This is a genomic window from Cyclobacterium lianum, from assembly GCF_900143075.1.
Classification (GTDB): domain Bacteria; phylum Bacteroidota; class Bacteroidia; order Cytophagales; family Cyclobacteriaceae; genus Cyclobacterium; species Cyclobacterium lianum.
This window is the reverse complement of the sequence record NZ_FRCY01000020.1, coordinates 57672-104350: the sequence shown is the minus strand read 5'-3', so window position 1 is coordinate 104350 and position 46679 is coordinate 57672. Positions and strand designations below refer to the sequence as shown.

30 protein-coding genes (1 of these 30 only partly in view) are annotated in these 46679 nt (G+C 43.2%); 3 read left to right on the top strand and 27 right to left on the bottom strand.

Annotated features, from left to right (window positions below):
* The 24 genes from BUB19_RS22120 to BUB19_RS22000 form a co-directional block, all read right to left on the bottom strand.
* Positions 1 to 1194 (bottom strand): DUF1549 domain-containing protein (locus BUB19_RS22120; protein ID WP_143156131.1); only part of this gene is annotated, 1194 nt, incomplete at its 3' end.
* 628 nt (positions 1195 to 1822) lie between these two features.
* Positions 1823 to 1951 carry a hypothetical protein gene (locus BUB19_RS24675; protein ID WP_262485845.1) on the bottom strand — a complete coding sequence of 43 codons (129 nt, stop codon included), beginning with the start codon at positions 1949 to 1951 and terminating at the stop codon, positions 1823 to 1825.
* A 340-nt stretch (positions 1952 to 2291) separates the two neighbouring features.
* Positions 2292 to 4025 carry a RagB/SusD family nutrient uptake outer membrane protein gene (locus BUB19_RS22110; RefSeq protein ID WP_073097821.1) on the bottom strand — a complete coding sequence of 578 codons (1734 nt, stop codon included), beginning with the start codon at positions 4023 to 4025 and terminating at the stop codon, positions 2292 to 2294.
* Positions 4026 to 4041: 16 nt separating this feature from the next.
* Positions 4042 to 7629 carry a SusC/RagA family TonB-linked outer membrane protein gene (locus tag BUB19_RS22105; RefSeq protein ID WP_073097819.1) on the bottom strand — a complete coding sequence of 1196 codons (3588 nt, stop codon included), beginning with the start codon at positions 7627 to 7629 and terminating at the stop codon, positions 4042 to 4044.
* Between the two features lie 147 nt (positions 7630 to 7776).
* Positions 7777 to 8808: a FecR family protein gene (locus tag BUB19_RS22100; RefSeq protein WP_073097817.1), complete on the bottom strand. Its 1032-nt coding sequence runs from the start codon at positions 8806 to 8808 to the stop codon at positions 7777 to 7779.
* Positions 8809 to 8844: 36 nt separating this feature from the next.
* Positions 8845 to 9480, bottom strand: coding sequence for an RNA polymerase sigma factor (locus tag BUB19_RS22095; RefSeq protein ID WP_073097816.1), 636 nt, complete (start codon positions 9478 to 9480; stop codon positions 8845 to 8847).
* A 285-nt stretch (positions 9481 to 9765) separates the two neighbouring features.
* Positions 9766 to 10374: a Uma2 family endonuclease gene (locus BUB19_RS22090; protein ID WP_073097814.1), complete on the bottom strand. Its 609-nt coding sequence runs from the start codon at positions 10372 to 10374 to the stop codon at positions 9766 to 9768.
* Positions 10375 to 10545: 171 nt separating this feature from the next.
* Positions 10546 to 12084, bottom strand: a complete 1539-nt coding sequence (locus BUB19_RS22085; RefSeq protein WP_084097562.1) for a sulfatase — start codon at positions 12082 to 12084, stop codon at positions 10546 to 10548.
* An 11-nt stretch (positions 12085 to 12095) separates the two neighbouring features.
* Positions 12096 to 13736 carry a sulfatase family protein gene (locus tag BUB19_RS22080; protein ID WP_073097811.1) on the bottom strand — a complete coding sequence of 547 codons (1641 nt, stop codon included), beginning with the start codon at positions 13734 to 13736 and terminating at the stop codon, positions 12096 to 12098.
* Positions 13737 to 13869: 133 nt separating this feature from the next.
* Complete coding sequence (locus BUB19_RS22075) at positions 13870 to 15324, bottom strand: RagB/SusD family nutrient uptake outer membrane protein (protein ID WP_073097809.1); 1455 nt, start codon at positions 15322 to 15324, stop codon at positions 13870 to 13872.
* A 117-nt stretch (positions 15325 to 15441) separates the two neighbouring features.
* Positions 15442 to 18579: a SusC/RagA family TonB-linked outer membrane protein gene (locus BUB19_RS22070; RefSeq protein WP_084097560.1), complete on the bottom strand. Its 3138-nt coding sequence runs from the start codon at positions 18577 to 18579 to the stop codon at positions 15442 to 15444.
* Positions 18580 to 19238: 659 nt separating this feature from the next.
* The gene (locus BUB19_RS22065; RefSeq protein WP_084097558.1) at positions 19239 to 20651 is read right to left on the bottom strand and encodes a sulfatase; all 1413 of its coding nucleotides are present in this window, start codon (positions 20649 to 20651) and stop codon (positions 19239 to 19241) included.
* Between the two features lie 54 nt (positions 20652 to 20705).
* Positions 20706 to 23354 (bottom strand): DUF4962 domain-containing protein, encoded by a 2649-nt coding sequence (locus tag BUB19_RS22060; RefSeq protein WP_073097808.1) that lies wholly within the window; start codon positions 23352 to 23354, stop codon positions 20706 to 20708.
* The gene (locus BUB19_RS22055) at positions 23351 to 24073 is read right to left on the bottom strand and encodes a DUF1961 family protein (RefSeq protein ID WP_073097806.1); all 723 of its coding nucleotides are present in this window, start codon (positions 24071 to 24073) and stop codon (positions 23351 to 23353) included. Before BUB19_RS22055 ends, BUB19_RS22060 begins: the two co-directional genes overlap by 4 nt.
* Positions 24074 to 24331: 258 nt before the next feature.
* Complete coding sequence (locus BUB19_RS22050; protein WP_073097804.1) at positions 24332 to 26134, bottom strand: RagB/SusD family nutrient uptake outer membrane protein; 1803 nt, start codon at positions 26132 to 26134, stop codon at positions 24332 to 24334.
* 32 nt (positions 26135 to 26166) lie between these two features.
* Positions 26167 to 29457 carry a SusC/RagA family TonB-linked outer membrane protein gene (locus BUB19_RS22045; RefSeq protein WP_084097556.1) on the bottom strand — a complete coding sequence of 1097 codons (3291 nt, stop codon included), beginning with the start codon at positions 29455 to 29457 and terminating at the stop codon, positions 26167 to 26169.
* Between the two features lie 189 nt (positions 29458 to 29646).
* On the bottom strand, positions 29647 to 30741 hold the full coding sequence (locus BUB19_RS22040) for a FecR family protein (protein WP_178371555.1): 1095 nt from the start codon (positions 30739 to 30741) through the stop codon (positions 29647 to 29649).
* A 481-nt stretch (positions 30742 to 31222) separates the two neighbouring features.
* On the bottom strand, positions 31223 to 31822 hold the full coding sequence (locus BUB19_RS22035; RefSeq protein WP_084097554.1) for an RNA polymerase sigma factor: 600 nt from the start codon (positions 31820 to 31822) through the stop codon (positions 31223 to 31225).
* Positions 31823 to 32345: 523 nt separating this feature from the next.
* Entirely contained in the window at positions 32346 to 33698 is a 1353-nt protein-coding gene (locus BUB19_RS22030; RefSeq protein ID WP_073097800.1) for a Gfo/Idh/MocA family protein, read from the bottom strand.
* A gap of 1273 nt (positions 33699 to 34971) precedes the next feature.
* Positions 34972 to 36225 carry an alkaline phosphatase family protein gene (locus BUB19_RS22015; protein ID WP_073097795.1) on the bottom strand — a complete coding sequence of 418 codons (1254 nt, stop codon included), beginning with the start codon at positions 36223 to 36225 and terminating at the stop codon, positions 34972 to 34974.
* Between the two features lie 138 nt (positions 36226 to 36363).
* Positions 36364 to 36528 (bottom strand): hypothetical protein, encoded by a 165-nt coding sequence (locus BUB19_RS24295; protein ID WP_178371554.1) that lies wholly within the window; start codon positions 36526 to 36528, stop codon positions 36364 to 36366.
* A 67-nt stretch (positions 36529 to 36595) separates the two neighbouring features.
* Entirely contained in the window at positions 36596 to 37018 is a 423-nt protein-coding gene (locus BUB19_RS22010; protein WP_073097793.1) for a VOC family protein, read from the bottom strand.
* Positions 37019 to 37112: 94 nt separating this feature from the next.
* Entirely contained in the window at positions 37113 to 38645 is a 1533-nt protein-coding gene (locus BUB19_RS22005; RefSeq protein ID WP_073097791.1) for a RagB/SusD family nutrient uptake outer membrane protein, read from the bottom strand.
* Positions 38646 to 38665: 20 nt separating this feature from the next.
* Positions 38666 to 41773 (bottom strand): SusC/RagA family TonB-linked outer membrane protein, encoded by a 3108-nt coding sequence (locus tag BUB19_RS22000; protein WP_073097790.1) that lies wholly within the window; start codon positions 41771 to 41773, stop codon positions 38666 to 38668.
* Between the two features lie 929 nt (positions 41774 to 42702).
* On the opposite strand from BUB19_RS22000, the gene BUB19_RS21995 reads away from it, so the two are divergent.
* On the top strand, positions 42703 to 43980 hold the full coding sequence (locus BUB19_RS21995) for an amidohydrolase family protein (protein ID WP_084097552.1): 1278 nt from the start codon (positions 42703 to 42705) through the stop codon (positions 43978 to 43980).
* A gap of 285 nt (positions 43981 to 44265) precedes the next feature.
* On the opposite strand, the gene BUB19_RS21990 is transcribed toward BUB19_RS21995, so the two are convergent.
* Both BUB19_RS21990 and BUB19_RS21985 read right to left on the bottom strand, forming a co-directional pair.
* Positions 44266 to 44565, bottom strand: a complete 300-nt coding sequence (locus tag BUB19_RS21990; protein WP_073097787.1) for a type II toxin-antitoxin system RelE/ParE family toxin — start codon at positions 44563 to 44565, stop codon at positions 44266 to 44268.
* Positions 44556 to 44810 carry a hypothetical protein gene (locus BUB19_RS21985; protein WP_143156129.1) on the bottom strand — a complete coding sequence of 85 codons (255 nt, stop codon included), beginning with the start codon at positions 44808 to 44810 and terminating at the stop codon, positions 44556 to 44558. Before BUB19_RS21985 ends, BUB19_RS21990 begins: the two co-directional genes overlap by 10 nt.
* Positions 44811 to 44938: 128 nt before the next feature.
* Between BUB19_RS21985 and BUB19_RS21980 the strand changes: the two genes are divergently transcribed.
* Complete coding sequence (locus tag BUB19_RS21980) at positions 44939 to 45274, top strand: helix-turn-helix domain-containing protein (RefSeq protein ID WP_073097835.1); 336 nt, start codon at positions 44939 to 44941, stop codon at positions 45272 to 45274.
* Between the two features lie 37 nt (positions 45275 to 45311).
* On the top strand, positions 45312 to 45815 hold the full coding sequence (locus BUB19_RS21975; protein ID WP_143156128.1) for a hypothetical protein: 504 nt from the start codon (positions 45312 to 45314) through the stop codon (positions 45813 to 45815).
* A gap of 153 nt (positions 45816 to 45968) precedes the next feature.
* On the opposite strand, the gene BUB19_RS21970 is transcribed toward BUB19_RS21975, so the two are convergent.
* Positions 45969 to 46679: the 3' portion of an RHS repeat-associated core domain-containing protein gene (locus BUB19_RS21970; RefSeq protein ID WP_073097784.1), read on the bottom strand. Its footprint extends 132 nt past the window's final position; only the last 711 of its 843 coding nucleotides appear in the window; its start codon lies off the right edge, out of view — the gene reads right to left on this strand; its stop codon occupies positions 45969 to 45971.

Here is a 46679-nt window from a genome sequence, read left to right as displayed (position 1 = left end):
GCCATCCAGGTCATCGTGTTCGACCCACATGATGGGGTGTTTGGCGGGCTTGGAAATGCTCACGTCTCCCTCATAGCCTTTCTCAGGAGTATTGTTGAAGAAGGCATACATCTGGAAGTAGTTTTCCTGCGAGATGGGGTCATATTTGTGGTCATGACACTGCGCACATTCCACGGTCATGCCCAGAATGGCTTTGCTGAAGGTATTGGTCTTGTCTACGTTGTACTCTACGCGGTATTCTTCCGGGATGACGCCACCTTCCTCTGTATACTTGTGGTTTCTGTTAAAGGCGGTGGCCAGTATCTGCTCCTTGCTGGGATCGGGCAGGAGGTCTCCGGCGAGTTGCCAGGTGATAAACTGATCGTAAGGCATGTTCTCATTGAAAGCATGGATCACCCAGTCTCTGTAGGGCCACTGTGTGCGGATATTGTCATCCTGATAGCCATAGCTGTCCGAATACCTGGATATGTCCATCCAAAGTACGGCCATGCGTTCGCCGAATGCAGGGCTCTCCAGCAGCCGGTCGATGATTTTTTCAGTGGCCTCAGGGCTTTCATCTTCACGGTATGCCTGCATGAGCTCAAGGCCTGGAGGCAGACCGGTCAGGTCAATGCTCAGGCGCTTGAGCAGGTGCATTTTATCGGCAACGGGGTTTGGTTTCAGCCCGAGTTGATCGAGTCTGGCCAGGATGAAGTGGTCGATATCATGCTGCACCCAGTCGGCGTCGGAAACTTTTGGCAGATCGGATTTTACCGGCGGCACAAATGCCCAATGCGGTTGGTATTCGGCTCCCTGTTTGATCCATTTTTTGATGATGGCCACTTCTTCGGCCGTAAGTTTGAGGTTGGATTCGGGAGGGGGCATCATTTCCGGTTCGTCGGTAGTTTCGAGTCGCTTTACTACTTCTGAATCTGCCGGTTTTCCGGGTACTATGGCATGCGCACCGGGGTTTTCCTTAAGCGCTGCAAAAGCACTCTCGGCCATGTCCAGCCTCAGCCCTGCTTCCCGTTTGTTTTCATCCGGGCCATGGCAAGCAAAACAATTGTCGGATAAAATGGGGCGGACGTGGAAATTATAGCTGATCTGATCGGCCGATGCATTCACTAAATTTACATTTCCCTTATCAGAACTGCATCCATAAATTAAACTAATTCCCAACAACGTCGATATCCAAGTTCTAATAATTAAATTCATATCCATTACTGTTTATAAATAACAACCAATACCAATCTTTCTAAAGCATTGTCGAGTATGCCCCCGGACATATTAGCCCTAGATTCTCACAGAACCGTACGTGAATGTCTCGATTCATACGGCTCCTATATACTCTGCGTTTAATACCTGGTTTAGCTCCCTTCGTCCAATGCCCGAATAGGATTGGGTTGATCTGGCTTATATCATTTAGCCACCTTATCGCTTTCATCTCACTTAATCGGAGATTCGTGTATTTCCGTCTTGCCCAACTCGTGATTTTTACATTTAGATTGTGCATAAAGTCTTTTAGTTTTGCTCTGCAAAATTTCCAATAATAGTTTATCCAGCCTCATAAAACAGGGTTGATGGCTGCGTCAAGGTAGGTAAGTGTGCACCTGCTCGTTCGGAACTAGGCATTTCCTTCATTTTTCCGTTCATTGATTTCATAGCTTTCTGACTCACGGCAAGCAACCAGTTGGTGAACCACGCTTTCCTGATGCTGTTCTAGTCCCGGCATAAACGTACAGCCCAGAAAGTCGAATGATATATCTTCTGAATCCCCTCTACGGTTGCTGTCTTTGCAATAAACTATCGTCGTTTTGACTGGATGGAGCTCAAGTCCACATGTCTACATTCTTTCCTGCAGTTTCTTCTTTACTTCTCTGGCTTCAAATTCACTCCCGCAGTGGATGATGCCTTCCGCGGCATACCACTTGAACTTAAAGCAGGGGAAATGTCGGTCTAACCATTCATCCATGCAGTAATGCAGGTAAAGATTGAAAAGTAGGGGGCCGATGACCGACCCCTGAGGAAACTCCTTCCTCCGTGCTACTATAACCTTGCTACTTTTCCTAAATATGCTACTGGACTTTAGTTTTGAAATCATCTACCCCTTTCGACGCATCTGCGGCAGTTCATTTACATTCCTCCTTTTATTACTTACCTGACCCATTCAAATGGCCTTTTCCTCTAACGCTCACTACCAGCGCATTTAACCCAAGCAGCTTAAAGGCGGTTTGGGGCCTGCGCTTGTACACTGGCTCGGAGGAGCCTTCCCTTATCATTGGCAAAGCATTAGCCAAAACTATTCGCTACATTCAATAGCCAGGATTCTGTACGATTGTAGCATTCCCTTCCTTACTACTATACACAATTGCTTGTTCCGGTATGGGATAATATTGATTCTTTTCTTCAAAAGCAGCACCACTGAGATATGTCCTTAGCTGCCTCTCTTTAACTAAGTAATTGTTTAATACCTCTACGCTCACACCCCATCTCACAAGATCAAAAAACCTATGACCTTCCATGGCAAATTCCAATCTATTCTCAAATCTAACTGCATCTCTTGCAAATTCAGTATCTGTCCACGTCTCAGTGTACAAATCAATAATATAATTCGCTGCCGGGGAACCATCTTCTCTTAATACATATCCGGAGGGATTTTTGGCCCTGGTTCGAACTATATTTACATATTCGCGAGCCTTTTCTAAATTCCCTAATTCAACCTCACATTCAGCGGCCCAAAGCAGAACATGACTAAAACGAATCAATCTGTAATTATTCGCACTGGCCCTCATATTTCCGGATTTGCCTGACTCAGCTCTACTTACAATTTGTTTTTTTGAGGAATAAGGACCAGCGTATGACTGGTCTCTGATCCAAAACCTTCCAGGATGATCCCCCCAGTCCAAATAAGGAATTCCACGGCGACCGACAGTCCAATCCAACCTTGGATCCAAATTACCTTCATAGGGTTCAAAAGGCTCTGAAGACAAGAGACCTTCATCATTTTTCACATCCTCCTCATTAAATGTGTAAATAAAAGGCAGTCCATTTTCATCTGTTTTGTAAGCATTAACCAAATTTTGAGAGGGTTGGAAAAAACCACAACATCCACCGGGACCGTTAGGGTACATATAAGTTAAACCATCACCGAGATTACCTCCACTGGCATCAGCAGCTGTTAGAGAATATTGAATTTCAAAAACAGATTCCTCATTATTCCTAGATTCTGCGGCAAAATTATCATGAAAATTATCTACAAGTTTATATCTTCCGCTTTGAATAATTTGATCTAATAAGTTTTTGGCTGAGTTTATATGATCTAAATCTCTATTTCCGTTTGGAAATGACTGAAACATATGGCATTTAGCCAAATAAGCCATTGCTGCATACCTTGTTGGTCTTCCTAAATCAGACTGCTCGTTTGGTAGATGCTGAGCTGCAAACTCAAAATCAGCCTGAATTGATGGCCAGATATCATCAGTATTTGGAAGCAATACGCTTGAGGGATCGTCAGGATTCCATGTTTGTTCATCAATAAATGAAATATTATTCCACATTTGCTTTCCCTCAAAGTGGTAATGAGCACGTAAAAATCTGGCTTCTGCTTCAATTTGTAATCTCCTGTCCGAATTAATTTCATCAACCATCGGCAAATTTCGGAGCACATCATTTGACCTCGATATTCCATCATATATCGTCCGCCATTTTCCATATAGATGTACGTTAGTAGGTAACCAAACATATCGTTCCATAAAAGTCTGTTCAGGTTGATCACCTGCATCTGAACCCTTATAGGCATCATCGGAAACAACGCTTCCAAAAATCCAATTCGAGGCAGGTGCATGCCAACTGGTAACTCCAGCAGTTCCTATTCCATCTAATAAAGCGTACGCTCCTATTAATGCGCCTTCAATTCCCTGAGGGGTCTGTAAAACTTGCGGGCTGTATTGACCTTGTGGGAGCTTTTCAAGAAATTCTTCGTTGCATGCCAATAGAGTTATAAGCCCCAGCATCAGAGATGATTTTATTCTTAATGTAGTTTTCATTTCTAAGTCTTTTTAATTAAAATCCGGCTGACAATCCAAATATTATTCCCTTAGGTGTTGGATAAACACCTTGATCAACTCCAATTTCACGATCTGAACCGCTATTGAAGTTTCTCAAATTAACCTCGGGGTCTAGACCAGAATAATTGGTAATTGTAAATAAATTCTGCATTTGGCCGTACACCCGTAATTGATTCAGTCCGATGCGCGAAAGCATACCTGGACGGAATGTGTAACCCAATTGAAGATTTTTTAACCGCATGTAAGATCCATCTTCAACAAAATAGGTTGATGGAACACCACTTTGCGCATCATTTGCATCCAAAATAGGTAGAATTGCATCTGGGTTTTCTGGACTCCATGAGTCGTAAAGCATCCTCTTGCTTCTATTACCTTGAAAAATTTCAAAATCTGTCCAGTATCTAACATGATTGAATAAATCATTCCCTTGTACCCCCTGCGCAAAAATTGTCAAATCAATATTCTTATATGATAGATTTAAATTTAGGCCATAGCTGAAATCTGGGTGAGGATTGCCAATGAATGTTTGATCCTCAGCATTTATTATACCATCACCATTAACGTCTCTAAATTTAAATTTCCCTACACCCTGAGTTCGTTGTCCATTAATATAAATATCAGAATCATAATAACCTGGAAAAAGTGCATGGTTCTGAACTTCTTCTTCTGACTGCATTATGCCATCTATTATATAGCCATAAAAAGAAGACAACGGCCTGCCCACAATAGACCTGGTAACAGGTGGGGTTCTTAATCCAAATCCTGGCAGAAAATCATCAGGATTCTCTGGGTCAAGCGCTAAAATTTTGTTACTGTATGTTGAAAAGTTTGCATTGATGCTGTATCTAAATTCTCCATTATTTGAACTCCCTTGGTAATTCACGGCCAAATCGACCCCCTTATTTTGCATAGAAGCAATATTTTGAGCTGGGATTACGGCATCACCCAGTCGCGGATCGAATGCTCTTGCATATAGCAAATTCTCGGTTTTTCTGTCATAAACATCGAATGAAAACTCAAGTTGATTTTCAAAAAAAGATGCATCAATACCAATATTGACAGACGAACTAGTTTCCCATTTAGCATTGGGGTTTCCAAATCTGGCCATATCAAACCCTTGGTTATATCCAGAAGGACTACCCGTTACACTATAACCACTGGTAAATGGGTTACTATGGTAGGTAGCATAGGCATTAAAATCTCCTATCTCTTGGTTTCCTGTTTGACCCCACCCAGCCCTAATTTTCAAATCGGATAGAAATGAGATATTTTCCATAAAAGATTCTTCTGACAATCTCCATCCTCCACTGATTGCTGGGAAAGTAGCAAATCTTGTAGCAGCTAAAAATCGCGAAGATGCATCTCTCCTTAAGGTTCCCTGGAAAATAAGCTTGTCTTTGAAAGAATAATCAACCCTGCCGAAATAAGAAAATAATGACCACATTGTAGCAATATTTCCACTATTAGTAGCTGTCGTTGGACTTCCTGCATCGATGTATTGGATATTAAGAATTTCAGAAAAATATCCTTGCCTATTCGTGCTAAGATTGTTACCATATCCTTCAATTGATTCCAGACCTAGAAAAACATTTAATGAATGATTCTCTCTTATCATTTTCTCGTAGGATAGTGTATTTGTCCAGGTCCACGTATGATTATAATTTCTCTGTTCGGTCAAACTATTTACATTATTTGCATGAGCCAGCTCAATTTCAATAGGATTAAAGTATCGACCTGCGTGAATTACTCCATCAATACCAAAGTTTGTTCTAAAAGTTAAATCCTGCAATAAATCTGTTTCGGCAAATACATTTCCAAAAATTCGTAATTCTTTATACCCATTGTCTTTATTTCGATAAAGTTGACCTACTGGATTATTTGCATTCCCAAGATTACTACCTAAAGTGCCGGCAAAATTTCCCCCGATATCATATACCGGAATTATCGGTTGTGCGCGGAAGGTATTAGAAACCTGACTGGTTTCATGGTTATTACTGTAGTTACCTTGTCGTTGGCCATAAGCGATCTGTATATTTTCTCCAACTCGAATTTTATTTTTAATAGTAAATTCAGAATTTGCCCTAACCGAATACCTCTTATACCCATTATGTAATAAAATTCCTCTTTGGTCAAAATAGTTGGTCGAGAAAGAATATCTGCCCTTTTCTGTCCCACCTGACACTCCCAATTGATAATTTTGAATTGGAGCAGAATGGAAGACCTCATCCATCCAGTTTGTACCTTCCTTATTTGCTCTTGTAATCGAAAATTTCGTTTGTCCAAATTCAGGATCAGTGAACCTATCATAGCTATAATTACCAGGATCCACTCTCGGGTCTCCTTCAAATGCACCATCAGGAATTATATAATCGGGAACAATAGGCTCGGGTCCGTTTCCATACTGAGAATGCTCTGGATTTCCCGTAACTGAATTTACTACGTTGGCATTTCGTTTACTCTGCCACAGGTATTGGCCATATTCATTGGTGTTTAATAAATCAAGTTTATTTCCGGAACTCTGTATCCCGTAATAGGAATCAAAAGTTACTTTCGGATCTCCGGCATTACCTTTCTTGGTGGTAATAATAATTACACCATTAGCGGCACGTGAACCATATATTGATGCGGATGAGGCATCCTTCAAGACCTGAATCGATTCTATATCATTTTGGTTTATGGTATTTAAATTACCCTTTGTTGGAACCCCATCTATAATATAGAGCGGATCATTATTACCTAACGTACCATATCCTCTCACCCTAACTGCTACGCCTCCTCCAGGTGTATTGTCGGTACCGACTGATACACCAGCTGCCCTTCCTTGAAGTTGTTGCGCTAAGTTGGTTGCAGGTACTGCCAATAATTCTTCTGTGTCAACTACACTTACAGCACTGGTAATATTTCTCCTGGCCTGGGAAGAATAACCTGTTACAATTACTTCTTCGAGTGAGGAAGCATCCTGGGACAAACTGACGTTTACGGTGGTCTGGGTACCGACTTCAATTGTTTTCGATTCATACCCAATGTAAGAAAACACCAGAGTGGCATCATCCGGAACAGACATGGAATAATTGCCATCAATATCTGTCACGGTTCCCGTAGTGGTTCCAAGTACAGTAATGGTAGCTCCGGGTAAAGGTTCTCCGTTTTCGTCGGTTACGGTTCCGGAGATTTCAACGGGTAGATCCTCAGCTTCAATGATTACTGAACTATTCCCTCTCTCCGGGATCCCAACATGGATGTTTTCATTCACCTGAGTGAAACTCAACAAAACCTGCCCTCCTATTTTGCTAAGAAGTTCATAAAGGGTAACCCTGCGCTCATCAATACTGATAAGCTGATTTAAATCCAGCTTATCATGGTTATAGGTAAACCTAAAATCGGTTTTGGATTCAATATTGGCAAAGAAGCTGGATAAAGGGGCATTTTCCATCCTTACGGATACCCTCACCTCCTCAATGTTTTTCCGCTGTGCATTTCCTGTATTGGCCAGCAGGACCGTACAAAAAAGCAACTGGATCAAGAAACCATATAACATTCGCCTGGACAGCATAATAAGTTGTCTCCGTATATTTTTTTTCATAATATTGACTTGTTTAAGTGATTGTTTACTTGAACACTTGCCTTTATTTCCTGAAAACATATTAAGGCAAGTTCTGGCAGGGCCCATTCTCCCCAGATAGGGTCCTGTCTTTTGATTTATCCTGTATCCAAATTTTTCATAGAGCTATTATTTTGGGTTGAATATTGTTATGTTTCTGTTTGCGATCTTGTACCGCAAGCCTGAGGTGATGCATATCCCTCGCAATACATTTTCCAGGTTTTCATCCGTATACATGCCGGAATATTTCCAATTTTCAGACAGCTTACCGTCCAATTTCAGGTCGACCCCATACCAGTTTTCGATTTTCGTTCGAACTTCTTCAAAGGAAGCTGACCTGAAAACCAATACTTTATCCTTCCATCCGGCTACTTCCAGGGGATCAAAACCCGTTTTGGAAAATTTACCATCCCCTTCTATTTCCAACATTTCAGCTGGATTCAGCCGGACCTGATTGCCTTTTTGATCGTTTACCTGGACCTTTCCAGTCAATAAAGCAATGGATAAGTTGGCTTGTGCTTCTTTTACATTGAAAGAAGTACCAAGCACCTTGATTTCCGTGTTCCTGGCAAAAACACTAAAGGGATACCCATTCTTCCTGACCTCAAAAAATGCTTCTCCTTTCAATCTGACCCATCGGTCCCCCTGATTGAATGCCTTTGGATATTCTATTTCACTTCCGGAATTGAGGTAAACCCTGCTGCTGTCTGCCAAAGTGATAACAGATCTTTTTCCAGGGGGAACACTTCTAAAAACAGTAATTTCCTCTGCTACCACTGGTTTTACCGGTTCAACGCCTTCAATCATGTGGTAATGGACCATCCAGCCACAAAAACATAGGATGGCTATGGCTGCAATGTTTCTTAAAGGATAAAAGGATAACCAGGATTCAATTTCCGGTTTATTGCCGCTTTTTTGATTACCAGCTTTAATAATGGTCTCAAAGCTTTCCACATACATTTCATCTGAAAGCTCAATGGTATGGGCATACTTTACGGACCTGATTATAGAAGCGGCCTCCAACACCGTCTCCCTTTTTTCAGGATGCTGCTGCATCCACTTTTCCCAGAAATGCCGGTTATTCTTATCTGGCATTTTCACCCATTGAATAAAAAATTCATCCGAGAGAAAATCGATGGTATCGTAATCTTTGTACCTCATTTTGCTATTGCCAATCTAAATAATAGGTTTGATCCATTAGGTTTTTTTCAAAATGCCCTTTAATGTAGCCAGGCCCCGGTAAATGATTTTCCTGGCCGATTTCACTTCGCTGAATTCCATGATATCGGCAATTTCCTTGTAACTCATTCCCTCTTCGTAAAGCAATAAAATGGCTTGCCTTTGCCTGACTGTTAATGCCTTCAATGCGTTCCGTACCTCTTGTCTGATTTCTTCATCCTTTTCCCGTTGGATCAGGATTGACTCATGGGACAAGGTGATGGGAAAGTAGGTCTCTTTTTGATCCATCCCATCCCTGCCTAATTTTGTTTCCTTCCTGAGTTTGCGGATAATTTCCCGCTGCAATGATTTGAACAGGTAGCCTTTGATATGGCTGACGGAATTCAGGCTGCCTCTTTTGTCCCGCAATTGGATAAAAATGTTTTGCACACAGTCCTTTATCAAGCCGCTGTCACAAGTAATCTGAGACCCATACCTGAACATGGCCTTCACATGAACCCTGTAGATGTAATTAAACGCCAATTCATTTCCCCTGTCAAAGGCATTCCAGACCTCTTCATCTGTTTTGCTTTCAAACTTCAGTAAGGATTCACTTTCGTTCAAAGGCAAAACCAAATGGCTTGCTGAGAGCATTTCCTTTTTTTCAGGTTTCATTGGGTTTAATTATTGGGCTTACTAATAGGAAGAGGGAAACCAGGCTGGAAATGACCCCATAATATCGAAAAAATTTCAAGAAAAGCAAGAAACCAAAAATGTGATTGTTTATTACAATAGGATATTCTGTCGATTTTTTATTTTAAAGTAATAAAAATTTTGGTTAAAATTAAGGGTTTAATGGGTGAAAGAATAAACATTTTGACGCTCCGCAATCGGGAGAAAGTTGTTAATCCGCTGTATTCAGGACAGTAAAAACCACCAATGCCGGACATGGTTTTTTGCCTATTCGATATCTTCAAAAAACTCCTCCAAATCCAGTTTAAATCCATTGATGACCGCTAACTCCACCACATCGCCTGTTGTAAAAAGCCTTGAAGGGACATATTTTCCGCTTTTAAGGCTATAGATGAGCAAATCCTGCGTTTCGGCATGGATGATCCAATATTCCCGAACCCCGTTTACTTCGTACAGTTCAAACTTATGCTTTAATTCGGTTTTACTATTCGAGGGAGAAAGTATCTCTACGATTAAATCCGGGGCTCCTATGCAACCCCGGTCATCCAATTTCTCCGGATCGCAGATGACACAAATGTCGGGCTGCACCACATCGTGTATCTTATGGTCTGCTGTGGAATTTTCCGGAAACCTTACGTCAAAGGGTGCGGTATACACCTGGCATTTTTTTCCCTTCAGAAACCCGGTTAATCTAAAGGACAATTCGACAGACACCTTTTGATGGATACGCTTCGGTGCTGCCGCCGCTTTTTTAAAAATTTTGCCTTTGATGAGCTCTACCACCTCCTCCATTTGCCAGCTCAGATAGTCAGCATAGGAATGGTTGGTGTATTCCAAATCCGGTTCGTTGACTACATCGGGTTTTTTGGTTTTCATGTAGTAAATATACTGATTTTAAAAGTCTCAAAATACAATGAAAAGCATACTTATGCAAAAAGCGGCCCGTGCTAAACCTTTCAAAATCAAACGAAAAAGAAGTTTCTGGAACCTATTCTATAAATATCGGAAAAGCAGCTCCTCTCAGGAAAATATCAATTCCAAACCCATTTATTGGCCAGACAATATTCCATTTCTAGCTTTATTTCTGGCTGATTCAAATTGACTCCTCAATTTATCTAAGGTTCTCTTTTTTGAAGGCTCACCTAGCAAATTATAATGCTCTTCCGGGTCCGTCTGGTGATCATATAGCTCTTCATTGGCTCCTGAGGCATTTTCACCCCATCGGGTATATCGCCATCGGTCTGTCCTGATGGTAGCACCACCGCCTCCGGTAATGGAGTAGGCGTAATTTTTATCTTTTATTTTCTTTTTGCCATTAAGAATTCCCACCAGACTTTCTCCCTGAAGGATTGAAGGTTTTTCGTCCTCAAATCCACCCAGCTCGACTAAAGTAGGATAAAGATCTATCAATTCGGTAATGGTACTTCTGGTAGCTCCATATTGCTTTTTATAGGGCTGTCCGGGAACGGAAATGATCAATGGTGCAGCAACACTTCCCTCCCATAAGCTGGATTTAGACCAGCAGTCGTGTTCTCCCAGGTTGTAGCCATGGTCTGACATGAAGATAACAATGGTTTCCTCTCTAAGTTGTAGCCGGTCAAGTGCCTCAAGCAGCCGGCCAACCTGTTGATCCATAAAGCGGACGCTGGCCATGTAAGCGCGTATTGTTTTTCGTTGCTGATCTTCATCCATTCCCCAGATCTTTTCATTTTGCCTCCTCAAAGCTGGCTGGGGTACGTTATCTCCAATCTTAAATGCCGGCAGTTCCACCTCGTGGATCGGATAAGAAAGAAAACTACTTTCCGGGGCAATCAGCGGTACATGAGGGCGGACAAATCCAACCGCAAGAAAAAAGGGAGCATCTTGTTTCACCCTTTGTTTATTGGTGCCTTTTTCTGGTATTTTTCCGGCGCGGTTTTCCAAAACAGCGATGGCCTGACTGGCCGCCAGGTAATCGGTCTGTGTGCTTTCCAGGCTATCGGGAAGGATCATTTGGGCAAAATTTGAACCGTAATGATGGTTTTTGGGTGACAGTAGCTCCAGATCCCCCTGACTGAGCGTTTCCGGTCCGAGTACATTGTAGGCATAATCCCAGGAATCCGGATCATCCCCTCCGGGCTCACCCCTTTCTATACCTCCCGGCACGCCCATATGAAAAATCTTGGAAATCCTTGCCGTATAATACCCGCGCTCACGAAAAAACCCTGCCATGGAAGTGTGATCGGCAAGGGCTGGAGTTTCCTTCCGGTAGCTTCCCGGCTGATCATTGTTTCCCAACACCCCATTGGTTTGGGGATACAATCCACTCATAAAGGAAGCCCTGGAGGGCCCGCAGAGTGGAAACTGACTGTAAGTCCGGTCAAACCGCATCCCTTCAGCGGCAAGCCGGTCCAGATGCGGGGTATGGTTGGTTGTTCCCATAAAGGGACCGATGTTGGTATTCAGATCATCGGAAACGATCAACAGAATGTTGGGCTTTTGTGCCTGCAGGTTTGGGGCTGCCAAACTTATCGCTACCATCATGAATAAGGCAAACACACGATAATTTCTCCCCACACCACAACGTTCAACTACTTGAAATACCATAGTGGCTCTGCCTATTGCCTGTTGTTACGTTCCATATGTTCTAAATAAGCGTCCAGGTATTTTTGGTTCATTTCATCGGAATCTCCGTATTTGTCCCTGAGATCCTGAAGCTTTTGGTGCATTTCTTCCTTTACCTCCGCATAGGAAGGGTCCTCATAGATATTGTTCATTTCATTGGGGTCCGCTTCCAGGTCGTACATTTCCCATTCGTCAATGTCATAATAAAAATGCATCAGTTTATACCTTTCCGTGGCAACACCATAATGCCTTTTGACCATATGGACGGATGGGTACTCGTAATACGTATAATATACGGCATCGCGCCATTCATCCGTCTCCCCGCTCACCAGGGTTCTGAAGGATTCTCCCTGCATTTCGGGTGCAATTTCCACACCGGCGTAATCGAGAAGCGTTGGTGCAAAATCCAGGTTTTGGACCAGTTTATCGATCTTTGTACCCGGCTTTATTTCCTTAGGATACCGGACCAATAAGGGGGTCCGGAAGGACTGCTCGTACATAAAGCGCTTGTCAAACCACCCATGCTCACCCAGGTAAAAGCCCTGGTCCGAGGTATAAACTACAATCGTATTTTCCGCCAGCCCGTTTTCTTCCAGATAGTCCAGCACCTCTCCTACTCCGTCATCTACAGACTTGATCGTTCTCAAATAGTCTTTGATGTACCTGTTGAATTTCCAGATTGCGATCTCCTTTTCCTTTTCCTTATCCTCAAAAGCAATCTCTTCGGCCCGGGGATATGCATCCAGAAAGGCCTGGTTTTTGGGGTTGTAGGCTTCCCTCCACTGTGCCCTTTGTTCCTCTGACAAACGGTTCAGTTCTCTGGTAAATCCGGTGCTGTCTCCATTAGGATCCACTTCAAACTTAAAATCATGTCCCCACATGGCGTGGCCATCGATTTCCATCTCCTGTTCTTTGGCGGCAGTGCCCCTGCCTTCATAATTCGTAAGGTCATCGAAGTAGTTGGCAGGTGGGTCAAAGGTTTTGTCATCGTACAGTGTCAGGTATTTTGGGGCGGGTTTCCAATTGCGGTGGGGGGCTTTTTGATTGTAAATCAGGAGAAAGGGTTTTTCCTGGTCCCTTCCTTCTTTCAACCAATCCAGCGCAAATTGGGTGGTAAGTTCAGTAACGTAGCCTTCAAAGCGCTGCCTTTCCCCATTGACCAAAAAATCAGGATTGTAGTAATGCCCCTGCCCTGGCAGAACCATGGAATGGTCAAATCCCTGCGGCAAGCCATCCAGGTGGATCTTCCCCACCATGGCCGTATTGTACCCGGCTTTTTGGAGCATTTTGGCAAAATTGTTCTGGTCCCAGTTAAAGGGCTGAATATTGTCCACCTTCCCGTTGAGGAAACTGTGCTTCCCGGTTAAAACCACCGCCCGGCTGGGGGCGCAAATGGAATTGGTCACGGTGGCTCTGGTAAAAATAGCACCCTCCTCCGCCAGGCGGTCTATCTGCGGTGTCTCGTTCAGGCCATGACCATAGGCACTGATGGCCTGGTAAGCATGGTCATCGCTCATGATGAAAACGATGTTGGGCGGTGCATCTTCCTTTTCTTGCCCGGTAGTACAGGCACCAGCTAGCATACTCATCAAAAGGGTCCCAAATAGCAGGTTATTTCTGTGGGTAAAATTCATATCAGGTTTATAGTTAAGTCATAAATCATGCAGTAGTATTTGCACATTTTTCAGATTCCCGTCTGGCGTATACCTTCCTGGTGATGCCAATAAACGAAAAGAAATAAAACATGACAATTTAAAGGAAGTAAATTTAATATCCTTCATTTTGCGTTAAATTTGGATTTCGTTCGATTTCGGTTTGCGGGATAGGATAGCGTACATGATACTCCATTGCGGGTTTGCCCCTTCCCCTGGCCATTTCTATAAATTTCCCATGACGCACCAGGTCCTGTCGGCGCAATGCTTCTGTATGAAATTCCCTGCCTCTTTCGTCCAAAATGAAATCTCTGAAATCTTCCCCGGAAGCAAAATCGCTTAGGGCAAAAGTAGATACTCCGGCGGCCTCCCTCACCATGTTGAGCAAATCTACAGATTCCTGATTAGGCCCATTGAGTTCATTCAAGGCCTCAGATCTGGAAAGCAGGATATCCGCATACCGTATAAAAGGAAAATCATCAGAGGAACGGCTGATCCCCTGAGTCGGATATTCAGGAAATTTCATGCTTCGTGCATTATCTTCACCCAAGACTATTGTCTCCCCCTGCTCATTGACAAACTCAAATAAAAATGCGTTTAGTCTTTCGTCTTCAGGCTCGAATAGCTCCAGAAAGGCTGACCATATCTTATACTCGGCAGCAAATATGACTCGTGGTGGATATTGCCATTGATAGCCTCTGGGAACGACATGGCTCAGCCAGCCATCTCCGGTGTTGTCGTCAGGATTATCCGACATTACTGCCACAAAAATGAATTCGTTGTCCCTTTGGTTATCGGGACTGAACAATTCAGTTCTATTGCCCTGAGTAAACAAATCATATATCCCGAGGTCCATCACCTGCCGGGTCGCAGACGCAACCTCCTGCCATTTCTTCGTCATCAAATAAAACTTGGACAGAATACCCAGAGCAGCTCCTTTCGTGGCCCGCCCGTATTCTCCATTTCTTGGTGCCACAGGCAATGCCTCCGCTGCAGCGATGAGTTCATTTTCAATAAAAGAAACGATTTCCTCTTCAGAAGCCCTGGCAGGCCGGTCTGTAACTGCTGTTTGGCTTTGGGTAATGAGGGGAACCGGTCCAAAAAGATCGTACAGCAGATAATAGTTAAATGCGCGTAAAAACCTGGCTTCAGCAATTGTTTCACTTTTCCTGGTTTCATTCATTTCAATACCTTCCGCATTGTCCAATACTACGTTAGTTCTGAAAATCGTGCGGTAACGGCGCTCCCACATACTCCGTAACCATTGATGAGAGCTCGTCCAGGTAAATTCCTCAATAGGCTCATTGAAGGTAAATATGCCTCCGCCACGTTCCAATGCGATGTCCGTATTTACCTCTTGCAGCGTTATCCCGTCTCGCTTTATATCGCTGTACCTCAACTCGCCATAGACTGAGTTTAGGACCACATCAAGGTCATCGCCCGTGTTGAAAAAATCATTGGGACTTAGAACGGTAAAGGTTTCCTCTTCCAATAAATCTTCGCAGGAAACCAGCGATGAGGCAATTAGAATTACCGAAATGATTATGTGAAGTGATTTTATCTTATTCATGATAGTTTTCTTTTAGTGGTCACAAAGTATGTCCCCATACTGAACTGGGTGCACCGTTGACGAATAAAGTAATGTCTTCCCGCTATGCTTAGTATTAATGGTGTCAGTTTCATATCCTTAAAAACCTATATTGATTCCCAGTGCATAGGTTCTGGCAAGTGGGTAGGCACTATAATCGATCCTTAGGTTTGAAGTTCCCAGAGAGTTGATATCAGGATTGTATCCGCTGTAGCCCGTCCAGGTGATCAGGTTCTGACCGGAAGCATAAACCAGTAGTGAGGAAATACCCTTGATGTTTACATTGGGAAATGCGTAGGCTATCCTCGCACTCCTTAATCGCACAAACGAAGCATCTTCTACTATTCTGCTATTGAAGTCATAGGTTCGGGAAGGATTTACAAAAGACGGGTTTTCATTCGTGAGGATATCAGGTGTCCATCTGTCCAAAACATAGGTTTGCCGGTTCCTCAAATCATCGATTGGATTTTCAGAGTCAATTTTGGTGAAATTTGCCATTTCAAAACCAAATTTTCCCTCCAGGAAGACATCCAGGGAGAAGCCTTTATACGATAGGGTGTTGTTTAGGCCCAGGGTGAAATTCGGAAAGGGATCTCCGATAATGGTTCTATCCTGATCGTTGATCACATTATCACCGTTCAAATCCCTGAATTTCCTACTGCCCACTGCCCCATTCGTCTGAGAAGGTGAATTGGCCAACTCTTCTGAAGACTGTATGATCCCATCAAATACATGCCCGTAATAGGCATTGACAGGACTACCGACTTCCAATATGGTATAATCCTGCATAAATCGGGTACCACCCTGAAGAATCCTGGGCAGTTCCCCGAGATTGGTCACCTCATTTTTAACAGTGGCCATATTGATATCCGTTATCCATGAAAAATTACCGTCTATGTTTCTGGACGTCAGGGAAAACTCAAAACCACTATTCCGGGTATTCCCTACATTCTGCAGAGAATTCCCAAAACCCGTGGTGGTAGGGATGGGTAACAACAACAGTAAGTCTCTGGTATTGTTCTGAAAGTATTCCACTGAGCCGGATATTCTCCCGAAAAGAATGCCCAAATCGACTCCCAGATTAAAAGATTCCGTTGTTTCCCATTTCAAATCGGGGTTTGCCAGTTGAGTGGGAGCAATGGATTGAAATTCGTTACCATTAAAAACCGCAACCGGCCCCGATCCCAAAAGAACCAGCGATCTTCCGTTATCAATTTCCTGATTACCACTTACTCCATAACTGGCCCTTAATTTAATATCGGAAACAAGCCCTTCCTCTGGAAAAAATGATTCATTGGATATGTTCCAGGCCAAAGCACCGGATGGGAAGTAGGCAAATTTATTATTGGCACCAAATCTGGAGGAACCGTCTGCCCTAAACGATGCCGTCATCAGAAACCGTTCATCATATGCGTAATTTACCCTACCGAAACCAGAAACAATATTATTTTTCCCTTTGAATGAGCCTACCTCATTGAGAAAAGGATCACCCGATCCCAGATTATTCGGTCCGAATGATGTGGTCGGGAAGCTCATTGCGCTTGCATTAAAACCCGAATTCATGAACTCCTGGTAGGAATAACCACCCAGCAGATTCAATTTGTGCTGCGCATTAAATGTTTTATTGTAATCCAATGTAAATTCAACTACATGACTATTGCTTTCGCGTAAACTTTGCGATGCCTGTCCCTGTCGCAGCAATCCGATTTGTGTAACGACATCATCAAAACTATCACCTCTTGCAATACTTTGATCTATACCCAAATTAAATTTTGCTTTCAGGTCTTCTATAAGTTCATATTCCAAAAAACCATTACCAAACAGACGGGTTCTTTTTTCGAACCGATCCATGGTTCGTGCCTGGGCCACAGGATTGCTCAGATCCTGCAGGCTTGTTGAATAGGTTCCGTCGCTATTGAATACCGGCTCTGTTGGTGGTAATTGTAGCGCCGCCGCAATGACACCGGCAGTAGCATTGACGCCCAGACCAAGCGGTATCTGATCCTCCTGCACGAAACTATTGTTTAAATTAATGCCTATTCTGAGCCTGTCCCCTACAGAATGGGTAAGATTTATCCGTCCGGAAAACCGTTTAAAACCAGAACTGATAACGATGCCATCCTGGTCAAAAGCATTTAAGGATAGGAAATACTGGGTATCTTCAGATCCACCCGAAAAAGAAATCCGGTGTTCCTGGATGGGTGCAGAGCGGAAAACCTCAGCTTGCCAATCAGTACCTGCACCTATGGTGGTAAAGTCATTTTGACTGAACAGCGGTTCAAGCCCCCTATCGATGTAAACGTCATTGTAAAATGACATGTATTGCCGGGCATCCATCATGTCTAAAGTGCGTGTAGGCTCCTGCATACTGATCGTTGTGTTATAATTTATCGTCAATGGACTATTCTGCTTTCCATTTTTTGTGGTTATCAGTACAACGCCGTTAGAACCCCTGGCTCCATAAATGGAGGTGGCTGAGGCATCTTTTAACACCTCTATGGATTTAATATCGGATGGATTTAATGAATTTTCCGGATTGGCGCCGGGAAGTCCGTCGATCACATATAGCGGTTCATTTCCGGCCGTTATGGAATTAGACCCTCTTATTCTGATAGAGAAATTTCCGCCTGGCCGGGCACTTGCCTGGGTGACCTGTACCCCGGGAAGTCTTCCCTGAATGATCTGCTCTACCGATGCCTGGGAATCCGTGTTTAACTTATCCGCTTGAATAGAACTGACTGAGCCCGTGAGGTCACTTTTTCTAACAGTACCATATCCCACCACCACTACCTCATCCAGGGAAGCTTCGTCCTGTGACAGGCTTACGTTAATGGTTGTTTGCGCGCCGACCTTTACAGTTTTCGATTCGTAGCCGATGTAGGAAAATACCAGGGAGGATTCCTCCGGCACATTAATGGTATAGTTACCGTCTATATCTGTAACTGTACCCGAGGTAGTGCCCATTACGGTGATGGAAGCACCGGGTAGCGGATCGCCATTTTCATCGGTAACGGTACCTGAGATTTGGATGTCGACTCTGTTTGAAACAAGGTCAATTTCTCCGAGAGGATATAATCCATGTCCTGACAATCCTGTGGCAACAATTTCAATAGTAAAAAGCAGAGAAATACAAATTCCGGAAATCAACGTTCTAAAAGGTATCCCTCTAGGCCTGATCATTCTGAGATAACGACAAAAATTATCGCTCTTTCTGCTACAATTATCTTTTAATTCCATTACAGTTGGGTTTAAATTAAAAATTAAATTTACCAGATTGCATCTAACAAGGTATCCATTATTTTAGCCGTCATGTATAGTATGTTTGCAAAGGCAAGGCTTGTCATTTAAATTTTTTAGTGGTAAAATCAGGACGGACAAGCATTCAATTTGATTTTTAGTTACAATAAAATGCATTTGTGTTATTTTTTTGTAAGGTAATGCGCTCATAAAAATTAGTAATATTTTAAACTAAATCAAAAAACCTAAAGTGTAATTTTCAATCCTAGTTAAAATGTTCCCTTGTCTTATTTATTGGGATTAGTAAAAAATATGGTAAAAAAGGAATAATCCAAAAGATCAAAAAATTTACTTGTCTCTTCCTTTCCGGAATATCGAGATTTTCAAGAAACTTTTACTAAACCATTCTACAATTCAGCCAACAGCAAACTATAATTTACAGTAAAAACCAGACACAAACTCCACTCCGATAGCTGGGCTGAGAAAAAGCTTCCCAAGCCAGACCCAAAATACTGTCCAAACCGATGGTTTCGCTAGCCCTCAATCCGACGCTGCTTTTGATAGTCGGGTTCAACCACCTGAAGCTATAAAACTCAATGGAAAAATGCCCGGTCTGCTAACAAGCAAAAATCTGGTAATGGTATCAGGCTGTAAAAGTGCTAATAGGATAATAATTTTTTGGCTAGCTCCGGGTTTACTTCCTGCAGGTAGGTCGCTAACATGTTATCCAACTCCTCCGCCTTTGCGGTTTGAATAGGGTACAAATCAGTCGTTTCACCAAGATCGGTCGGCAGGTGGTACAATTCCAGCTTGCCGCTTTTCCAAAACCGAATAAGTTTAAACTCCCCCTGAATCAAGGCCGAGTGGGGATAGCCCTTGCTGTAACGGTGAAAGACCAGGAAATCGTTTTTTCTCAGAACCTCCCCTCTTCCTTCGGATCGTAAAATGCCGGCAAAACTGCCTCCATCCAGGTACTCCGGCAGGAGGTCAGTATCCCCAGCTAGTATGGCGATAGTTGGCAAAATGTCCCAACCTCCTACCGGTTCATGACTCATGGTACCGGGTTTAATTCCGGGACCTTTTACCATAAATGGAACCCGTATCCCCCCTTCGTAGAGCGTCCATTTGCCTGCCCGGAGCGGTGCATTGCGCAGGGGTTGATCGAATGTATCGGGGTGTTGTAATTTTTGCAGCGAAGGCACGGGGGGCAACAATTCCACAGAACCGTTGTCCGCCATCAGTATAATGTAGGTGTTGCCGGCAATACCCAGGGATGCTACCTTGTCCAATACCTGGCCAATGGTATAATCCATATCTTCCAACATCCCCGCCCATGCAGGATTGTTGTGCCTGGCACCTTTTGGTTTGCTCTGGTATTTTTCCAGGCTGGCTTCACGGGTCTGCATGTCTACGTGTGGAGCATAATGCGATAGCTGCAGGTAAAAGGGATTGCCCTGACTCACCTGCCTTTCCATAAAGTTGATTCCCCTTCGGGTAATGGAGGAGCTTCGCTTAGGGTCGTTGGTTAAAAACACTGCCTCCCATTTATTGTCTTTTGCTGTCATTAAATTACCGTGGGCATTCCGGGTGTCGCCGTCACTTTCGTCGAAACCCAGGTCTTCGGGAAAGATCTCGGCCCGTAAGTCCCATTTACCGAAATGTGCGGCTTTGTAACTGCTATCAATACCTTTCAACAAACCTGGTATGGTCAGTTGAGAGGAATTCGACCGGGGATGATGGGTATCGGGAAAGGTCTCGTCCCCGAGCCTTGCAGGAGTCTGTCCAAACAAAATGCTTCTTCGGGTGGGAGAGCAAATGGCAGCTGGCGCATAGGCATTGGTAAAGCGCATCCCTTCCCTTGCCAGACGGTCGATGGATGGCGTTTCAAAAAAATCGCTTTTCGATGCGGCAAACCGGTCGTCCATTCCGATGGAAGTGCTACTCCAACCCTGGTCATCGGTAAGGATAAAAATAAAATTGGGAGGGACAGTCTTTTCCTGAGCAAAGGAGCTGCTGCTACCCAATGCACACAATAACCATAAAAACGGCGAAATTAAGCGGGTTCTTTTCATGATGGCTAAGGATATTTTCTTTGTCTGGTGATAGTCTTCGGAAAGATTATAAATTTACCGGTTATTGTTTTGTACGTACTGCATTCGAGCTTGCATTTCGTAGGGTACCTGGTCCTTAGCCTCTTTAAATAAAGGAAAACCACTTTCATCTATTACCCCCAGTCTGCTACTCCCCGGATAATTTCCTGCATAGGATTGATTCTGCAGGCGTAGCATTTTTCCATGAGAAGAAAAAACCGTTTCTGAAACGTGATTTTGAACAAATAGGTCTGGTGCTGTCTCTAAATCAAGGTTGGCACTGATTGTCCAATTGCCTATTTTAATTTCTACTTTTCCATTTTCGCTCCATCCTTCAGACAATTCGGTATCGTTCAGGTCCTCCCCAACCTGAATGATGGTGAAAAACCGCATTTTCAAAGATTTTTTAGAGGTACTTGCTTTTAAATGGTATTGGTTATTTTCGTAGGATTTTAATTTCCCATCTTCCCCAAGCGTGCCGCGCCAATTTACAGCATCGATATCAAAAGTATCTTGCAGGTGTAAAAGGAGTTTTTCTGAGGCCCATATTCGCCCCGCTCCCAAAGCGTTTTCCTGTTGGACGGAAAAGGTTTGGTTTTCCCTATTGATTTTCATCTCATCCAGGCTGTGGATAAGCCAGGACCATGCTACCGGATTACCTGCCTCCAGTTCGTCATATACAAGAAGCAGGTTCGGTTTTAACAAAATCAGGTGCCGGTAATTTTTCAGGACCGAATAGTCTTCTCCGGTTTCCTTGCTCTTATAGGCCATAGATGCATCCCCCTTGGCATATGCCAATTCATCAGTATGCAAAAATCTGGCAATCCATCCAAAAGCCTCCGTACTGTATGGCTGGCCCATACCATTTACCAATATCCCATTCTGGCTTTTGGTATGCTGGTACCAACCTGTTCTGTGCGGATCGCTCATAGAAACCTTATATCCAGTTCTGTAAAAAAGCTTTTTCCCTCCATACAGCACATTAAAAACATTCTGATCTGAGAGCATGTGTCCATATGAGCCAAAGGGACTTGAACGCATAGCTACCATCAGGTTTTCCTTTGTATTGCTAATGTCGCTATGCATGGATACCACACCTATGTCATGAAAAGGCCTTCCGGTCGGTAAGTCTAAACTGGGTTTAGGATCAGGAATGGGTAAATCCCGGGTCTTTGTTAGCCGTATCCACCTGAGAGTAGCATGACCTGATAAATCAGCTTTTTCGTATTCTAAACATTTCTTAGCATACCAGGAAGCTTTGGAATTATTGGTAAGTTTGGCTAGTTCGAGAGCAAAAGCAACATACTCCGTGCCTGGCATATCCATTTCTTCTGAATTATCTGCAAAACCATCCGATGCAGATCCTGGAGGAATATGGTAGATCATCCAATCCACCTGATTTTCATACCAGGGATGTGCATTGATGAAATCAAATCCTGTGAATTTTTTGATATACAATGGTATATCAATCATAGTTTCCATATTCATTCGAAAATAGGAAACCCCTTCTGCCCATCCCCCATCCATTCCTCCCAGGACAGGAGCTTTTGCCAGAAACAATTCATAGGCATATGCCAGCCACTTTGTTGCATCCGGTTCAGCACCGTATACTGCGATACCAGTCTGGAAAAAATAATGAAGGATATGCTGCCAAACATGTCCGCTCAAAACCCTGGCCTCAATATTATTGATCCAGTTGGAATAAAAATGCGCTGCCCTGGGCTTAATAGATTGCAATAAGCCGGCTTTTTGAGTCTCACTGAGTCTGTCATAAAACGTGTCAAATACCAATGCCATGGATAGCATACAACGTGCATCTCCAAAGTCATTGATACTTGAAACTCCTCTTGGTTCCCAGCTGGCTACTTCAAAGGCTATTTGAATGGCTTTTTCAGCATACTCCTCCTTACCGCTTAAAATATAGCCTTCTGATAAGGCCAGAATTGATTCGTAAACCTGGGTCCCCAGTTCCTTGCTGGCATCAAGTCTAAGCTTTTTATTCTGTTCCTCACCTTTACCTTTTTTTAAAGGTTGGCCTTCCCTTTCCTCAGGGATGCTGGTCTTGAGGGCTTTTTCCGCATTCAGTAAAATGGCCCGGATATCGTTATTTGGGTCCAGGTGACGAATTTGAGCAAGATCGGCTTGGGTGACAAGTACTCTTGGATGCGATAAAGGCAATGCATGCAAAAACTGCTCAGCCGTGGGGGACACTATTGACCTTACACTATCTGCCACCCTAAAATGTTGTATTTCTGACCATTCCCCTCCGGATTTCCTAAATTGCCAGTACCAAGTACCTGTTCCCAACTTCTGATGCGGGTTAAAGATCGCCCAGGGGCTGTCTTTTAATTCGAGAATCTTTTCCGGGTTGGATAAAATGCTATCCGATGATAACCGGGCTTCATACCTGATATTTTCACCTTTTTCAACTGGCCATTTTAAAGCCGGTGGATTGGTGAGTGCTACCATGCCTGAAGAAGGTTTTGGATAGTCCAGGTACCTTGGATACACCACTTCCAATTGGTATGGATCTTCAATAGCACCACTATTCTTGTTGGTTTTTCCCCGGCCAAAAAGAATAAAACCTATAAAAACAAATATACCAATGGAGATAAAGAAAAAACCTTTAAAACCCATTTTTGTTGATCCAAAAAATCCGTTAATATTATCTTTATTATTTCTCATTTAGAGAGTTCCCAAACTTTAAAGTTTCTGTATCGGAAATGCGTCCATTTCATTTGTCGAAAGCCAATTTTACCTTCCTGCAAAACAGGTCCCAGGTCCTTTTCATCAACCCAATCAATGATTTTTCGATTGTCTATATACATCAAAATCCGGGAATCGTTTTTCACCAATTTGAGCTTATGGACTTTTTCAGAGCGTATTGGAATTCCAGGTTCCATTTGCTGAACCAGGTGAAACCCACTATTTTTCCTCAAGTGTGAAATCTCCCTCCCCGGATTATCTATTCCATTGGCATAATAGGAAATGTGGTAAGCATTTATATGTTCACTTTTGGTATAGTGTCTAAAGGTACCATCCCTTTTGGGAAAAGAAGTATCGAAAATACCGGCACCATTATTCCCCTTGGCGGAAAAGAATATTATGCACAAACCGGCTTCAATATTCAGGTTTTGGGCTTCCCATTCGGCAATAAAGCTCCCCGGAAAATCCTCCGGACACCAAAATACATGGTGAAATTTTTCTTCCGGAGAATACATCTCCATCCAGCCATCCTGAAACCTGACCTGTCCGGGACCTTCCATTATCCAATCATCCACAGCTCCCTCCGAATCCATATTATTTTGATAGACAAGTTCGCCTTTTTGAATTCCCTTTATTTGACAAAAGCATTCATGATAGGACAATAGCACAGTCAGAAAAAAGAAAACTACCGTTCTCATGGACAAATCGGCTTCATTTTTATTGCAATCTTAGTATTTTAACCAATTACCTGACCCGGGTATCCACACCCTGAGTCTCGGTCAATAGATCAAGAAATGATAACTAACCCCTTGAATCCGGTTACGATTTTGACAGAAACGATCGGCGACCGAATAGAGATTGCTAATTAGTTTTTAACTAAAGGATGAACCGCGAATTAAAACGGGAAAACAGAAGTCTCCCGTCTCAATCCCGATTCACCCATTCAATTTCGCAGTTCAATACCCGGGGTTTTGCTGCAAAGGCGGCTGGGTCCTGTCAATTTCGTGTTGAGGAATAGGTCGAAGCAAATGCATTTCTGATAATGCACCATTGGATTTTGTCCAAAAATTATACTTTTGAGTTCTCTCAATTAATTTATTCGTTCTTTTCAGATCAAACCACCTATTGAATTCACCCATTAACTCTCTTGCACTCTCATCCAAAATCATATCAATTGAAATATTGGCAGCGGTGGCTCGGTAGGACTCTGTTTCCAATGAACTTAAAATTTCAGGAAATTTTGCTTTTTGCGGATCCACTCCCTGACCTACTGCCCGATCCAACACTTTATTGTAATAGACCTCTGCACCACCCAAAGAGCCACCTGTAGCACCTTTCACGATAGCTTCAGCGGCTAAAAGATATGCCTCGGCCGATCTGAACAAAGCAAAATCAAAGGTTCCATGACCATCTCCATAGGGGATGTTTGGTTCCCAAAATTTCCACATGGTAGGCCTGAAAGCAGTAAGCCTGGAAATGGCCTCTCCACTAATGATCTGCTCGTGATTCATAACAGCATAATTCTTGGTTCCTCCCTCGTCAATTCCCTTGTCAGCACCGTAAGCCGGCCTATTCCATGGAGTCCAATAAGCGACGGTATCTCCTACTTCATAGCTTACCGTCAAGCTTGGATCATCAAAACTATAGGCATAATCATTAACGGGTTGAAGCGCATAAATGACCCGCAGAAAATTATGGGAATAGCGGCTATCGACCTGCGGATCAAATAACCGATACAGAGCGGGTGTGGGTTCATTTTGGTTCAAGTGCCGGTTATAATCACTGGTTCTACCTCTGCTACCCACCAACTCTGTGTTTCCCGGAAAAATAGAATGGTAATAATTGCCCGGTTCCCGGCCATTTCCTTCCATGGCATTGGTTAGCACATCGTTATTGTATTGAATTGCAAAAACCACCTCACTGTTTTTCGCATCCTGGGAACCTGAATATTGGGTCAACGGGTTTTCTGAACGAATAGGGAAAAGCATGTTGTACGATTCCACCAACGGATAAGCTTCTATCACTTTATCCGCATACTCCAGCGCTTTGTCGAAATCATCTGGATTCCCACCTAGAGAGTTGTTGAAATTCCAGCCACGGGTCAAATATACCTTTGACAGAAGAAACTGTGCCGCCCCTTTGGTCGCCCTGCCATAATCGGTAGCAATCTCTGGAAGGTCGGCCTCTGCCTCTGTTAAGTCTTTGATGATTTGAGCATAAATAGTAGCTGAGGCTATTCTTTCTACCCCGGTATTCGCCGTTATGGTTTCCTCAAGGGGCATAGGTACATCCCCCCAGGTCTGCACCAGATAAAAATAAGTAAGCGCGCGTAGAAATTTGGCCTCTCCTACTCTTGCCGCTTTAAGGGCCGGATTGGCATAAGTAATGTCTTCGGCTCTACTGATGGCTGCATTGGTCCTGCCAATCTCCCGGTAGAATATATCCCAGGGCCCGATAAATGTTTCCGATGTGATATTTACGTAGGTGTCGAGGGGAGGTCCCTGCCCCACTGCTTTTTCAGTCCAAAGGCCATTTTGGAAAAGATCAGTCCCCGGTAAGGCTATGGGATACTGAAGAATAAAATCCCGCAGTAGAGGGTAACATGATTTAATTAAATCCTCGTACCCTCCTTCTGTGGTAACATATGAATCGGTCGTGATATTTGAAATGGATTCTTCTTTAAGAAAATCCTGGCATCCAGTACCACTCAACATGAGTAGAAAAAACAGGAGCACATTTTGAAAGCTATATTTTTTCATTTTGTAACTATTTTAAATATCAGGAAGAGAAATTAGAAAGATGCACTTACACCAAACTGGAAAATGGAATGGGGAACATCATCTTGGTAAGTACCGGAATTGAATTCAGGATCCATCCAAATATTTTTCTCCTTGGTAAAAACAAACACATTATTGGCCTGACCATAAAGTCTCAGATTACTGAATTTAATGGTATTGAGCAGGCCAGGTGGTAAGGTATACCCCAGCGTAATGTTAGATATTCTCCAAAAGCTGGCATCCTTGTATTGAATGGCCTCCCGGAAAGGATTATTTTGCCATACACCATAGTAATCATTGGTAGGATTAGTTTCGGTCCAATAATTGAGGTTCAATCTATTGTAGCGATTACTACCGAGATCTCCCATGGTACCCTGTAGCAAGCTATTCCTGAACTGCACTCCCTGACGTGTATACACAAAAATGGACAAATCCCAATCTTTATAGGTAAACATGTTGTTAATTCCAGCCATCCATTTGGGTAACTGATTTCCTAAAATAACCCGATCATCGATCCCTTCAGAAGAAGAAATCAATCCGTCATTATTCTGATCTACTACCTTTACCGATCCTGGAACCTGCCCATATGATAAGGCTTCTTCTGCTTCATCCAACTGCCAGATTCCATCGAATTCATAGTAATAATTGGATCTTAGGGAGTATCCTACAAAAAGTCTGTTGGCAATATCTTCCTGGACAGTTCCACCGTATAATTCTAATATTTCATTGTGATTGGATGAAAAATTAACTGTAGTATTCCACCTGAAATTTTGGGTTTGAACATTGACTGAATTTATGGTGACCTCAATTCCCCTATTGAGCAATTTCCCCACATTGGATGTAATTGCCCCAAAACCAAGGGAGGTAGGAATTGCCACATTTTGGATCAGATCATTTGTTTTTTTATTGTAAAGTTCAATTTCCGTATTAACCCGGTTTTCAAGAAAGCCCATGTTGATCCCCAGGTTAAATTCCTCACTATTTTCCCATCGCAATTCAGAATTTCCTATATTCCTTGGAGCATATCCGAAAGCAGGGCTGCCATCAAAATCATATGCTGTCCTGTTCAGATATGCCTGAGTGCTGTAGGGTGCTACAACATCATTTCCTACCCGGCCATAACTTAACCTGATTTTTAAATCTGAAAACAAGTTTAAATTCTGAATGAAGGCTTCATCTCCAATCCTGTAAGCAATTGCTGCCGAAGGAAAAAATGCCCATTGGTTGCCTTCTGCTAAAACCGAGGAGCCATCATATCGTCCTGTAAGAGTTACCAGGTACTTTTCATTGAAAATATAATTTAACCTTCCCATGTAGGACATGATAGACCTTTCTACCAGATCACTCCCCACACCATTGATCTGGGATGCGGTATTTAATGCATAAAAACTCGAGTTATATGCGAGGTTTTCTACCCTTATCATGGAGCTTTCAAATCTTTCCTGCAGCGCACTCTGGACGGCTGTAAAATTCAAATCATGCAATCCCGTCTTAAATTTATAATTTAAAATATTATCCCAGGTATATGAGCCATTAAATTGGAAGTCGTTTCCGGCGCTGGGCAGTCTGTTTAGCCTGCTTTTGGAATCTGCTCCCCGGAATTCACCTCTTCTGCTGTTAAACACCGAAGCCGACAATGAAGACTTGAATGTTAATCCCTCTAAAGGAGTCAACTCTACATATCCATTGCCCAGGAAACTGGAAACTCTTGTTTCATCCTGGAAATTTTTGGCTGCTACCTCTGTTAAAGGATTATTGACCTGGGTATCCTTAATACCCATCCAAAAAGCATATCCATCGACATTTTTGTCGTTGGTTTCAGTCGGATTACTTAAATCGTCGTAATAGATAGTACCTGTTGGTCTTGCCCTATATGCATTCCTTAAGGTTTCAAAAGAACCGGTACTGAGAATACTATGGGTATAGTAGGTATTAAATCCAACTTTTACCACATTATTCAATTTGCTGTCTGCACTTCCTTTCAGATTGAATCTTTCAAAACCAGTGTGCAAAACATTTCCTCTCTCATTCAAATATCCCGCTGAAAAATAATGAGTGGTATTTTCGTTCCCCCCGGAAAGTGCGATCACGTGACTGGTTTGAAGGGATGGATCCGTAACTTGATCCACCCAATTAACTGATCTTCCATTTTGAACATTCTCCAATTGGGCGGTAGTCCAAATTACCTGAGCATTTGGATTTTCTGCAAGAACCACATCATTGTACGCCCTGTAAAATTCCTGTGCATTCATAAGGTCAGGCAAAAAAGCAGGTGTTTTGACCCCCGCATAGCCCTCATAAGTCACTTTTGTTTTACCCTGCACCCCTTTTTTGGTGGTGATGATTATTACCCCATTTGCACCACGTGCACCATAAATGGCAGAGGAAGAAGCATCTTTCAACACATCCATAGAAGCAATATCACTGGGATTCAAAGTAGTTAATTGTCCTCCCATTACTCCGTCAATTACAATCAAGGGTTCATTGCTAAAACCAATGGACTGAAGTCCCCTGATATCAATCGTATAATCTGATCCGGGCCGGGAATTGATTTTGTTGACATTTACCCCAGCTACCTGGCCTTGAAGTGCCCTGGCTGCCTGTACTGGGTTTTGCCTGATAATATCTTCTGAATCTATAGAACCGACTGCACCTGTCAAATCACTCTTTTTAATTTCTCCATATCCCACTACCACTACTTCCTCCAAAGCAGATGCATCAGGTTCCAAACTAATGTTTAAACTGGCTTGGTTGCTAATCGTAACGTTTTGGGCGATATATCCAATATAAGAAAAAACCAAAGTGGCCCCCTCTTCGACCGTCATGGAATAATTGCCATCTAAATCAGTAACTGTACCTGAACTGGTGCCAAGCACTGTAACCGTGGCCCCTGGTAAAGGTTCCCCGTTTTCATCCGTAACCTTACCTGAAATCGTGATGGCATCATATTCCACCGGCTCAACCAAACTTTCCTGGTCTGATTTCTTGACATGAATCGTCTCGTTGACTTGCTTGAACCGAAGGTTGGTTTGGGTCGCAATGGATACCAACAAGTCATACAAGCTTGCTCCATCGCTTTCTATGGTTACCAATGAACTGTTCTGGATTTCTCTGCCGGCAAAAACAAAGTTAAAATCCGTTATCTTCTCCAGTTCTTTAAAGGCTGTTTCTACCTTTACCTCATTGAGTAAAAGGTATACGTTTACATCTTCTATACTTTTCACCTGTGCATTGCCATTCCAGGCAAGCAGCAAACTCATACTGAGGCATTGCAAGGCGAAAGCGAGGGTGAATAATTTGCTCATGTAAATTACATGCTTAAGTAGGCATTTTTTCATATCTTTACATTGTTTGTTTAGGCTATTCGGTTAAATAAACATTTAACGGAACAGGGATGGCCGTCCCGGTTTCCGCTTACATTGGGGTCACAGGTGTTGACGCACTTGTGGCCCTTTTTCTATTTCGTTCATCAGGTTTTGTCCATAGGCATGTTTTTAATTAAAATTTAAGATTACCTGGTCTTTATCTATCCTAAAATTAAATCGGGCAGAATAGCTCAACCCTTCCAATACGTTCTCCAGGGTCTGATCCTGAAACTTCCCTGACAATTCCAGATCATTCCTGGGCACATTGGCAAATCTAATTTTCACACCATACCAGTTTTCCAAAACCCTTTTAATTTCGTTCATAGAGGTATGGTCGAATACAATCGTTTTTTTGGTCCAGGCCAGCACCTTCTGCGCATCAAAAGTTACTTTTTTCACCTCTTCCCTTGCCAGATTGATTTGCATGCCCTGTCCCTTATCAAGCCTTGTATTCTGAGAAGACATCAAATCAAAATCCACTGCCACCAATCCTGTGAACAAGGAAATATCCAAAGGCTCATTTTCAAAGGCTTTGATATTAAAGGAAGTACCCAGGGCAGTAGTGGTGACCGGACCGGTCTTCACTTTAAAGGGCCGGCTTTTGTCTTCGGCCACTTCAAAATATGCTTCTCCTTGCAATTCCAAAACCCGCTGATGCGGCTCGAAATTTTTGATGTACCGGAGTGAGCTTCCTGAATTAAGGATAACCTTAGAGCCATCATGTAAGGTCAGATTGGATTTTACACCGGGAGGTGCAATATGCTCCTCATATACGACGGGCAGCTCTGCCAATCGGGTCGCAGGCTGTGGTAAAAACAAATTGACGATAAGGGAAAGGGAAAACGTAAGGACAAGGATGCCCACCAAACGGTAAAATTGCGTGGATCTATTATAATCCCTGCCAGTCTCTTTTTCAAATTTCCTGAGTGTGCCTGATGAGTCCAAGGGTATGACTTTCTTATTCCTTTCTCCAACCTGGATTTTGTTAAGAGCCTGTTCAATGTTGTTCCAGGTAGCTTCTACGAACTCTTGATCTACCTTTCTCTCCTTCCTGGACATGTTCAATACCAGCTTTCTGGCTTGAACCATATCTTTGTGTTTTCCAGGATTTTCCGCTACATAGGCCTCCCAATAGATTTTGGTGGGGGTATCGGGGTACAACACCCATTTTTGGAACTCTGGATCCAAAACAAAATCTTCTACGGTATAATCTTTTTTGCACATGCTATCGGTATTCATACAAAGGAGACAAAAAGTGAAAAAAGTTATCCTTCGAAAAGAAAAAATATCTTAAATCGCTTTTAAAAATGGCTATAAATTAAGGATCAAAAGCCCTTAGAGCCTGTGATAGCCCTCCGTAAAACGATTAAAACAGAATATCCATCTCAGCCGACTTCCAAACTAAATCATAGGGACTACCTGAAAAAAGACAGCTTATAACTAAAGTAAAAATTGATTTTGAAGGCATGTCAATTTTATAATACGTTGTTTAGTTGGTTTTTATACAAAAAATCCCTTCCGGTATTGATAGGGAAAGAGTCTTTCCACGGGAAGGGAGATTTGTTTGGGATCTGATTTGGGCCATCAGAATGAAGGACCTTCTTCATCCGGAATACAAACGTAAAAAAACGGAATGAACGAAAAAATCCCCCTTCACCCCCTTAAAGAGAAAGGGGGTGAAGTTCACAATCAAATTTACAGTATTTCAAATTAAAAAGAATAACCCTAAAAGCAGTGAAACCACATGCTTTTTCAGGCTTCCAATCGCTTTCCAGGCCAACGTATACACCGAGCGCAGGTTGATACCCATCATTTTGGAGACTTCTTCGTAGGAAAACCGCTCAAAAAACAGCAATTGGATGACCTGCCTTTGCCTAAGTGGCAATTTATCGATTCCGCTGGCTAACTTCTGCTGATTTACCTGTTCCCGCTGTATTCCAATCAGTGAACTTTCCATAGATTCAATGGAATAGGAGATGGTAGCCATTTCATCCAGCGTCTCCATTTTCCATTTGGCGTTCTTTTTACTCTCCCGGTAGATTTTATGGGATAGGGATTTAAACAGGTAAACTTTTACATTGTCTGCCCTTTGCAGGCTAGGATGGTATTTCCAAAGGTCAATAAAAACTTCCTGAATGCAGTCTTGAATAAATGCTTCATCATTTACCAGGGCCAATCCATATTTAAAAAGTTCATGAGAAAAAAGTCTGTATATTCCCTCCAGGCCTTTTCTGTCACCTTTTCTTAAAAGCAACCAAAAGTCGTCCCACTTTTGAAAAGAAATAGGATTTTCCTGAATTTTCACGATGGATATTTTGGGTTAGATTATATCAATACTTAATTATCGCTATATTAATTAATAATGCCAAATCTTGTTCCCATTTTTCTTTCACTGACTGCTGTTCTTTCATTTTTACTTTGAATAAATACAGGAAAACCCTATCGCAATAAAAAAAATGGTTGGAAATTCGGTCAGAAAATTATCAAAAAAAGGCCCATGGAATTGCGTGTGGCCTGAAATAAGGAAAAGCACAGCTATTTTCCAAAAGAAAGCGGCGTGAACATCATCGCATGAAAACTGCTTTGACCCTGGCTAGCCGCCACAATGAATTAAATGCTACCGCTATCGAATTTAACACCTAAAATCCGCAGCCTATATCTTTAATCAATTGGTTCTTATAGAGATAAAACCTTCCAGGTTTCACTCGCTTATTTTTAACTTCAGGCTGATTTTCAACAAATCCCGGAAGGTTTGCGGGTTTAAGGGAATTGTTTTTTATTTGATTCCTAACCTTTCACCAATATTTTTCTATACAAGGCGTTTTATTCTACCAAAGCTCCTCTCCGTAAGACCATCCTTTACGAACTGGTTCCTTGATGTATGCATCTAGCTCTGGACGACCAATGGCCTTCATGTTTTTTTCGTCGTATTTAATGGTTCCGCCAAAACGTTGCGCTAGTACACCAACAAGTCCCATTTCGGTTAAGTCAGCACCATAATCGAAGTTTGAGCCCGGCAAGGTGTCGTTTTTGATGGCAGCTACCCATTCTTGCACCGGTTTTTCTTCTTCCACTCTTGGAATGGTCTCTGCTGGTTTATTTTTTTGGAAATCTATCCATTCTTCTTCAGGCACAAGTAACCGGGGATTGTTTGGACGACCACCATGGTACAGTGTCTTCTTAGAACCGATGATAATCATCCCATTATCCGGCATCTCCTCGAGCCCATACTCCTCTTTTAATTCCGGTTTGCCCATGCCCTCAATCCATTTCATGGTAACAGGTGGTTGATTACCGCGAGCTCCAAATTGCCAGGTTATCGTTGATTCCTGTGCAATCATGCTGTGATCAGGTACTTCGGGATTTGGTACCACCGCATCTACGGTATGTGGCATGCCCAGGTCCAATGCCCAGAAAGGAGCATCTAAGGTATGACAACACCAGTCGGCCATTGCTCCGCTACCAAAATCGTAGAAAGTTCTCCATGATTTAGGTGCATACTCATTATTAAAAGGAAGATCAGCTGCGGGACCTTTCCATAAATCCCAATCTAAACCTGTAGGTACTTCATGTACTGGAAATGGGAACCCTTCAGGCTTCGAGAAATATCCATCCGGACTAAAAGTTGTCGGACCTCCCCATCTAATTACTTCTTTTACCTCTCCAAGAACCCCCGCATCATACCATTCTTTTACCAGTCTGATTCCATGGGTTGTATGTCCCTGATTTGCCATTTGCGAAACAATACCATAATGTTTCGCTGCTTTTTTCATGGTGCGGCATTGCCAGATATTATGCACCAGTGGTTTTTCTACCAATACATGTTTACCAAGCTGCATGGCAGCCATTGCCGCAGGGAAATGGGTGTGGTCAGGTGTAGCAATCATTACTGCATCAATTTCGCTGGCCATTTCGTCAAACATCAGCCTGAAATCTTTGTACTTTTTAGCTTTAGTTACCGTTTTGTAGGCATCTTCAGTCATTCTGTCGTCAACATCACACATAGCCACAATATCCTCTACGGCCACCTGGCTCCAACTGGCACGACCTCTGGCACCTACACCAATCATTGCAAAACGCAATTTTGTACTTGGTGGGCGTTCAATAAAATTAGGAATAAAAAATGCTCCTAAACCAGCTGTTGACGCTGATTTTAAAAATGTTCTTCTGGTTGTATTCATTATAGTTTATTTAAAGGATCTTTTGTTTAATCGGTTATCTTTTTATGTTTCAAGCCAAACATTATGCTTCAGAAGTTAAAAACGAGGTAAATATGATTGTGTCTCACAGGATCATGAAAATTAAGGTAAAATCAAAGTAAATAGGTTAAAATTTAATAGATAAATCTTAGAAATTTTGAAAATTCAGGTTTCAGTACTCTCTTCTTCGTCATGAGCTATCTGATGATGACGCCTTCCTTACCCCTTTTTACTCTGGAAAGTGCTTAAAGAAATGAGAAACAAAAAATGGCATCAAAGAAGGGCTTGATCCAATGGCTGGTATTACCATTTGGTCTTATTGCACGTCAATTTTCAACGTAAATTCCCTGCTGCTTGATGTTTCGGCAGTAGGAAAATCCTGCGGGACAGGAATGGTAACCTTTCCGGTTTCTTCCAGGTACTGCTTCATCATTATGGTAGATTTTGGCCATACCGCATGGTTGTTCTGGCCGTCAACGATTAAAGCTTTTAATGGAGTTTTTTGTTTGGCCCCAGGATATCGCTGGGTTTCTTGGTTTGTACCCGATTCACCCAGCAAAGCAGATTTATTGCTGGATTGTGCGGTTAAATTTAAGGAGAGCAAATAGATTACAACATAAGGGAGGAATTTCATGCTATTATGTTTAATAATTTAAAATATCTGGGTTTTCGTCCGATTTGAACCTGGCACTTTGGTCACTTCTAAGCTCACCATTATCCTGCCGACTTCGTTGTCGCTTACAGGAAGCAAACATCCTTTCCGACATCAGCACTTTAAGCCGCTCCATTTTCCGGGATTCAATGATTTAAAGATAGAGAATATCATGAATTTTAACCAATTGCCTGGGATTTCCCCTTTGAATCTAAAAGAATTAATTGGGTATCACTTTTGGGTTTGATCAAAATAAACTGTAGCAATTTCAATACCTCCCTGGAAAATCTGCTAAGGCATTTCTCTCCTTTCAATCTTAAATCTCGTAGATAGGAGTTAATTTGTCCGGCAAATAGGGTCAAAGCCCCTTATCAAAATAAAAAGGCAGTACATCAATCAACTTTACCAGATAAAATTCCGGATGAAGGGTATTGATCACATAATTGAACTCATCAGGAATAAATTTCGGGAAAATTGAAATACACCTTCAATCTGATTCGGCTACTTTCATTACCAGTATGACATGATCAGGCAGTTTGCTTTTTTAAAAGAAATCCGAAAAAGCAGGTCAGAAAAATCGTCCATTTTAAGGGGAAGTCATTCTTATTTCCCTCTCAAAACGGGCTCCAACACCTCAAAATCGCCATCAATATCGTCTGGAGCTCTAAGGTCCAAAATTGAGCAAAGTAAGGGATATACATGGATATTCTGAAAAGGCGGAATCCTCAAACCTTCCTTTATTGCCGGCCCATTGGCATAAAAAATACCATGCAGGTCCTGAAATTCCGGACTATAGCCATGTTCGCCAAAAACTTCCGTTTGAAACATGGCAGAACGATTTTGGTAGGTCACCATTCCTTTGGTGGTGGCAAGATAAAATCCCAAGTCCGGCATGACCAGGATATTTCCTTTTCTGTTTTTATATTTCTCAGGGCTTTTGTAATAGGTCAGGTCTTGTACTTTCACCGCTCTGTAGGGCCCTTTTTGCCCGTTTATCTGCTGACAAACTTTGTCTGTCTCCCCGGGTTCTTCCAGGTAAACATGTGCCAGGGCACCGTTATTTACAACCCTTGCCTCAAGGCCTTCGGTAATATTGTCGAGGTTCAGCAGGTTTTCCTTTGGCACATTGGTCATCCCATGGTCGGATACTATGATGATATTGATATCCAGGTCAAAACTTTTTAAGCCCTCAAACAAGGCTCCCAATTCATGGTCCAGCCGATCAAGGCTTTCTTGTAATTTTTCATCATTTTCGGGTCCATACCGGTGGCCAACATCATCCATATCTGAAAAATACAGGGTAATGAGTCTTGGGCGTTCATCTTCAGGTAGTTGAAGCCATTCGAAAACTTTGGAGATCCGGGTCAGATTTGGAACGCTTGCATCAAAGGAATAATAATAACTGGGTCGGATTCCTTTTATCGGTGCTTCCGAACCAACGAAAAAGTAGCTGGCAGCCTTAATTCCATTTTGTTCTGCCAGGACCCAAATAGGTGTACCTCCATACCAGTATCCGTCCTCCACAATGCTTCTATTGCCCATGCTGTAAACCTGATCCTTTTCGGGTTCATAAAAGGAGTTGTCCACCAAACCGTGGTTTTCGGGAAGCATACCGGTGGCAATGGTGTAATGGTTGGGAAAGGTTTTGGTGGGAAATGAAGGTATCATGGCCTGAGCAGCAGTCCCTTGTTCTATAAAACGGCTGAGATTTTCAGGCTTAAACCTTTCTGTATAGTCATACCGGTAGCCGTCAAGAGAAATCAAAATCAAATATTGCTCTTTTTCCTGGGCATAAAGTCCAAATCCGGAAAAAAGCAGTAAAAGAAGCAGGCAAATACCTAACGACAAGACCTTCATATACTCTGGAACAAAAATGACGAAAAGCGGATTACTTCCACAAATGTAAAACCCTTTTTACATTAAAAATCGTTTTTTCGTTTTTCAAAAAACAAGCTTCACGTTGTATTCACCTTTCTCTAAGATCCAGCCGCCGCTTCAGGCGAACGGATTCTTGTCTATTTTATGAATGATTTGTCTCAACAAGTCGTTTTGCTCCTTTTTCAGGTTAAAATACCTGTTGACCCAGGTAAAAATAAAGTAAACTGCTGTAGCAATTACAGCCAGATAAAATACCCCGTAGGCAATAATGGAGAACAACATAAAGGTTAGTTTAATGGAGAATAAATTAAGATTACAAAGTAATCAATTTTATTAAACTAACACCTACTTACCTGGAAAATGTTTGCTTCTCGTCCTCAAATGCTTTGAATTCCAGCGCATTGCCGCTTGGATCCAGAAAAAATAGGGTTGCCTGCTCCCCAACTTCCCCTTTGAACCGGATATGGGGTTCAATGATAAATTTGACCTGGTGATTTTTTAATCTGTCCGCAAGTTCATGCCAACCTTCCCAATCTAAAACCACCCCAAAATGACGGACAGGAACATTTTTACCGTCTACCTGATTGGCATTTACCAGGGCCAATTCTTCCGGTTTCACATGAGCAGAGAGCTGGTGTCCGAAAAAATTGAAATCTATCCATTTTTCGGTGCTTCTGCCTATTTCACAACCCAGCAAATCCTGGTAGAACGTCCTGGTTTCTTCAATGTCCCTGACCGGGAAAGCAAGGTGAAAGGGTGGAATCGCAGCCATAGGGATTTGAGTGATTTATGATCCGGATAAACATAAAATTAAAAAATAAAACATGAAAGCCTGAGGCCTTCATGTTTTATTTTTAGTGTTGCAATCAATAACCCGGATTCTGTACCAGATTTGGGTTGATGTCGATTTCGGATTGGGGGAAGGGGAACAAATAGTGCTTGGAAGGGTCAAACTGTCTCTGGATACCGGATCCCGGCTCCACCAGCGTAGGAATGTACACCTCGGCATATTTCCACCTTTTGATATCCCTGTACCGCATGCCTTCAAAGGCAAATTCTACCCTTCGTTCATTCCTGATCCGATCCCGCATCTCATCCTGGCTCAAACCTTCCGGCAAGGTGGGCATATCCACCCCTGGGCGGGTTCTGACAGCATTTACTGCATCATAAACAGCCTGAGTGGGACCGCTCAGCTCGTTGGTGGCTTCAGCAAAATTCAGCAAAACTTCTGCGTACCGGATCAATACCCAGTCTTGTTCACTTTTGGTGGAATAGTCGATCGGCAGCGTTTCCACATTGCCTCCTTTTGCTGGCATCAAGCCTGTCATGGACACGCCATTGTAGGCAAATTCCACCACTTCTCCAGAGGCCTTTACGGCCGGCTCATCAAATCCACGCATGGTCTTTGCCAAACGCGGATCCCTGTTTTCTTTCCAGTTGTCGGGATCATACAAGGGGGACTCATCGATGGGCAAGCCATCAATACATTCAAATGCATCCCTCAGTTCGGCCCGGGGATTCCATATCCCATGCCATAAAATCCGGATATCCTGATTGCTGAAATTATCGGGATTTAAATACCTGGTAGAAAACATGATTTCCGGGTTGTCGTTCTGGCCCTCTGCCAGAAAAATATTAGCCCAATTTTCTTCATAGAGGCTAAACTGTCCATCGGACATGACCTGCGAGGCCGCCTGAGCGGCAGCGGCCCAATCCGATTCAAACAGATGCACCCTGCTCTTCAGCGCCAGTGCAGACCCCCTGACAGCATGACCGCTGGAGCTGTAATCGGTATTGGGCAGACTGGAAATGGCCACATCCAAATCAGCCAACACCTGATCGATCACTTGCTCCCTGCTGCTTTTGGCCACTTTAGCCTCATCGGCAGACACCGGGGTAGTATATATCGGTACCCCTCCATAAAAGTCGGCCAATGTAAAATAGAAAAATGCGCGCAAAAAAAGTACCTCGCCCTTGTATCTGGTAATTCGCTCTGCGGGCATGTCTACCCTGTCTATGTTTTCCAGAAAATAGTTACAGGTGGCAATCCCCTGATAACAATGGTTGTATACGTTGGCCAGTAGCCCTCCGGACACCGCTTCCATGATACCCATGGCAAAAGTACCGGTAGAAGCGGCCCCCAGGCTTTGACCACCCTCATTGGCATCACCAGCCATGATGGCCAGTGAATAGACCCCTTCATGATTGAAGGTATTGTTATTGAGTCTGGAATACACCCCTGCAAGCGCCAGGTCTGCATCCTTTTGCGAATTCCAGAATGTCGGACCTGAAATCTGTGTGGTTGGATTTCTTTCCAGAAAATCCGTACAGGATACGGCCAACAAGACCAGCAACCCTATTAACACATGGTGAATATATAATGCTTTAAAATATTTCATCTTGGTAACTGTTTAATGATTTAAAGAGAAACTTTTAGGCCAAGTGTATAACTGGTGATTTGAGGGTAAGCCTGAAACCAATTGGTATTGGCCCTTTCGGGGTCAGATCCCGGCCAGTCGGTAATGGTAAAAAGGTTGTCACCAGACATGTATACCCGCGCAAATTTCAACCCTAATTTCTCATTCAGGGATTCTGGTAAATTGTAGCCAATGGCCAGATTTTTTAACCGCAGGTAGGATGCATCAAGCAACCAATAGGAATTGCGGGTGCCGGTCACAGGTGCATAGCCGGAGATATACATGGCGGGATGGGCATTGGTAGATCCTTCACCCGTCCACATATTTTCAATAAAATCCAATGGTGGGGGCGAACCCTGGATATAGGGCACCAGACCCCATGACAGTCCCTGAGTGCTTTGCTTGTAGCCTTCCAGTCCCTGGAAGAAAGCATTCAGATCAAAATTTCTCCAGGAGAGGTTAATGGTACTGCCGTAATGAAACCTGGGGTAAGCACCGTCCATTACTACCCGGTCGTCCGCATTGATGACCCCATCGTCATTTTGATCTACAAATTTTAAATCACCTGGTTTTGGATTGAATTGGTGCAGCGGACTGTTGGCGATTTCCTCCTCATTTTGAAAGATTCCGTCCCATTCCACCATAAAATGGGAGTTAAACGGTAGGCCTTCCTGAATGGTAAAATTGCCATATACGGGAGAAAGAATGCGCAGAACCTCATTCCTGAAGGTAGAGAAATTGACACTTACATTATAGCTAAAATCGCCGATACGCTTAAAGGAACCCAACTCCAGTTCCACTCCGGTATTTCTCATTTTACCATAATTGACAGTGGGTGGAGCAAGGCCTACACTTGCGGGAATCGGCACATTGTACAAGATATCGTCTGTAACCTTGTCAAACCAGTCGAAGGTTACATTGATCAGACCCTCATTTACTGAGAGGTCGAATCCAATATCAGCCATAGTGGTGGTTTCCCATCTCAGGTTTGGATCTACGAGGCGATTGACATAAGCTCCCGGATGAGCAGTGTTAAAAGGATAGGAGGTAGTGGTCAATACCTCCTGATAGGGGTACAAGCCTACATTCTGGTTGCCCAGTTGGCCCCATGATCCCCTGATCTTGAACTCATCTATCCAGCGATTTTGCTGCATAAAGGGTTCCTGCGAGATCCGCCATCCTGCCGACACTGACGGAAATACGCCCCAGCGATTGTCAGGTGATATCCTGGAAGTTCCATCATAACGTATATTGGCTTCCAAAAGGTATCTCTCGTTGTAGTCATACATGGCCCGCCCAAAAAACGACATGATGGCCCATTCCTCAGTGAAGCCTCCTGTGGTTTGATCCAGCGGAGCTCCACCGTCCAGCTCCTTCAGTTCATTGGTTGGAAAATGAACCCTGGAACCTCTCAGTTGCCGGTTTAAACTGTATTCCTGGTTGTATCCTGCCAGAATATTGATATTGTGAGTTTCATTAAAAAGGCGTTTGTAGTTCAATGTGGAATAAAACGTCGTCCACATGCCTGTATTCCAGCTCTCCCTCACACCGAGTTGCCAGGTAGAATTGTTGTGGGCATAGGAGCCATCTTTGAAAAAATAATTATCTACGGGCGTCTCATGATTTTTGAGCGCCCGGTTATCGTAGGAAACCGCTCCTTTGGTATACCAGGTCAGGTGTTCAGTAGGTTTTACCTCTACGTAAAATTGCGGCAGTACATTGTAATTGATATCGGTCTGGATACCGCTGGCATCTTGCGCATCCGGATTTCGTACCGTCCATTCTCCAATATTGGAGCTGTACCTTGCCACATATCCCGTAGATCCATCCGGCAGGGTCATGGTAGGGGTATAATTGGGGCCTGCTCCGTAAATGGCCAGGATCTGGTAGTCAATATTTCCATTGTCCCAATTGCTGCGCTGTATATCCTTATTTACCAACTGTATGTCTCCACCTACCTTTAACCAATCGTTGATTTTAGAATCTACCGTTAGCCGGGCATTGTATTTTTTAAATTCGTACAGGCTGGTCAGGCCAGGCTGATCAAAATATCCTAAGGATAAGCCGACGGTGGTTTTTTCATTACCACCGCTGACCCTCACGGATTGCATATTGGCTACAGCGGTATTGAAAGAATGGTCGATCCAATCAAAATTCGGATAGTTGACCGGATCGTTGGGATTATTTCTGAAAGCATCGATTTCCTCCTGGCTGAAATAGGGTGCCTGGCCGCCTGCCCGCTGCCTTCCCTGATTCCAATACATCATGTAATCGGCAGAATTGCTCAATAGCCTGGGTAACCTTGTAGGCTGGTGTACCTGTACGTTACTGTGTATGTCGATACTAAGTGCCCCTTCGGTACCCCGTTTGGTGGTAATCAGTATAACCCCATTCGCAGCCCTGGCCCCATAGATAGCACTGGATGCGGCATCTTTCAACACAGAGACCGATTCCACATCATTGGGATCCAGATTGGTCATGTCCCCCGCAATACCATTGATGAGCACAAGAGGCTCACTTCCGGCAGAGCTAAATGTACCTAAACCTCTGATCCGTAGTGAATTGTTTTCACTACCTGGTTTGCCGGAATGAGAGGATACCTGCAAGCCGGCCACTTTGCCCTGAAGCAGACCAGCCACATTGGTCAGTGGACGCTTGATAATTTCTTCTGATCCTAATGTAGCTACAGAGCCCGTCATGTTGGCCTTTTTCTGGGTACCATATCCCACCACCACTACCTCATCCAGCGAAGCAAGGTCCTCTTCCAGTACCACGTTGATGGTGCTTTGGTTACCCACCTGTATGGTCTGCGAAGTAAATCCAATAAAGGAAAATACCAACTCGGCGTTATCCGGGACAGTTAGGGAATACTTGCCGTCCAGATTGGTGACAGTTCCTCTATTGGTGCCCAATACCGTAACAGTTACCCCAGGTAAGGGTACCTCATTGGAATCTGTGACCGTTCCGGATACAGCGATATCCACATGCATACCAGAAGCCGGAGCGACGCGACCCTGCGCCCAATGGTTGCCAATAAAAAACAGTAGAAGGAGAATAAAAGAGAGGATTTTTAAAGACGGACCCGACCGCCTGAATACAATTGTTTTCATGGTTTTTGTAGTTTAAGGTTATTGCTAATTTTTGGAATTCCGTTCAACGCACCCAAAACCTGATTCCAGCAGGAATCAGGATATAAGCATACCAAAGGCATTCTTTATCGGATCGGATACATGTGATTCTTGGAAATACTATTATTTAGAGGCAGTGGGAAAAATGAAGCTGTTGGTCTTGTATATATCCCGCTGAATAGGTTTGATCAGGATCAATAATACTCCTTGCTATGAATGTAAAAAATATAACAGATATTTAAAAACCATTATTAATCTTTTATTTCATAAAAAAAATATTAAACCAAACAAAAACCATTATTTAATAAAGTTTAAAAAATAAAATTATAAATCTTAATATTATATTGCATTTTTAAATAAAAAATATCAAAAATTATATTTTACCGCTCATATAAAAAATTTATTACTAAATATTATAGCAAACCAAAATACCGGAAGAGGAAATGATGTTCTGAAGCAGCCTATTGGCTTTTTGTTGCCCACGAGAAATCTCCCACTGAATTACGTCCTGCAATTTTATATTTCATTCAAATCGGAGGAGATTTGAACTTGATTACGTGCCGTCTCAAAGTCTGGTAGCTAACTGGTCTTGTTGCAACAGAGCAATAAACGTTTTTGAAAGCTGCCGGCACGAGGGCCTCAACTGCTTGCAGGAATACACTGACCTGCTCGCGAGGAATAGCGCATAAAACCATCAATCTACTGGTGATACAATGGATAACCCAAAAAAATGATTAACTTTTTGTCATGAATCTGAGGCTGCCTGGAGTCGGACGGGCAGGGCGTAACAGTCACAGGAAGGAATGATTTTAAAAACCTGCGGCCTGTCTGCCGATATGCTGGGACTCCCTGTCCGACTTGCATCGTCATTAGATCAGCCATAGGATCGTTAAAGAAACAATGATAAACATATGAAATCGTATATATTTTTCTGCCTTGCCCTGCTGTACATGCTTTCCTGCAAAAATTCCACCAGTCAGGATGCCAATTACAAAGCCTTTGTAGGCGCCAGGATCATTGACGGAAACGGGGCTGAACCCCTGGAAGATGGGGTGCTGCTGATTCAGGAAAATCAAATCATTGCCATCGGCAGCCGGGACGAAATGGAGATCCCGGATCAGGCCGAGGTGATTGAGCTTACCGGAAAAACCATCATACCCGGCATCATCAATGGTCATGGTCATGTAGGTGACGTGCAGGGTATTTCGGGAGGCCACTATAGTTCAGCAACCATTGAAAAAAACCTCTCCATATATGCAAAATACGGCATCACAACGGTGGTCAGTCTGGGCGGAGATCAGGAAGAGGCCCTCCCTTTTCGCCATGCCGCCAACCAAAATCCGGTGAATCGGTCAAGATTGTTTATCGCAGGAGCAGTCATTTCCGGAGACACTCCTGCTGAAGCAGTACAGGTGGTGGAAAAAAACCACGAAATGGGTGTGGATTTCATGAAGATCCGGGTGGATGACAACCTGGGTAATGCTACAAAAATGTCCGAAGACGTGTACCGGGCGGTGATTGACAAATCTCACGAGCTCGGCTATCAAATTGCCACCCATTCCTATTACCTTGAAGATTCCAGAAAGCTACTGGAAGCCGGTTCTGATCTGCTGGCACATAGTGTAAGAGACTTACCTGTGGACGATTCCTTTATCGGGTTGATCAAAGAAAAAAATATCGGATACTGCCCTACCCTGACCCGGGAACTATCCACCTATGTCTATGAAGATACTGCCGCCTTTTTTTCAGATCCATTCTTTCTGAAAGTGTACAGAAAAGATACCTTTCGTCCTTTACTGGACCCGAAAAGGCAGGCACAGGTCGCTGCCAACCGCAGTAGTCAAATCTACAAGCGACAGTTACCTACGGCCTATTCGAACCTCAAAAAGCTTAACGAGGCGGGTGTGCCGATTGTATTTGGTACCGACAGCGGAGTGCCGACCCGCTTTATGGGGTATTTCGAACACCTGGAAATGGAGATGATGGCTGAGGCGGGAATGCAGCCCATGGACATACTGGTTGCTGCCACCAAAAACGTGGCCGAATACCTGAACCTGGAGGGATTGGGTACGCTCGCTCCCGGACATTTTGCAGATTTTATCATTTTAGATGCCAATCCCCTGCAGGACATCCGGAACACAAGGAGCATCATTGAGACCTATATAGGAGGCAGGGTAGTTGAAGAATAAGGGCGGGAAAACAAAGAACGTTTCGTCTCTGCAGACAGGCATAACGATAGTTTTTTCTTTCGGTTGAAACGTTTTCAGTTTAAAAAAGAAGGGGAGCGTATATTTCTACTTTTAATGACTTTCCCTAAAAGAACAGGAAGTAAAAGAAAGACCTGATCTGGCCAATATGGACAAAATTGCTGTTTGACTATTTTTGAAGATGAACGCCCATTAGCTGTAAACGCCATCGCTAAATCGGAACTTGTTCCGAAGCCATTGGACCAAAAATATATATTTATTGATCGGCTATTGCCTTTTCAGTGGCCTTTTTCTGGAAGAACGGATGTTGATCAGTTCTATTCGCCCCTTCCGTGGCCTGATACGGTAGGTTAAAATGGTGTGCTTGTTGATCGGCCCCCGGTGGACATGTTTTTGCTTTTTTGTACCTGCCAGCATCTCTGGATACTGACCGAGCAATTCAAAAAATTCATGGGACTGACGGACAAAGTCGCGGATTTCCTTTTCTGTAAAATGGGTCTCCAGGTACTCGATTATCCTGGCGTAACCTGCTTGGGCACGCCTGGTCCAAACGATTTCTAAAGCCATTTTTTATACTTCTCCATGGCCTTCTCATGGGTAACCACCTCACCCCTGTCCGCCTGGGCAAGCCCCTCTTCTATTTCGGACCGCTCTTCAGCACTGATACCGTCCCACCAGTCCACTTCTTTCCTTTTTTTCAAAGTAATGAACTCTTTGAGTATCTCGGTATCATTTAGTCCCGCGATCCATTCGATCAAGCGTAATTTCTCTGTCTGGATGTCCATAATACTGCCATTTTCCAAAGATAACATTTTTCGTCCTTTTTTAGGTTTCACATTTGTTTTCCGTGCCTCCATTTTTTCCAGAGTATCATACAGTACCCATATTTCTGTTTATTTTTGGTTCATTGATGTACAATCATCCATTTAAAGGAGTGATCATGACTAAAATTGAGGACAAAATAGCGCAGCTGCGCAGGCAAAATGGCTGGTCGCAGACCGAACTGGCCAGGAAAATAGGGGCTTCCAGGGATGCAATCGGCAAGTATGAACGCGGCGAGTTGAGGCCTACCATCGACTTGGTCAAAAAACTGGCCGAGGTGCTCGACACCACCGTCGGCTACCTCCTCGGGGAGACCGAGGACAGGGAACTACTCAAAGACCCTTCTATGATAAGGCGCCTTAACGACATCGCAAAATTTTCCGAACAGGACAAGCAGTATATCCTCTACGCACTTGATGCAATGATCAAAAGTGCTAAGCTAAAAACCATCTGATAACAGCACCATGGAACAGGCTGTCAAAATTCCCGTCGTGGAACAGAAAAGACCCCTCCCTACCAAGTTGGCCGCTTATGCTCTTTTACTTTTAATGGTGATTGCAATCGGATCTTTAATCTTTGGGTACAAAGGAATTGCTCTTCTGGTGGCACTCCTGGTTGTGATAAACACCTTAATTTTTCCATTTTTAAAACCCATTACATTTTTTGGAAATTTACACCTCTTACCTGATCAAATTGTATTTGAAAAAGAGCAGGCCGACAACGACAGACTAATATTCCCAGTTGCTGAAATTCATAAAATCAATATATCACTCAACGGCTATAAAGGGGAAATGTACTCAAACCCAAGAACACTGTTTCCAAAAGACGGGATTGGTAATAAAATAACTTTGCAACATAAGGATCATGTTTACAAATTCGAATTATTGCTTGAAAAAAAAGACATAAGTGTTTTGTCCTATTTCATAAATAAATGGGAAAACCTCAATATCCCCGTCACTGTCCTAAATAAATGGGGAAGGGAGTCTAAATTGTGAAGTAATACCCTTAAGAAAAATCTAGACAAAAATCTACAGTTTTTCCTTGGGCAAAGCACACCTATTGAGCAAAAGCGCCTTTCTGCGAATATACGGAATCAAAAAACATCCCAATTATCTACAAAGTGCTAGCAGTTGTTTTATCACAAGGGTCTAATCCCTTTCATTATCTTCTTTAAACCGGCCCAATGCACCTGCATCATTTGAAAACTGGAAAATAGTATTTGCCCAATCAGCTACCTCTCCAATTGACTCTTTACCAAATAACTGACTAGAAATTTTAGCTCCGGGTCCAATTGGAGAGGGAACAGCAAACAAAGCGGCACCGATATCAATAGCACTAGTAGCCTCCTCCCCGTAGATGTCCCTTGCTGGATTATCGGTGATCCCTAAGTGATTTGCGGCGTTTTCACCCAAGATCTTCAAAGCATTGGGCACAGCTATGAGAGGGTTCAAGCCTACTAAACCCTTGTATATGCCTGGAATCTGCCCGTCCCTGTCATATTCAGCGGTCCCCTCAAACCACGCATTGCCGCTTTTCATTATCCACTCTGCCTGATCAAGGCCGCTGCTCGTGGCAGTCTGTGTCGCATAAAAGCCAACACCAGCCTTTTGCAGCAGCTTCGATCTGTCCTCCCCAGGCCTGAAAGTGAAAAAATTCACGTTTTGCCGGTCCAATTCCAAACCCGTTCCAGAACCCTGATCTGCATGATTTACCGTAACTCCGGCATATCTCTTACCGTCGTCCCCTTTCCACTTTTCGAAATCGCCCCCCGTCTTCCTGGCAAATTGCCTGGCCTGCCTCACGTTGGACTTCTCCCAAAACCAGGCCCCGTCAGGGTCCGTACCGTTCACAGGGCTGTT

Excerpts from the sequence above, each read along its gene's own strand:
- BUB19_RS22065 (WP_084097558.1), bottom strand. The coding sequence starts at position 20,651 with ATGAAAAGAACCCGCTTAATTTCGCCGTTTTTATGGTTATTGTGTGCA.
- BUB19_RS22000 (WP_073097790.1), bottom strand. The coding sequence starts at position 41,773 with ATGAAAACAATTGTATTCAGGCGGTCGGGTCCGTCTTTAAAAATCCTC.
- BUB19_RS22070 (WP_084097560.1), bottom strand. The coding sequence starts at position 18,579 with ATGGAATTAAAAGATAATTGTAGCAGAAAGAGCGATAATTTTTGTCGT.
- BUB19_RS22010 (WP_073097793.1), bottom strand. The coding sequence starts at position 37,018 with ATGGCTGCGATTCCACCCTTTCACCTTGCTTTCCCGGTCAGGGACATT.
- BUB19_RS22075 (WP_073097809.1), bottom strand. The coding sequence starts at position 15,324 with ATGAATAAGATAAAATCACTTCACATAATCATTTCGGTAATTCTAATT.
- BUB19_RS22005 (WP_073097791.1), bottom strand. The coding sequence starts at position 38,645 with ATGAAATATTTTAAAGCATTATATATTCACCATGTGTTAATAGGGTTG.
- BUB19_RS22040 (WP_178371555.1), bottom strand. The coding sequence starts at position 30,741 with ATGTGCAAAAAAGATTATACCGTAGAAGATTTTGTTTTGGATCCAGAG.
- BUB19_RS22030 (WP_073097800.1), bottom strand. The coding sequence starts at position 33,698 with ATGAATACAACCAGAAGAACATTTTTAAAATCAGCGTCAACAGCTGGT.
- BUB19_RS24295 (WP_178371554.1), bottom strand. The coding sequence starts at position 36,528 with ATGTTGTTCTCCATTATTGCCTACGGGGTATTTTATCTGGCTGTAATT.
- BUB19_RS22015 (WP_073097795.1), bottom strand. The coding sequence starts at position 36,225 with ATGAAGGTCTTGTCGTTAGGTATTTGCCTGCTTCTTTTACTGCTTTTT.
- BUB19_RS22085 (WP_084097562.1), bottom strand. The coding sequence starts at position 12,084 with ATGGTATTTCAAGTAGTTGAACGTTGTGGTGTGGGGAGAAATTATCGT.
- BUB19_RS22095 (WP_073097816.1), bottom strand. The coding sequence starts at position 9,480 with ATGAAACCTGAAAAAAAGGAAATGCTCTCAGCAAGCCATTTGGTTTTG.
- BUB19_RS22080 (WP_073097811.1), bottom strand. The coding sequence starts at position 13,736 with ATGAATTTTACCCACAGAAATAACCTGCTATTTGGGACCCTTTTGATG.
- BUB19_RS22060 (WP_073097808.1), bottom strand. The coding sequence starts at position 23,354 with ATGAGAAATAATAAAGATAATATTAACGGATTTTTTGGATCAACAAAA.
- BUB19_RS21995 (WP_084097552.1), top strand. The coding sequence starts at position 42,703 with ATGAAATCGTATATATTTTTCTGCCTTGCCCTGCTGTACATGCTTTCC.
- BUB19_RS21990 (WP_073097787.1), bottom strand. The coding sequence starts at position 44,565 with ATGGCTTTAGAAATCGTTTGGACCAGGCGTGCCCAAGCAGGTTACGCC.
- BUB19_RS21980 (WP_073097835.1), top strand. The coding sequence starts at position 44,939 with ATGACTAAAATTGAGGACAAAATAGCGCAGCTGCGCAGGCAAAATGGC.
- BUB19_RS22045 (WP_084097556.1), bottom strand. The coding sequence starts at position 29,457 with ATGAGCAAATTATTCACCCTCGCTTTCGCCTTGCAATGCCTCAGTATG.
- BUB19_RS21985 (WP_143156129.1), bottom strand. The coding sequence starts at position 44,810 with ATGTTATCTTTGGAAAATGGCAGTATTATGGACATCCAGACAGAGAAA.
- BUB19_RS22105 (WP_073097819.1), bottom strand. The coding sequence starts at position 7,629 with ATGAAAAAAAATATACGGAGACAACTTATTATGCTGTCCAGGCGAATG.
- BUB19_RS24675 (WP_262485845.1), bottom strand. The coding sequence starts at position 1,951 with ATGGATGAATGGTTAGACCGACATTTCCCCTGCTTTAAGTTCAAGTGG.
- BUB19_RS22050 (WP_073097804.1), bottom strand. The coding sequence starts at position 26,134 with ATGAAAAAATATAGCTTTCAAAATGTGCTCCTGTTTTTTCTACTCATG.
- BUB19_RS22110 (WP_073097821.1), bottom strand. The coding sequence starts at position 4,025 with ATGAAAACTACATTAAGAATAAAATCATCTCTGATGCTGGGGCTTATA.
- BUB19_RS22100 (WP_073097817.1), bottom strand. The coding sequence starts at position 8,808 with ATGAGGTACAAAGATTACGATACCATCGATTTTCTCTCGGATGAATTT.
- BUB19_RS22055 (WP_073097806.1), bottom strand. The coding sequence starts at position 24,073 with ATGAGAACGGTAGTTTTCTTTTTTCTGACTGTGCTATTGTCCTATCAT.
- BUB19_RS22090 (WP_073097814.1), bottom strand. The coding sequence starts at position 10,374 with ATGAAAACCAAAAAACCCGATGTAGTCAACGAACCGGATTTGGAATAC.